At 30.2% G+C, this 57,671-nt stretch carries 67 protein-coding genes and 4 pseudogenes (1 of these 71 only partly in view); 5 read left to right on the forward strand and 66 right to left on the reverse strand.

What is annotated here, in order from left to right; genetic code table 11:
• The first annotated feature begins 263 nt into the window (after positions 1-263).
• Together RCG18_RS00515 and RCG18_RS00520 are read left to right on the forward strand one after the other, a co-directional pair.
• On the forward strand, positions 264-2,399 hold the full coding sequence (locus RCG18_RS00515) for a sodium-translocating pyrophosphatase (RefSeq protein WP_308039496.1): 2,136 nt from the start codon (positions 264-266) through the stop codon (positions 2,397-2,399).
• A 235-nt stretch (positions 2,400-2,634) separates the two neighbouring features.
• Positions 2,635-3,111, forward strand: a complete 477-nt coding sequence (locus RCG18_RS00520; RefSeq protein WP_308039498.1) for a hypothetical protein — start codon at positions 2,635-2,637, stop codon at positions 3,109-3,111.
• A 128-nt stretch (positions 3,112-3,239) separates the two neighbouring features.
• Here the strand turns inward: RCG18_RS00520 and RCG18_RS00525 are convergent, their stop codons facing one another.
• Positions 3,240-4,391: a D-alanyl-D-alanine carboxypeptidase family protein gene (locus RCG18_RS00525; protein WP_308039499.1), complete on the reverse strand. Its 1,152-nt coding sequence runs from the start codon at positions 4,389-4,391 to the stop codon at positions 3,240-3,242.
• 292 nt (positions 4,392-4,683) lie between these two features.
• On the opposite strand from RCG18_RS00525, the gene RCG18_RS00530 reads away from it, so the two are divergent.
• Together RCG18_RS00530 and ytfJ are read left to right on the forward strand one after the other, a co-directional pair.
• The gene (locus RCG18_RS00530; RefSeq protein WP_308039500.1) at positions 4,684-5,223 is read left to right on the forward strand and encodes a DUF2953 domain-containing protein; all 540 of its coding nucleotides are present in this window, start codon (positions 4,684-4,686) and stop codon (positions 5,221-5,223) included.
• A gap of 18 nt (positions 5,224-5,241) precedes the next feature.
• Positions 5,242-5,676, forward strand: coding sequence for a GerW family sporulation protein (gene ytfJ, locus RCG18_RS00535; RefSeq protein WP_308039501.1), 435 nt, complete (start codon positions 5,242-5,244; stop codon positions 5,674-5,676).
• A gap of 80 nt (positions 5,677-5,756) precedes the next feature.
• Here ytfJ and scpB read toward each other — a convergent pair whose 3' ends face one another.
• The 43 genes and pseudogenes from scpB to RCG18_RS00750 all read right to left on the reverse strand — a co-directional run bounded on the left by scpB (position 5,757) and on the right by RCG18_RS00750 (position 40,418).
• Positions 5,757-6,350, reverse strand: a complete 594-nt coding sequence (scpB, locus tag RCG18_RS00540) for an SMC-Scp complex subunit ScpB (protein ID WP_308039502.1) — start codon at positions 6,348-6,350, stop codon at positions 5,757-5,759.
• Complete coding sequence (locus RCG18_RS00545) at positions 6,340-7,098, reverse strand: segregation/condensation protein A (protein ID WP_308039503.1); 759 nt, start codon at positions 7,096-7,098, stop codon at positions 6,340-6,342. The genes scpB and RCG18_RS00545 overlap by 11 nt, the downstream gene beginning before the upstream one ends.
• Positions 7,089-8,270 carry a CCA tRNA nucleotidyltransferase gene (locus RCG18_RS00550; protein ID WP_308039504.1) on the reverse strand — a complete coding sequence of 394 codons (1,182 nt, stop codon included), beginning with the start codon at positions 8,268-8,270 and terminating at the stop codon, positions 7,089-7,091. Before RCG18_RS00550 ends, RCG18_RS00545 begins: the two co-directional genes overlap by 10 nt.
• Before the next feature lie 146 nt (positions 8,271-8,416).
• The gene (locus RCG18_RS00555; protein ID WP_308039505.1) at positions 8,417-9,613 is read right to left on the reverse strand and encodes a D-alanyl-D-alanine carboxypeptidase family protein; all 1,197 of its coding nucleotides are present in this window, start codon (positions 9,611-9,613) and stop codon (positions 8,417-8,419) included.
• A gap of 135 nt (positions 9,614-9,748) precedes the next feature.
• Entirely contained in the window at positions 9,749-10,921 is a 1,173-nt protein-coding gene (locus RCG18_RS00560) for a phosphopentomutase (RefSeq protein WP_308039506.1), read from the reverse strand.
• 219 nt (positions 10,922-11,140) lie between these two features.
• Positions 11,141-12,019 (reverse strand): site-specific tyrosine recombinase XerD, encoded by an 879-nt coding sequence (gene xerD / locus RCG18_RS00565; RefSeq protein ID WP_308039507.1) that lies wholly within the window; start codon positions 12,017-12,019, stop codon positions 11,141-11,143.
• A 258-nt stretch (positions 12,020-12,277) separates the two neighbouring features.
• Positions 12,278-12,928, reverse strand: coding sequence for a stage II sporulation protein M (gene spoIIM / locus RCG18_RS00570; RefSeq protein ID WP_308039508.1), 651 nt, complete (start codon positions 12,926-12,928; stop codon positions 12,278-12,280).
• 151 nt (positions 12,929-13,079) lie between these two features.
• Complete coding sequence (locus tag RCG18_RS00575; protein WP_308039509.1) at positions 13,080-13,601, reverse strand: NUDIX hydrolase; 522 nt, start codon at positions 13,599-13,601, stop codon at positions 13,080-13,082.
• 288 nt (positions 13,602-13,889) lie between these two features.
• Entirely contained in the window at positions 13,890-14,066 is a 177-nt protein-coding gene (locus tag RCG18_RS00580) for a hypothetical protein (RefSeq protein WP_308039510.1), read from the reverse strand.
• A 125-nt stretch (positions 14,067-14,191) separates the two neighbouring features.
• Complete coding sequence (spo0A, locus tag RCG18_RS00585) at positions 14,192-15,007, reverse strand: sporulation transcription factor Spo0A (RefSeq protein WP_308039512.1); 816 nt, start codon at positions 15,005-15,007, stop codon at positions 14,192-14,194.
• Positions 15,008-15,244: 237 nt separating this feature from the next.
• Positions 15,245-16,462 carry a SpoIVB peptidase gene (spoIVB, locus tag RCG18_RS00590; RefSeq protein ID WP_308039513.1) on the reverse strand — a complete coding sequence of 406 codons (1,218 nt, stop codon included), beginning with the start codon at positions 16,460-16,462 and terminating at the stop codon, positions 15,245-15,247.
• Positions 16,463-16,680: 218 nt separating this feature from the next.
• Entirely contained in the window at positions 16,681-18,387 is a 1,707-nt protein-coding gene (gene recN / locus RCG18_RS00595; RefSeq protein ID WP_308039514.1) for a DNA repair protein RecN, read from the reverse strand.
• 14 nt (positions 18,388-18,401) lie between these two features.
• Positions 18,402-18,854 carry an arginine repressor gene (locus RCG18_RS00600; RefSeq protein ID WP_308039515.1) on the reverse strand — a complete coding sequence of 151 codons (453 nt, stop codon included), beginning with the start codon at positions 18,852-18,854 and terminating at the stop codon, positions 18,402-18,404.
• Entirely contained in the window at positions 18,832-19,704 is an 873-nt protein-coding gene (locus RCG18_RS00605; RefSeq protein WP_308039516.1) for an NAD(+)/NADH kinase, read from the reverse strand. Before RCG18_RS00605 ends, RCG18_RS00600 begins: the two co-directional genes overlap by 23 nt.
• Positions 19,701-20,525, reverse strand: coding sequence for a TlyA family RNA methyltransferase (locus RCG18_RS00610; RefSeq protein WP_308039517.1), 825 nt, complete (start codon positions 20,523-20,525; stop codon positions 19,701-19,703). Before RCG18_RS00610 ends, RCG18_RS00605 begins: the two co-directional genes overlap by 4 nt.
• 263 nt (positions 20,526-20,788) lie before the next feature.
• Positions 20,789-22,650, reverse strand: a pseudogene (gene dxs / locus RCG18_RS00615) (1-deoxy-D-xylulose-5-phosphate synthase).
• A gap of 38 nt (positions 22,651-22,688) precedes the next feature.
• Positions 22,689-23,576 carry a farnesyl diphosphate synthase gene (locus RCG18_RS00620; RefSeq protein ID WP_308039518.1) on the reverse strand — a complete coding sequence of 296 codons (888 nt, stop codon included), beginning with the start codon at positions 23,574-23,576 and terminating at the stop codon, positions 22,689-22,691.
• Positions 23,577-23,669: 93 nt separating this feature from the next.
• Positions 23,670-23,885, reverse strand: coding sequence for an exodeoxyribonuclease VII small subunit (locus tag RCG18_RS00625; protein ID WP_308039519.1), 216 nt, complete (start codon positions 23,883-23,885; stop codon positions 23,670-23,672).
• Between the two features lie 24 nt (positions 23,886-23,909).
• Positions 23,910-25,121 carry an exodeoxyribonuclease VII large subunit gene (gene xseA / locus RCG18_RS00630; protein WP_308039520.1) on the reverse strand — a complete coding sequence of 404 codons (1,212 nt, stop codon included), beginning with the start codon at positions 25,119-25,121 and terminating at the stop codon, positions 23,910-23,912.
• 77 nt (positions 25,122-25,198) lie between these two features.
• Positions 25,199-25,672, reverse strand: coding sequence for a transcription antitermination factor NusB (gene nusB / locus RCG18_RS00635; protein ID WP_308039521.1), 474 nt, complete (start codon positions 25,670-25,672; stop codon positions 25,199-25,201).
• Positions 25,673-25,838: 166 nt separating this feature from the next.
• Positions 25,839-26,231 carry an Asp23/Gls24 family envelope stress response protein gene (locus tag RCG18_RS00640; RefSeq protein ID WP_211142516.1) on the reverse strand — a complete coding sequence of 131 codons (393 nt, stop codon included), beginning with the start codon at positions 26,229-26,231 and terminating at the stop codon, positions 25,839-25,841.
• 201 nt (positions 26,232-26,432) lie between these two features.
• Complete coding sequence (locus tag RCG18_RS00645; protein ID WP_308039522.1) at positions 26,433-26,948, reverse strand: SpoIIIAH-like family protein; 516 nt, start codon at positions 26,946-26,948, stop codon at positions 26,433-26,435.
• Positions 26,949-27,007: 59 nt separating this feature from the next.
• Positions 27,008-27,643, reverse strand: coding sequence for a stage III sporulation protein AG (gene spoIIIAG, locus RCG18_RS00650; RefSeq protein WP_308039523.1), 636 nt, complete (start codon positions 27,641-27,643; stop codon positions 27,008-27,010).
• A gap of 116 nt (positions 27,644-27,759) precedes the next feature.
• Positions 27,760-28,235 (reverse strand): annotated as a pseudogene (gene spoIIIAF, locus RCG18_RS28925) (stage III sporulation protein AF); the annotation flags it as partial.
• A gap of 73 nt (positions 28,236-28,308) precedes the next feature.
• Positions 28,309-29,472, reverse strand: coding sequence for a stage III sporulation protein AE (spoIIIAE, locus tag RCG18_RS00665; protein WP_308039525.1), 1,164 nt, complete (start codon positions 29,470-29,472; stop codon positions 28,309-28,311).
• A 9-nt stretch (positions 29,473-29,481) separates the two neighbouring features.
• A complete protein-coding gene (gene spoIIIAD / locus RCG18_RS00670; RefSeq protein WP_211142521.1) occupies positions 29,482-29,865 on the reverse strand; it encodes a stage III sporulation protein AD in 384 nt (127 codons plus the stop codon).
• 90 nt (positions 29,866-29,955) lie between these two features.
• Positions 29,956-30,153 carry a stage III sporulation protein AC gene (spoIIIAC, locus tag RCG18_RS00675; protein ID WP_308039526.1) on the reverse strand — a complete coding sequence of 66 codons (198 nt, stop codon included), beginning with the start codon at positions 30,151-30,153 and terminating at the stop codon, positions 29,956-29,958.
• A 201-nt stretch (positions 30,154-30,354) separates the two neighbouring features.
• Positions 30,355-30,873, reverse strand: coding sequence for a stage III sporulation protein SpoIIIAB (gene spoIIIAB, locus RCG18_RS00680; protein WP_308039527.1), 519 nt, complete (start codon positions 30,871-30,873; stop codon positions 30,355-30,357).
• A 1-nt stretch (position 30,874) separates the two neighbouring features.
• On the reverse strand, positions 30,875-31,792 hold the full coding sequence (gene spoIIIAA / locus RCG18_RS00685) for a stage III sporulation protein AA (protein ID WP_308041935.1): 918 nt from the start codon (positions 31,790-31,792) through the stop codon (positions 30,875-30,877).
• A 413-nt stretch (positions 31,793-32,205) separates the two neighbouring features.
• Positions 32,206-32,595, reverse strand: a complete 390-nt coding sequence (locus tag RCG18_RS00690; protein WP_178908049.1) for a CD1247 N-terminal domain-containing protein — start codon at positions 32,593-32,595, stop codon at positions 32,206-32,208.
• Positions 32,596-32,636: 41 nt separating this feature from the next.
• Positions 32,637-33,194, reverse strand: a complete 558-nt coding sequence (efp, locus tag RCG18_RS00695; protein ID WP_178908050.1) for an elongation factor P — start codon at positions 33,192-33,194, stop codon at positions 32,637-32,639.
• A 68-nt stretch (positions 33,195-33,262) separates the two neighbouring features.
• On the reverse strand, positions 33,263-34,339 hold the full coding sequence (locus RCG18_RS00700) for a Xaa-Pro peptidase family protein (protein WP_308039528.1): 1,077 nt from the start codon (positions 34,337-34,339) through the stop codon (positions 33,263-33,265).
• A gap of 223 nt (positions 34,340-34,562) precedes the next feature.
• Positions 34,563-34,979: a hypothetical protein gene (locus RCG18_RS00705; protein ID WP_308039529.1), complete on the reverse strand. Its 417-nt coding sequence runs from the start codon at positions 34,977-34,979 to the stop codon at positions 34,563-34,565.
• 13 nt (positions 34,980-34,992) lie between these two features.
• The gene (locus RCG18_RS00710; protein WP_308039530.1) at positions 34,993-35,445 is read right to left on the reverse strand and encodes a hypothetical protein; all 453 of its coding nucleotides are present in this window, start codon (positions 35,443-35,445) and stop codon (positions 34,993-34,995) included.
• Positions 35,446-35,490: 45 nt separating this feature from the next.
• Positions 35,491-36,249 (reverse strand): hypothetical protein, encoded by a 759-nt coding sequence (locus RCG18_RS00715; protein ID WP_308039531.1) that lies wholly within the window; start codon positions 36,247-36,249, stop codon positions 35,491-35,493.
• Entirely contained in the window at positions 36,246-36,599 is a 354-nt protein-coding gene (locus RCG18_RS00720; protein ID WP_308039532.1) for a hypothetical protein, read from the reverse strand. Before RCG18_RS00720 ends, RCG18_RS00715 begins: the two co-directional genes overlap by 4 nt.
• 56 nt (positions 36,600-36,655) lie before the next feature.
• Positions 36,656-37,153: a prepilin-type N-terminal cleavage/methylation domain-containing protein gene (locus RCG18_RS00725; protein WP_308039533.1), complete on the reverse strand. Its 498-nt coding sequence runs from the start codon at positions 37,151-37,153 to the stop codon at positions 36,656-36,658.
• A complete protein-coding gene (locus tag RCG18_RS00730) occupies positions 37,122-37,412 on the reverse strand; it encodes a hypothetical protein (RefSeq protein ID WP_308039534.1) in 291 nt (96 codons plus the stop codon). The genes RCG18_RS00725 and RCG18_RS00730 overlap by 32 nt, the downstream gene beginning before the upstream one ends.
• A gap of 78 nt (positions 37,413-37,490) precedes the next feature.
• Positions 37,491-37,583, reverse strand: a pseudogene (locus RCG18_RS28930) (type II secretion system protein); the annotation flags it as partial.
• A complete protein-coding gene (locus tag RCG18_RS00735) occupies positions 37,549-37,992 on the reverse strand; it encodes a type II secretion system protein (RefSeq protein ID WP_308039535.1) in 444 nt (147 codons plus the stop codon). The gene RCG18_RS00735 and the pseudogene RCG18_RS28930, both read right to left, overlap by 35 nt.
• A gap of 32 nt (positions 37,993-38,024) precedes the next feature.
• A complete protein-coding gene (locus tag RCG18_RS00740; protein WP_308041936.1) occupies positions 38,025-38,483 on the reverse strand; it encodes a type II secretion system protein in 459 nt (152 codons plus the stop codon).
• A gap of 156 nt (positions 38,484-38,639) precedes the next feature.
• Positions 38,640-39,869 (reverse strand): type II secretion system F family protein, encoded by a 1,230-nt coding sequence (locus RCG18_RS00745; RefSeq protein ID WP_308039536.1) that lies wholly within the window; start codon positions 39,867-39,869, stop codon positions 38,640-38,642.
• A 12-nt stretch (positions 39,870-39,881) separates the two neighbouring features.
• Positions 39,882-40,418: an ATPase, T2SS/T4P/T4SS family gene (locus RCG18_RS00750; RefSeq protein ID WP_308039537.1), complete on the reverse strand. Its 537-nt coding sequence runs from the start codon at positions 40,416-40,418 to the stop codon at positions 39,882-39,884.
• 215 nt (positions 40,419-40,633) lie between these two features.
• Here RCG18_RS00750 and RCG18_RS00755 point away from each other — a divergent pair, with 215 nt between their 5' ends.
• Complete coding sequence (locus RCG18_RS00755) at positions 40,634-40,783, forward strand: hypothetical protein (RefSeq protein WP_308039538.1); 150 nt, start codon at positions 40,634-40,636, stop codon at positions 40,781-40,783.
• A gap of 892 nt (positions 40,784-41,675) precedes the next feature.
• On the opposite strand, the gene RCG18_RS00760 is transcribed toward RCG18_RS00755, so the two are convergent.
• The 22 genes and pseudogenes from RCG18_RS00760 to RCG18_RS00865 form a co-directional block, all read right to left on the reverse strand.
• Positions 41,676-42,494 carry a DUF4760 domain-containing protein gene (locus RCG18_RS00760; protein ID WP_308039539.1) on the reverse strand — a complete coding sequence of 273 codons (819 nt, stop codon included), beginning with the start codon at positions 42,492-42,494 and terminating at the stop codon, positions 41,676-41,678.
• A 206-nt stretch (positions 42,495-42,700) separates the two neighbouring features.
• Positions 42,701-42,893 (reverse strand): annotated as a pseudogene (locus RCG18_RS00765) (hypothetical protein).
• 13 nt (positions 42,894-42,906) lie between these two features.
• Positions 42,907-43,830 carry an N-acetylmuramoyl-L-alanine amidase gene (locus tag RCG18_RS00770; RefSeq protein ID WP_308039540.1) on the reverse strand — a complete coding sequence of 308 codons (924 nt, stop codon included), beginning with the start codon at positions 43,828-43,830 and terminating at the stop codon, positions 42,907-42,909.
• A 16-nt stretch (positions 43,831-43,846) separates the two neighbouring features.
• Positions 43,847-44,062, reverse strand: coding sequence for a BhlA/UviB family holin-like peptide (locus tag RCG18_RS00775; RefSeq protein ID WP_308039541.1), 216 nt, complete (start codon positions 44,060-44,062; stop codon positions 43,847-43,849).
• Positions 44,063-44,125: 63 nt separating this feature from the next.
• Entirely contained in the window at positions 44,126-44,932 is an 807-nt protein-coding gene (locus tag RCG18_RS00780; protein WP_308039542.1) for an RES family NAD+ phosphorylase, read from the reverse strand.
• Positions 44,933-45,128: 196 nt separating this feature from the next.
• The gene (locus RCG18_RS00785; RefSeq protein ID WP_308039543.1) at positions 45,129-45,773 is read right to left on the reverse strand and encodes a hypothetical protein; all 645 of its coding nucleotides are present in this window, start codon (positions 45,771-45,773) and stop codon (positions 45,129-45,131) included.
• Between the two features lie 259 nt (positions 45,774-46,032).
• Complete coding sequence (locus RCG18_RS00790; RefSeq protein ID WP_308039544.1) at positions 46,033-46,401, reverse strand: hypothetical protein; 369 nt, start codon at positions 46,399-46,401, stop codon at positions 46,033-46,035.
• Positions 46,402-46,614: 213 nt separating this feature from the next.
• A complete protein-coding gene (locus RCG18_RS00795) occupies positions 46,615-46,845 on the reverse strand; it encodes a hypothetical protein (protein ID WP_308039545.1) in 231 nt (76 codons plus the stop codon).
• A 17-nt stretch (positions 46,846-46,862) separates the two neighbouring features.
• Positions 46,863-47,111, reverse strand: coding sequence for a hypothetical protein (locus RCG18_RS00800; RefSeq protein WP_308039546.1), 249 nt, complete (start codon positions 47,109-47,111; stop codon positions 46,863-46,865).
• Between the two features lie 18 nt (positions 47,112-47,129).
• A complete protein-coding gene (locus RCG18_RS00805) occupies positions 47,130-48,428 on the reverse strand; it encodes a phage tail protein (RefSeq protein ID WP_308039547.1) in 1,299 nt (432 codons plus the stop codon).
• 2 nt (positions 48,429-48,430) lie between these two features.
• A complete protein-coding gene (locus tag RCG18_RS00810; RefSeq protein WP_308039549.1) occupies positions 48,431-49,057 on the reverse strand; it encodes a putative phage tail protein in 627 nt (208 codons plus the stop codon).
• On the reverse strand, positions 49,050-50,132 hold the full coding sequence (locus RCG18_RS00815) for a baseplate J/gp47 family protein (RefSeq protein ID WP_308039550.1): 1,083 nt from the start codon (positions 50,130-50,132) through the stop codon (positions 49,050-49,052). Before RCG18_RS00815 ends, RCG18_RS00810 begins: the two co-directional genes overlap by 8 nt.
• A complete protein-coding gene (locus RCG18_RS00820) occupies positions 50,132-50,545 on the reverse strand; it encodes a DUF2634 domain-containing protein (protein WP_308039552.1) in 414 nt (137 codons plus the stop codon). The genes RCG18_RS00815 and RCG18_RS00820 overlap by 1 nt, the downstream gene beginning before the upstream one ends.
• Before the next feature lie 2 nt (positions 50,546-50,547).
• Positions 50,548-50,880, reverse strand: coding sequence for a DUF2577 domain-containing protein (locus tag RCG18_RS00825; protein ID WP_308039553.1), 333 nt, complete (start codon positions 50,878-50,880; stop codon positions 50,548-50,550).
• Between the two features lie 3 nt (positions 50,881-50,883).
• On the reverse strand, positions 50,884-51,855 hold the full coding sequence (locus RCG18_RS00830; RefSeq protein WP_308039555.1) for a hypothetical protein: 972 nt from the start codon (positions 51,853-51,855) through the stop codon (positions 50,884-50,886).
• Positions 51,852-52,535, reverse strand: a complete 684-nt coding sequence (locus tag RCG18_RS00835) for a LysM peptidoglycan-binding domain-containing protein (RefSeq protein WP_308041937.1) — start codon at positions 52,533-52,535, stop codon at positions 51,852-51,854. The genes RCG18_RS00830 and RCG18_RS00835 overlap by 4 nt, the downstream gene beginning before the upstream one ends.
• A complete protein-coding gene (locus tag RCG18_RS00840) occupies positions 52,528-54,810 on the reverse strand; it encodes a tape measure protein (RefSeq protein WP_308039556.1) in 2,283 nt (760 codons plus the stop codon). Before RCG18_RS00840 ends, RCG18_RS00835 begins: the two co-directional genes overlap by 8 nt.
• 62 nt (positions 54,811-54,872) lie before the next feature.
• On the reverse strand, positions 54,873-55,775 hold the full coding sequence (locus RCG18_RS00845) for a hypothetical protein (RefSeq protein ID WP_308039557.1): 903 nt from the start codon (positions 55,773-55,775) through the stop codon (positions 54,873-54,875).
• A 57-nt stretch (positions 55,776-55,832) separates the two neighbouring features.
• Entirely contained in the window at positions 55,833-55,964 is a 132-nt protein-coding gene (locus RCG18_RS00850) for a hypothetical protein (RefSeq protein ID WP_308039558.1), read from the reverse strand.
• A 68-nt stretch (positions 55,965-56,032) separates the two neighbouring features.
• Positions 56,033-56,446, reverse strand: coding sequence for a hypothetical protein (locus tag RCG18_RS00855; protein ID WP_308039559.1), 414 nt, complete (start codon positions 56,444-56,446; stop codon positions 56,033-56,035).
• Between the two features lie 16 nt (positions 56,447-56,462).
• Positions 56,463-56,927 carry a phage tail tube protein gene (locus tag RCG18_RS00860; protein ID WP_308039560.1) on the reverse strand — a complete coding sequence of 155 codons (465 nt, stop codon included), beginning with the start codon at positions 56,925-56,927 and terminating at the stop codon, positions 56,463-56,465.
• 1 nt (position 56,928) lies between these two features.
• Positions 56,929-57,671, reverse strand: partial view of a phage tail sheath family protein gene (locus tag RCG18_RS00865; RefSeq protein WP_308039561.1) — the 3' portion only. The gene runs 568 nt beyond the window's last position; the window shows 743 of its 1,311 coding nt (coding positions 569-1,311); the start codon falls outside the window, past its right edge — the gene reads right to left on this strand; it ends in the stop codon at positions 56,929-56,931.

Below are 57,671 nucleotides of genomic sequence, written 5' to 3' on the forward strand. Positions count from 1 at the left end.
GTTATATTGTTGTACCATAAACTTTATAACTGTTGTATCATTTTTATACATGAGCAAAATTTGTTTTTACATCCCAATGGATTGAAATGTGTTATACAATAATATATTTACGTTTATTTTTTTCTACAACTATTGAAATTTACCATAATTTGTTATATGCTAATATTAAGATAGAAGTCTTTTTGTAAAATTCTCACTTTTAAGTTTTGGCTCAACTTTATCAAATCCTTGATTAAGTTACATTTAAGAAAGGAGTTGACCTTATGAGCATTTACTTAATTATTATTTTCACCTCATTGTTTTTAGCTCTACTATCCATCATCTTTCTTATTAAATTTATATTCACACAAGAAAAGGGTTCAGAACAAATGCAAAACATATCAAATGCCATAAAAGAAGGCGCTATGGCTTTTATGAGAAGACAATATAAAACAATTTTTTGTTTGGCGCTCGTAACTGTTGTTTTAATTGTAGTTGCAAATTACTTTGGTAACTTGTCAAAAGGCTATGATATTGCCATAAGATACGCTTCCCGTATTGGAATTGCTTTCATAACTGGTGCCTTATGTTCTGGTATATCTGGATATATAGGTATGTATATGGCAGTAAATTCAAACATCCGTGCTGCAGCAGGTGCAAAAAAAGGATTAAACTCGGCTTTAACCATAGCTCTTAGAGGTGGTGCTGTTACTGGTCTTGCTGTTACATCTCTTTCTCTTTTAGGTGTGACTATACTATTCCTAATATTTGGCGGTATATCAGGAAATGATGCCTTGATAAAAGAGGCTCCTTCTCTTTTAGTTGGGTTTGGTTTTGGAGCTTCATTTGTAGCTCTCTTTGCTCAACTAGGTGGAGGTATTTATACAAAAGCAGCAGATGTTGGAGCAGATTTAGTTGGAAAAGTCGAGGCTGGAATACCTGAAGATGACCCAAGAAATCCTGCCGTTGTTGCAGATTTGGTTGGTGATAATGTAGGCGATTGTGCTGGTAGAGGCGCTGACCTCTTTGAATCAACTGCAGCTGAAAACATAGGCGCAATGATTCTTGGCGTAGCATTATATCCTGTATTTGGATGGAAGGGAATTTTATTCCCCTTAGTAACAGGGGCAGTAGGAATAATATCTTCAATAGCCGGTTTATTCTTTGTAAAAGCTGATAAAGACACCGACAATCCTATGTCTGCATTATATAAAGGATATTTAGTTACAACAATTTTAAACTTAGTATTTTTATTTTTAATAGTAAAATCTATGTTTTCTGGTATTTTACCAGATGGGAGCAGCATAAACTATTTGTACTTGTATTTCTGTGCCTTTACTGGAATAGTTCTTAGTTATATGTTTGTAATAATTACCGATTACTATACATCATATAAATATAGGCCAGTAAAATCAATTGCAGAATCTTCTAAAACAGGTGCAGCAACTAATATAATTACTGGGATATCTGTAGGTATGGAGTCAACAGCTCTTCCTGTTTTATTCGTTTCAATTGCTATTTTTACTGCTTATAAACTTGGTGAGGCTGCTCTTGTTGGAATATCTAACGGAGGTCTTTACGGTATTGCTATAGCTACTATTGGTATGCTTTCAACCTGTGCTTATATACTTGCTATGGATACTTTTGGTCCCATTACTGATAACGCAGGTGGTATAGTAGAAATGTCCGGTGCTCCTGATGAAGTTAGATTAATAACGGATAAACTTGATGCCTGTGGTAATACAACTAAGGCATTAACAAAAGGTTATGCTATTGGTTCTGCTGCCTTGGCTACCTTTCTTTTATTCTTTGCATATTTAGAGCAGGTAAAAACAATTTTAGGGAAACCTTTAGATTCATGGTTTGCAGTAGATATTGGGAAAACAGAGGTATTTATTGGCGCATTTTTAGGAGCCATGGTAGTATATCTTTTTGCTTCTACAGCTATACGCTCTGTTGGAAAAGCTGCTCAGTATGTCATTTTAGAAGTTAGGAGACAGCTTAAAGAGATACCTGGTATATTAGAAGGTAAATCAAAACCTGACTATGCTACCTGTGTTGATATTGTTACTAAAGGTGCTTTAAAAGAAATGATACTACCTGGGATTATTCCTATTGCAGCACCAATCATTGTCGGGTTAACTTTAGGTAAAGAAGCTGCTGCTGGATTTTTAATGATATGTACAATATCTGGTGTTGTTATGGCTCTCTTCTTAAATAACGGAGGTGGAGCCTGGGATAATGCAAAAAAATTTATTGAATTAGGAAACTTAGGCGGTAAAAAATCAGAAACTCACAAAGGAGCGGTAGTAGGAGATACTGTAGGAGATCCATTTAAAGATACTGCAGGACCTTCTCTACACGTTTTAATAAAGCTTATAAGTACTTTAACATTAGTTTTAGTATCCTTATTTAGGTAAAGCAGTTTTAAACGGATGATCTTTATGATTATCCGTTTTTATTTTAAAACATAGATAGAAAAGGCAGAAAGTTAACTTATCAATTAGCATAGATAAGCCACTCGTAAAAAGCCATTTAGGCTATTCACCACCTCGAAGGTACTAAGTTAGTTTATCTATATATTTTTTTATACAATTATGTTTTAATAAAATTATATACTAAAATATGCATTATATATAAGAAAGGATTTTTAATATGTCTAACAAAATGGAAATAACAAGGCTAATCTGTAAGTATTGTATAAATAGATATCAAATCTCAAATAGTGCTCCTATAATATCAAGCTTTATATATCAATTATGCAGAGAATTAGACATAGATGTGCCTGCAGTTCAAGGTATTTTATCGGTGGAAGTAAAAGGATATAAAAGACAATTTGCTCATTGTTTTAATACATATAATTGTGATATTATCGATGCTACTATATATCAGTATGCCTTTATAAATAAATCTATATATGCCCTCTTTCCTATTTTTGTTGCAGGAAGCGTGCCGGAGAATATTGATTATTTAATTCATAATGAAATTAAGTTGGATTCTCAAATTAAGTTTAAGAAAGATTATCTAAATAAAGTTTTGAATGAAATTAATCAAATTGATAATATTAACTTGAAAAAATTTAGCTTGCTAGAGGACTCAAAAAAGAAAACTTATTTTATTATAAATAATTAGTTGAGAGTTGACACTTTCACTTCTCAACTCTCAACATAAAAAGTATTTATTTCAAATTTAAGTATCACCAGTACATTGCAGTGCATAATTTAACTGATCGCTAAGTAAATTTATATTATAAGTAGGTTTTACTTTATTATTTTTTTAAGCCACTTAGGAAGTTGCTTTACTTTAAAAGTATCCGATGATTGAAGAGAATTACTATATATTAATTCCCCATCAGCATAAATGCAAACTTTTCCTATTTTATCTCCTTTATTTATTGTGTAGTCTATTTTTTCAGGCTTTATAATCTTTACTGTGTATTCAGCTCCATTTTTCACAGGAATCACCACATCATCCTCAAACTGCAATTTGATATTTCCTCTCCTTAAAGTAATATCTCCTGCACTATCTCCTTTTAAGAACATCTTTTTAAATTCATAATTTTTGTTTACGTAATCAAATATTTTTATGCTTTCCTTCCATCTTTCTGTGCAGTTCAATACTACAACTATTACATCATTTCCTTGTATATTTGCTGAAGAAACTAAACACTTTCCAGCCTTTCCTGTATACCCTGTTTTTACACCAGTAGCCTCAGGCATTTGCCATAATATTTTATTTATATTATGATAGCTTCTTGTAAATCCCAGTGTTTTCCCATCTACATCTTTTGAACTTACTATTTCATTAAATAATTTGTTTTCTTTTGCTTTTGCTGTAACCACAGCTAAGTCGTATGCTGTGGAGTAATGTTCATCTTTATCTAATCCATGTGGAGTCTCAAAATGTGTATTTATAACCCCTATTTCTCCAGCATACTCATTCATAAGTTTTGCAAACTCTTCTACACTTCCACTTATTCCTTCTGCTATTGCAACAGCTGCGTCATTTCCTGATCTTAACATTAATCCATATATTAATTCCTTTGTAGATATTTGCTCGCCTTTTCTAAGGCCCACTACTGATCCTCTCATTGAAGATGCCTTCGAAGATACTTCTATTTTTCTATCTAAATCACTATATTTCAAAGCAACTAATGCAGTCATTATTTTGGTTGTACTTGCCATAGGCACTAATTCATAAGCATTTTTTTCATAAAGCACAACTTTTGATTTACTATCTAAAGCTATAGCACATCTTGCACTCATAGTAATACCTTTATTGGTACTATTCTTAGTGTTTGGATTACTTATTTCCAAAGCTTCTACTCTATAGGAAACAAATAAAGATAAAGTAAAAATAAATAAAAGCAATGAACATATATATCTATGTCTTTCTTTCACCTTTTTATGCATAAATTTTCCTCCTTTTAGTCGGAACACTTGGTAATTTTGCTTGTTTCCCTTCGGGTACTGGGTAATTTAAGATTTTAGATTCCGCTCACAAGTTACCAGTAAAATTACTCGTTAAAGTCCATTTAGAACTTTACCCTCCCTTACTATTAGGGTCTAATGTCCTAAAAATTAATATCTATATTATATTTTTTCTTTAATTCATTAAATTAATCCTTAAATTTGTTCCATATGGTTATATAAATTCCTCATATGGATATAATTATTATTGTATACATAAATGGAGGAGTTTTTAATGCATATTCTATATATTGGAATTTTAATTTTGCTTTTAATTCTCTTAATTCCAATTCCTATTAAATTTAAAGTTAAATATAGTGAAAAAGAGTTAAGATTTATTCTTTATAATATAGATATTACTAATAAGATGACTTATTTAAAGAATAAAACTAAACTTGATATTAAATATAAAGAAAACCGTATTCCTATTTTTTCTAATACACTAAAAGTATCATTAAATTCATTAAAAGCTATAAAATTCAAGCCAAGTCTAAAGATTAAAATAAATGTAAACTATGGTCTGGATGATGCTGCACAAACTGCATTAGCTTTTGGGTTAATCTCCACATTTATTTCAATATTATTAAAGGCATCTAGTTTCTTCATACACATAAAAGATGAAAAAGTAAATATAAAACCTGAGTTTAACAAATTAACCCTAATATTAGAAATAGATAGTATAATTTTTATTAATTTGGCTAAAGTTATTTATATATCCGCCATAATTTATCATAATCTTCGTAATAAAGAAAAAATTAATCTTGCTAACACATAAATAAAGGAGGAGTTAAATATGGAAGGTCATCCTATAGAAAATTTACTAAAAAGTACTATGGAAAACCTTAAAGACATGATAGACGTTAATACAATAGTCGGAGATGCAGTTGAATCAAAAGACGGTTCATTAATCATACCGATATCAAGAGTTTCATTTGGCTTTGTATCTGGTGGAAGCGAATATGACTGTAAAAATACTGGTGGTACAGGTTCTGATTACCCATTCGGCGGTGGATCTGGTGCTGGAGTTACAGTAAAACCTATAGCATTTCTTGTTATAAAAGGTGATTCTATAAGACTTTTATCTTTAGATCAACAAAATACTTATGATAAACTAGTAGATTCTATTCCTCAAATAATGGACCTTTTTAAGAATATGTGTCATAGTGATAAGCAATCTAAAAATAAAGAGCATTGCTCTCATGAATCTACACAATCTACTACTGATTAATATATAGATTTTCTTATCTATAAATATAATTGTAAGAAAAGATTAACCCGATGTCCTAAAACATCGGGTTAAATTTATACTTAATCATTTAATTCCTCTCGATCCAATGCAACCTCTTCTATAAAACTATCAAGACCAGGCATTTGACCAATATTTTCAAGATCAAAATACTTTAAAAATTCTTCTGTTGTTCCATACAATATAGGCCTTCCTATAACATCTAATCTTCCACATTCCTTAATTAATCCTTTTTCTACAAGACTGGATATAGCTCTATCACTTTTTACTCCTCTTATCTCATCTATATCAACTCTAGTTATAGGTTGTTTATAGGCCACTATGGCTAAGGTTTCTAATGCTGCTTGAGACAATCCCTGTCTCGAATTAATTCCTAAAAGCTTTTCAATATATACACTGTTGTCAGCCTTTGTAGCAAGGCTATAACTTTCATTATTATTTATAATCTTTATCCCACGACTTTCACATTCATATAATTTTGCCATTTCCTTTAGTAGTTGCTTTGTAAAATCTAAACTACATTCTATTATAGATGCTATTTGTTTGATATCTAAAGGCTCACCTGAAACAAATAACAATGATTCTATTATGGAAAAATAAATATTTTTTGTTGAAACCTCTTCTACTTCTAATTGATTAATATTCTTATTCTTCATGTTCATTTACCCTCTCTACATATATTTCTCTAAAATTCCTCTCCTGTATTACAGTTACATATCTTAATTTCATGAGCTCCAAAAGAGCCAAGAAGGTTATGACTACTTCTATTTTTGAAGAACATTTTACTGCGATAGTGGAAAATGGTATTCTAACACCTATTTCAATACTTTTTCTTAAGTATTCCATTTTGTCTTCAATTTTAAATTTATCTATTGGAATCTCCTTATCTATAATATTTGTAGTATTTATTTTGCTTCTATAAACTGTTATAATCCTATTATATATTTCATATAAGCTGAGCATCGTAACTCCCTTAAGAAGTTCTTGATGAGACTGCGGTTTCTTCTTTTCCTCTATAATTTCAGGTTTTTTCCCAAACATTCTTCCTAGTCCCAACTCCCTGTCCTTAAGTAATTTAGCAGCAGCCTTAAACTTTCTATATTGGAGTAGCTTGTCCACTAATTCTTTTCTAGGATCTTGAGCATCTAAATCTTCAGCACTTTCTTCAATTTTAGGCTTCGGTAGCAGCATTTTTGATTTTATTTCAATAAGAGTAGCCGCTATAATTATAAATTCCGAAGTTATTTCAAGATCCATCTCTTCCATGGTATGTATATATTCTAAGTATTGCTTAGTAATTTCATGTATCTTTATATCATATATGTCCATCTTACTCTTTTTAATAAGATGTAGAAGTAAATCAAAAGGTCCTTCAAAATTTTCAATTTTTATATTTAAAGACATTTAATTATCTCTCCCAAATTATCCACTAAATATTTTTTATCATCTTTTATGCCCGTATTCAACTTTAATTTCATTATAAATTTCAAAATCCTTCCTACATTTTTCCCTTCATTTATGCCAAGTTTAGTTAGGTATTCACCATTTATATGTAACTTTACTTCTTTTAATTTGAAAACATAATTAATAATTTTGTATTTTAATTTTGTATTCCAACATAGAATCATTAAAGCATATAGATCTATATTTTTTAATACACTACATATCTCATAATTATCCATAGCTTTCATTAGCAAGTCAACTATTTTATCTTTGTTATAATAATAATATTTAATTGTCTTCTTTAAATCTTTATCTAAGAATGAATTGTTGATAAAAATATCTATATACTTTTCATCCTTTAATGAGTAAAACACATTTACTAGTCTTAAATTTATATCCTCATAGCTTCCTAAGCAATTTTCTATTCCTAAAAAATGTGCTTCTAATTTTAATACTCCTAACTCATTACATAGAGCCCAATTTTCTATCCAATTATCCTCTCCACACATTAAAAATAATTCCTTTATTATTCTATCAGAGCTAATAGTATTAATATCACCTATATTTATACTTTCAATTATCTCATTTTTATCATATAGTTCTAAACCATATCTTACGCTATATTTAATCGCTCTGAATATCCTTGTTGGATCTTCCGCATAGCTATTGCTGTGAATTTTTTTAAGTTGTCTATTTCTTAAATCTAAAAGCCCGTTAAACAAATCAATGATCTCATTATTAATTATATCATAAGCTAAAGCGTTGATAGTAAAATCCCTTCTAGATAAATCATCCTCAATACAAGAGGGTTCTATTATAGGAAGTGATCCATTTTTCTCATAAGTCTCTTTTCTGCATCTTATTAAATCTATTACTATACCATTATTGAATTCAATCGTTGAAGTTTGAAATTGGGAGTGATACTCATATTTTTTTATAAATGACAAATTTTCTATAACAATTTTAGGATCTCTGTTTATGCATATATCTATATCTCTAGTACTCTTTCCTAAAATACTATCTCTTACTGCTCCCCCTACTATATAGGCTTTAATATCACAGCTTTTGCATAAATCTTTTATTATATTTATAACATCTATCTGATCTTTATTATAACCGCCAAAAATATCCATATTGCCTCCTTTTATAGAGAAGCTAACTTTCGGCCTATTTTCCCTATAAATATATTATACAATGTAATTCATTATAAATTCTATAATGAAAAGTGAACAATGTATAATGAACTATTTGTTCACTTAACATCGTTCACTTCTTAATTTTAAATACCTCTATCTAAAATTCTTGTAAAATTATTTTTTAAATTTTCAAAAACACCTGCTTTTTTAACATCTCTATCACTATAGATTTTTGTCTTTCCAACTAATTCACCATTTATATATACTTCGCAATGACCAACTACTTCATTGGCTTTATATGCTTTTCTATTTGTATCCACAATACACTTTTTAGTTATCTTACTATCTTTACCTTTTTCCATTACTATGTTTAAATCTTCTTTCGCTTTAGCTATGAAAAATCTATCGCCTTGTTTATTTAAAGTAATTTTTTCTACATCTGCGCCCTTAGATAAAAGTTTCTTACATTCAAATTTTGAAAAACCATAGTTTAAAAGCATGCCAGCGTCTTTATTTCTTACTTTAAATGTTGGAGACCCCATAACAACTGAAAGCATTCTCACTCCATCTCTTGTAGCGGTCGCTGATATACAGTACTTAGCTTCATCAGTAAAACCAGTTTTTAATCCATCACAACCTTTGAAAAATCTCACTAATTTATTGTGATTTACTAATCCTATTGGGCTTTTTCTTCCTTCGGATATTGTCTCCATATATGTTCCTGTGTATTTCAGTATAGCTGAATGTTTTAGAAGTTCTTTGGACATAATTGCTATGTCATAAGCTGTAGTTATATGGCCAGCTGCACTTAATCCTGTACAGTTCTTAAATGAGGTATTTTTCATACCAAGCTGACTTGCTTTTTCATTCATAAGCTTAACAAAAGCATCTTCGCTTCCTGCTAAGTATTCTGCCATAGCTACTGCTGCATCATTACCAGAAGCTATTCCAATACCTTTAATTAGGTCCTCTACACTTCTAACTTCACCAGTATCCAACAGCATAGAACTTCCACCCATTTTTTTAGCATTTTCACTTACTGTAACTTTATCACTCATCTTGATTCTTCCAGAGTCTACTGCCTCCATCGCTAGAAGCATAGTCATAATTTTAGTTACAGATGCAGGTGGTAATTTCTCATTGGAATTTTTTTCAAATAATATTTTACCACTTGTTGGTTCCATCAATAATGCAGATCTTGCATCTACACTTAGTCCAGCTTCTGTTACATTAGTTTCTTCTTTTTTGTTTGGTTCCGCTTTAACAATTGTTGAAAAAATACCTATAACAAAAAATAGAATTAATAGTAAACTTATTAAGGCCTTATTTCTCTTTTTCATTTTTAATTTCCTCCTTCCTTCAATTCTATTTTTTCCCGAAATTAATAATATTATCACCAAAATATTTAAAATAGACGCAAAACAACAAACCAGAGATATCTAATTTGACACCTCTGGTTTATTATAAAATTTAAATTACTTTAGTATTTCCTTTGCAAAGCTATCTCCATATAAGTTGTTCTCAATTTTGAGCAAATCAAGTATAGTCTTGCCTATATCAGAAAAGCTTTTTCTTACACCTATGTTTATGCCACTTTTTATTCTTTTACCATATACAATCACTGGTATGTATTCTCTGGAATGATCTGTACTTTCAGTAGTTGGGTCACAACCGTGATCCGCAGTTAATATTAAAATATCATCTTCTTTCATAGCGGATATAATTTCAGGTATTCTATTGTCTACGTCCACTAAAGCTTTAGCATATCCTACAGCATCATTTCTATGACCATACAACATATCAAAATCAACTAAATTAGTAAATATAAGCCCATTCTTGTTTTCTTTCATGTATTGTAATGTTTTGTCTATTCCATCCATGTTATTTTTAATATGAACAGCATCTGTTATTCCTTTTTTGTTATATATATCTTCTATTTTCCCTACGGCCATAACACTTATATCCTTTTCTTTGATATATTCCAACATAGTTTTATCAAAAGGATCTAGTGCAAAATCTCTTCTATTTGATGTTCTAGTAAATTGTCCAGGCGCTCCTACAAAAGGTCTTGCGATTATTCTTCCTATAGCCTTTTCTCCTACAAACATTTTCCTTGCTATTTGACACATATTGTACAACTCATCTAAGGATATAACATCCTCATGAGCAGCTATTTGAAATACACTATCAGCTGATGTATAAACTATAGGCGATCCAGTTTTTATGTGTTCCTCTCCTAGTTCTTTAATTATTTCCGTTCCTGATGCTACTTTATTTCCAATTATTTTTTTTCCAATTTTTGATTCAAATTCTTTTATTATGTCTTCAGAAAAACCTTCAGGATATGTATTAAGTGGTTCTTTGAGTATAACTCCTGCTATTTCCCAATGTCCTGTTACTGTATCTTTTCCTATAGATAGCTCTGCACATTTACCAAATGAGCCTATTGGATTTTCACACTTAGCTATATTTTTTATTCCATCTATATTACCTAAACCTAACTTTTCCATATTAGGTAAACTTAGTCCTCCAACAGCCTTAGATACATTTCCTAAGGTATTACTTCCTACATCTCCATACTTTGCTGCATCTGGCATTTCTCCAATACCAACGCTATCTAATACAATCAATATAGTTCTTTTTATCATATATACCTTCCTTTCTTCTCATTTATCCGATGACTACCCGCTCTAATACTCCCTCTTCTCCAAGCGGGAGTAAAGAGCGGCTACGTCCCTGGATAACGATTTCTAAGCATCAGGTGGAGTTAAAACTCCATCTGACGCCAAGAATTCTGTTTATCATATGTTCATTAAAGCATCTAAAAGAAAATGACAAGTCAAAGATGCAACGGATATTAACTTATATTATGCTCTTGGGTGAGAATTTTTATAAATTTCAGCTATTTTATTTTTTCTAGAAATACTAGAGTATATTTGTGTTGCAGATAAGTCTTTATGTCCTAATAACTCCTGTACAGATTTAATATCTGCACCATTTTGAAGTAAATGTACAGCAAAAGAATGCCTTAGAGTAAAAGAATTTATAACTTTATCTATTCTAGCTTCTTCTGCATAATGTTTAACTATTTTCCAAAAACCCTGCCTGGTCATTTGAACACCTTTTATATTTAAGAAAAGCAAGTCCAAATTATATGTATTCAATTCAGCTCGAATATTTAAATAATCCTCTAGACACTTTATTGCTACTGATCCTATAGGTATTATCCTTTCCTGATTCTTTGAGCCCTTACATTTAACATAACATAATTTTAAATTTATATCATAAATAGTAAGATTTAAAAGCTCAGATACTTTCATACCTGTAGCATACATTACTTCAAGCATTGCTTTGTCCCTTATACCCTTATTTAGCCTTAAATCTGGTGCTGATAAAAGTTTATCCACTTCTTCTATTGTTAATACTTTTGGGATATTATGTTTAATTTTTGGTATTTGATAACTTATTACTGGATTCTCACTAACAATTCCTTTTGCTAGTAAATATTTATAAAAATTTCTTAATGATACAATATTTCTAACTATTGACGAAAGAGCTCTTCCTTGCTTCTGTAGATATTGAACATATGCCATTATTGAAACTGTTCCAACATCTTGAATTTTCTCTTCCCTTTCCTTTATGAAATCACAAAATCTGCTTACATCTCTAATATATGCATCCATAGTATTTTTACTAGCATGTTTTTTTTCTAAATTATCAATATACTTTAATAAATAGTTATTCATAACTTTCTCCCACCTTTTGGGTATTATATTTGTTAAAATCCCAAAAATTTTTCAAAAACGTAATTATAATTGTAAATTACGTCTAAATTTCTACGAACTAAACTGTGTACAAATATACTGTTGTCATACACATTAGGCTTACTTATAAAATTATATAATAAATAATCTAAAAATCTAGGTAAAAATAATCCAAAAAAATAAGTATAAAGAAACATTTTAACACAATTATGAAAAATGAACTAAACTCTTCATTTTTAATCATATGATTACACTTCCTATACTTGCTATTATCAATTTAATCATATTAGGGGTAATATATGCTTCTGTAAAAAATCCTATAAACATAACAATTATAACAAGTATAAAAGAAAGTGAATAAGAGGTTATTCTAATCCATATATTGGAAATCCATTGCTTATTCGTTTTATCTTTTAATATAGTTAATGAAAATTCCATAGCAAGTACAGAGGCGAATATTATACATGGGATATATATAATATTTTGTGGAAGTACGCCTAAAAGTGAAAACCACATTCCTTTTATCCCCATTCCATTTATTACAAAACTAATGGTAAATCCTATGGTGAATCCTTTTATAATGTCAATTATTAATATTACAGGTATACCTATCATAGTTAAGCCTAGAAACCACACCGCTGCCAATATAGGTATATTACTTTTTATTGTCTCAATAAAAATAGACTTATAATTTATGTTTCCCGATCCAATTGAACTATTAAAGTTCTTTAAATAACTTAAAAGATCACTTTTTTCAAAGCTCCCCATATACTTAACACTGTATATTCCTAGTACTATTCCTGTGCATATACATAAAAGACTTATAACATAGAGCCAAAAATTATTTTGTACATGTTTATTTATGATATTTAACATTTTGTTTTCTGACATAGTTTTATCCCCCTTTGTTTAGTTACCTTTTTAATATTTATGATATTCAAAGGAGTTATATGACTATGTTTAAAATCATATATTTATCCGACTGGATAACGGCTTCTAATCTTAAGCTGGAGAAAACTCAAGCTTAAGCGAAGAATCCTGTTTATAAAAACATAAGTGCACTTATAGTTTTAGCATCTGTTATTTCACCATTTTTTATCATTTCTTTAATTTTATCTATCTTCATCTCTCTAACATTAATAAATTCATCTTCATCCCCTAAATTGTCTTTGCCTTTATACAAATTCTCAGCCTTATATATATAAATATACTCATTACAAAATCCCGGACTAGTAACTACCTTGCCTAAATAGCTAAATTCTTTAGCTTTATACCCAGTTTCCTCTTCCAATTCTCTAATACCACATAGTTCTATATCTTCATCTTTTTCAATTTTTCCTGCAGGTAATTCTAAAATAACTTTCTCTATTGGCTTTCTGAATTGTTCAACTAAAAGTATTGTATCTTTATCCTTGTATGCCACTATGGCAACTCCTCCAGAATGATTAACAATTTCTCTATTAGATTTTCTTCCATTTGGTAATTCAACAGTATAAACATTTACATCAATAATTTTACCCTTATATATATTTTTAACTTCCAAGGTCTTTTCATTAAAATTCATATTAGTATCCCTCCGCTATATTAGCATATAAAAACTTCATACTCAAAATTATAATAATGTATTTCGAGTAATTTATTATAATTTTATACTTTCAATATATAATTGTCAATTAAAGGAACATGTTCAAATCTAATCATGTGAAATAAAATAACAAGTCAAGGATTCCAAGGATAAATTTAACCCCTAGATTGCTACAATCCAGGGGTTAATCAAATAATCTCTAAAAACAAAGTATAGACTTTACATATAAAATCAATAATAAAACTTACGCAAGGTGAACTAAAATATTTACTCTTCTATTTGCTCATTAATTTTCTTCATAAGTCTTTTATAATATCTAATAATTTCTCTTAGTTCTTCTTCCTTATCGCCATCGTCTACAAGTTTTTCTCTTAGTTCATTAATTCTATTCGATATGAGATTTTCTATGTTTTTTATTTCTTCAAATTCTAATTCTAGTTTCATTTTATCACCTTCCTTGTTAAATTATTATGTCAAGATTTTTTATTTTAGAATATTATATAAAAAAAGGCAGATTCTTAGGTCCTATTATCTGCCATTTTGAGAATTATCTATGTTTAAACTTATTTTTAGGACACTTTATTTTTTAATCTCAATTTGTCCGCTACCATTGCTATAAATTCACTATTTGTAGGCTTACCTTTATCATTATGTATAGTATAGCCAAATATTTTATTGATAGTTTCAACTTGACCCCTTGACCATGCCACTTCAATAGCATGTCTTATTGCTCTTTCTACTCTGCTAGCTGTTGTATTATATTTTTTTGCAATGGAAGGATATAATTCTTTAGTTACTGCAGATAAAAGTTCCATATTATTTACTACCATTGTTATAGCTTCTCTTAAGTACATATAACCTTTAATATGAGCTGGAACTCCTATTTCATGTATTATATTAGTTATTTCTTGTTCAAGATTTGTAGGTTCACTCTTGGTAAATTTTATTTCTGTTGTATCAATTAATGATATTGTCTTTTTTGTCTCATCTCCACCACTTATTGTGTTGTTAAACATTTGTCTAATTCTTTTAGTAAATACATCCATATCAAAAGGTTTTACAACATAATAATCTGCTCCTAATGTAATTGCTCTTTGAGTAATTTTATCTTGCCCTACTGCAGAAAGTACAATTACTCTTGGCATAGGATTTATATCCATACTATTTAATCTTTCTAAAACACCAAGTCCATCAAGATGAGGCATAATTATATCTAATACTACTAAATCTGGCTTCTTTTCTTCAATAAGCTTTAAAGCTTCTACTCCATCTTTTGCAATACCAGTAACAACAATATCCCTTTGGTTTAACAGATAATCATTTAGAATGTTACAAAATTCTTTATTATCATCTGCTATAATTACACTTATTTTTGATTGTTCCATATTCCTTACTCCCCTTTATTTTTATTTTATTCCCATATCTTAACAAATAATAGATTCGACAAAACAATTTTAATTCCTTCTTGTAATGAAAAATTTTTATCAAATATGAATAAAAGATAGCATAATTATCATGCTATCTTTTATTATACTACTTTTTACATTCATTTTACCATAGATTTTGATATTATTAAAAATTTTTACAGTATTTTTTTCATTATTCTTAGTTTTACTACTATTCTATTTTGTTAGTATATTTGCATCTTTAAGCATCCATTCTATATATATTCCGTATCCAACATCCGGTTTATTTATCAGAACATGTGTTACAGCTCCTATTATTTTGTTATCTTGTATAATAGGACTTCCACTCATACCTTGAACAATCCCTCCTGTTTTCTCTAAAAGCACTGGATCTGTAACTTTTATAATCATGCTTTTAGGCCCTGGAGTATCTTGTGATAAAAGTTTTTCTATTTGTATATCATAATATTTAGGATCATCTCCGTCTATAGTAGTTAATATCTTTGCTGGGCCTTCTTTTATTTCATTACGTAATGCAACTTTCATTGGTTTGTTATATTTGTTTGCCAATTTAGTGTTGCTTTTACCGAATACACCACATTCAGTATTCTTTTGTATATGCCCTAGTATTGTTTCTTCATTTACAAATATACCTTTTAATTCTCCTGGATTTCCTCTTAACCCTCTTTTAACTGATACTATTGAAGATGATACTATTTCTCCAGAATTTATACTTAAGATTGTACCTGTATCAATATCTGTTATAGGATGACCAAGAGCAGCAAACATTTTAGTTTTATCATCGTAGAATGTTAAAGTTCCTACTCCAGCAGTAGAATCTCTTATCCAAAGTCCTATCTTATAATTTTTATCTTCTGAACTTTTAATAGGCTTTACTATTTTCTCAAGTTGTTCTCCTTTTCGTTCTATAGTAATTTTTAAATTTTTTCCTTCTGAACTATTGATTTGGCTTTGTGTCTGTTCTGCATTTTTAACCAATGTATCATTAATTTTTATTATGTTATCTCCTATCTGTATTCCACCTAAGGCTGCTGGGCTTGACACTTTTCCATTTTCAGTTTTTATATCTGATAAAGCCACAACCAGTACTCCTTTTGTGCTTAGCTTGACTCCTACTGGCTGACCTCCTGGATACAAAACTATATCATTGCTTACGGATTTTATTGAAACAGATTTTACTGGAAAAATTCCTAATAAATTTACACTTGCCTTTTTATCTTTATTAGTATTACTAGAAGCTTTTACAGTATCAGTTTCCTCACATACTTTCACAAATGTATTAGATTTTATCGATTGACCTTCTCTTATAAATATTGTTGTAGGTATATTTTGAACTTTAAAATAGGCAACTAATGTTATTAACAGGATTGGAGTTAACATCCAGCACAATATCTTGCTTGTTTTCTTAACCATGCTTTTACCTCCTGTCATTTTTGCATTTTTTATAATTTTAAGTTGCCCTCTTAAATATCTTATTATGCTATTATATACTTTCAATTAAAGTTAATACTTTGATGTAAAAACTAATTTTTTGACTATCGTTAATTTTTTAAATGGATTAATCTTATTTTTACCAAAAGAATACAATTTTATGAGTGAAATAATAAAAAAAGACTGCAACTAATGCAGTCTTATCCAATATTACACTTTAATTCTATTTTTTTTAAATTGGCCATATTAATTAACTCTTTTGCATGTTCCAGCGTTAACTTTGTAACTTCAGATCCACCTATCATTCTTGCTATTTCATATTCCTTTTCATTTTCACTCATTTGTCTCACTCTTGTAAATGTTTTATCTTCTTTAACTTCTTTAGATACCCAATAATGCATGTCAGATATACATGCAATTTGAGGTAAATGTGTAACACAAAATACTTGATGACCTTTAGAAATAGTATACATTTTCTCAGCTACACATTGTGCTATTCTCCCACTTATTCCAGTATCTATTTCATCAAATATAACTGATGGAATTTTATCTTTATCCACAAATACTGTTTTTAAGGCTAGCATTATTCTAGATAATTCTCCTCCAGATACAACCTTTTCAAGAGGTTTTAAAGGTTCTCCTGGATTTGTGGATATAGAAAATTGTATCTTATCTGAACCGTTTTGAGTGAATTTATCTTCTAGCTCTACATTAATTTTAAATGTGCTTTTTTCTAGTCCGACAAAATTCAATTCACCTTTAATTTTAGCTTCTAGACTTTCAGCTATCCTACATCTTTCTTTATGAAGTTTTTCTCCTTCGATTTTTAGCTCTTCTATTATCTTAGCTTTATCTTTTTTTAGTTTTTCCACAATTTCGCTACTATTTATCATCTCTTCATATTGAAGCTTTATTTTATCTCTATAGTTAAGAATATCCTTAATAGTATTTCCATACTTTTTTTTATAGGAGTTAATCAAATATATTCTACTATTTATATATTCTAGCTCTTTTTCATCATAATAAATATTTTCTTTTATACTTCTAATCTGTTCTATACTACCTTCTATATTATAAAAGGCTTCTTCTAATGAACCTTTTATATCCTTTACTTTAGGAAGATTCTTCTCTAAGGAAGATATCTCCTTTATAACCATCGATAGACCATCATAAATAGATAAAACGCCCTCATCATTAGTATAGAGATTGTTATAACACATGTTTAATGTATTATTTATTTTCTCTGCATTTGAGAGAATTTTATACTTTTCTTCTAACTCTTCCTCTTCTCCTTCCTTTAAGTTCGCAGAATTTATTTCATCTATTTGATACTTAAAGAAATCAATAAGTTTTTCCTTCTCTCCATCTTTACCTAGAAGCTTAAAAATTTTATCTTCAATTTCATTTAGCTTATAATACTTTTTTCTATAATTTTCCAATAATCTTCTTATATTATCTTCACCATAGTAGTCTACATAATGAATGTGATTCTCATTTGATAATAAATTTTGATTTTCATGTTGTCCATGAATATCCAGTAATGTACTACTTATATACTTAAGTGATGATATTAATATTGATTTACCATTAACTTTAGCAATACTTTTTCCAGATTGAAATGTCTCTCTACTTATTATAATTAAATCATCGCACTCTATATCTTGTTCTTTTAGAATTTCTTCGGTTTTAGGATTTTCTATTGAAAAAATTGCCTCAACAAAAGTTTTATTTTCTCCGGTTCTTATTAAATCTTTGCTGAATTTGCTTCCTAATACGTAATTAATAGCATCAATAAGTATTGATTTACCTGCTCCTGTTTCACCCGAAAGCACATTAAAACCTTTTTCGAATGAGATAGTTAAATCCTCTATTAATGCAAAGTTTTTTATGTTTAATTGAAGAAGCATAGAATAAAAGCCTCCTACTGTGCAATCATTTTTTTCATTTTTTGAGATATAACTTGTGCCTTTTCAGCATCTCTTGCCATTACAAAAATAGTATTATCTCCAGCAAGAGTTCCTGCAATTCCTTCAAAATTTAATGAATCTATAGCTTCTGCCGCTGCAGATGCTGACCCTGATATAGTTTTTATAACAACAAAGTTATTAACATTTTCAACACCTATAACAGTTTGAGAAAATATATTTACAAGTTTATTAGATAAAAAATTTTCTGTATGCATTATAGTAGCATACTTATACTTTCCACTATCTGATAAAACCTTTATAAGCTTTAGCTCTTTTATATCCCTAGATACGGTAGCTTGTGTAACATTCATTCCACCTTTTCTAAGTTCTTCTGCTAGTTCTTCTTGTGTTTCTATATCCCTTGAATTTATAATTTCTAATATTTTAGCGTGCCTTGTCACTTTCATATTGTTCACCTTCACATTCCTTTGCTCTAAAAGTAATTTTTTTTCGTAAAGTGTTAAAATAATCGTTATCACCAAATCTTACAAGTTTACATTTATAATTTGATTTACTGATATCTACTGCTACTGTACTGTCAGTTTCAATCCATTCCTGTCCATCTACTGATAAAAATATGTTTTCATTATTTTTCTTAACTCTAATAGATATTTTACTTTTTCCATCTAATACAACTGTTCTAGATGTAAGTGATTGAGAATACATTGGAGTTAAGGCTAAAACATCAAGTTCAGGATGTATTATAGGTCCACCTGCTGAAAGATTATATGCAGTGGAACCTGTTGAAGTACACACAACAACTCCGTCAGCGTTAAAGGTATTATAAAATTTATCATTAATAAAAACTTCATATTTTTGTATTCTTGACCAAACACCTTTGTACATTACTATGTCATTTAATCCATGATATACCTTAGTTTCCCCATTATAACTATAGGCACATTGAAGCATAGTTCGTTCTTCAACATCATATCTCCCATCGATTAAATTTCTAATAGAAGTCTTAATATTTGAATTTTCTACCTGAGCCAAAAAACCTAAATGTCCTATATTTATTCCTAGAATAGGTACGCTATGCTTATAAATACGTCTAGTAGTACTTAATATTGTTCCGTCTCCACCTAACACAATAATTGCATTCAATTTAGCACTTTCTTTTTCATCAAGGCCATTACCGTCTTCATAGACCTTAACTTCTATATCTTTTCTTTCGCTGCGAATCAAGTTTACAATAAAATCTAACGTCTCCCCATTGTTATCTTTTGCTGTATTTACATTAATCCCTATACTTTTCATAATGCCTCCCCATTAAGCCCTTGATGGGCTGAGCCAACTACGCTTTTCATATCTTCGTATTTAAATGTTTCATTAAATTCCTTATTCTTTGTAAAATAAATTAAGTATTCTATATTTCCCTCTGGTCCTTTTATCGGCGAATAATCTAATGCAATTATTTTGCAATTACATTCCTTAACAAATTCTATGATATTGCCTACTACTTCCTCATGAGTTGATTTTTCTCTTACAACTCCCTTTTTACCAACTTTTTCTCTTCCAGCTTCAAATTGAGGCTTTATTAATGCCATAATACTTCCATTGTCATCAAGCAACTTTAAAACAGTAGGGACAACCTTTTTTAGTGATATAAAGGATACATCTATACTAGCAAAATCACTATACTCACCAATATCATCTAAAGTAACATATCTTATATTAGTTCTTTCCATACATACTACTCTTGGATCAATTCTAAGCTTCCATGCAAACTGACCATATCCTACATCTATAGAAAATACCTTTTTTGCACCATTTTGAAGCATACAATCTGTAAATCCTCCAGTAGAAGCTCCTATGTCAAGACAAATTTTATCATTTAAATCTATATTAAAATTCTTGACTGCCTTTTGTAATTTTAATCCTCCGCGGCTTACAAAAGGTAATTGTTCTCCTTTAAATTCAATATTTGAACTTTCCTTAACCTTTTCACCGCATTTATCTACTCTGTGACCATCAATAAATATTTCACCAGCCATTATACTAGCCCTAGCTCTTTCCCTTGAGTCAAAAATTCCTTTTTTCACTAATAGAATATCAAGTCTTTCTTTATTATCCGACATAACAAACTCCTTTTAATATTATATCCTAGCTAAACATCTGAAAAAATAATAAGTCAAAAATGTTAGTATATTTTGTGATAGACAAGGCAACAGTTCCTCTTATAATAGAGTATAATCTAGCTCCATTGCCGCAGTATGGCACAAAATAAACTGGCATACTAACTTATTATTTTTTAAAGATACCTTATTCAACTAAACTAAAAATATAAGCTAATTATACAAAATTCTTGTTTGATATTATTTTATCATTAATTTACTATTTATCATACTATTTTTAATATGTTTTTTATGATCCCGTCAACATCCAATCCATATGTCTTATATAATATATCTGTTTTTCCATGTGGAATAAATTCATCATTAAATCCTAAATTTAAAACTTTTACCTTTTTATCTAAAGTATTCATATACTCAAGTACACTAGATCCTAATCCACCGTGCACCACATTATCTTCAATAGTTACAATATTGACGTTTTGCTCTGATAGGTCTTTAATTAATTCTTTATCAATAGGTTTTACAAAGCAAGCGTTTATAACCCTTACATCTATTCCTGAATTCAGCAATTTTTGCCTAGCCATAATAGCATGCTGTACCATTTTTCCTTGGGCAACTAAAGCTATGCTTCCTTTATCATATATCTTTTCCCATTTTCCACGTTCAAAATCCTTAAGTGGTTCGATTGAATCATTTATACTGTCACCACCCCTTGGATATCTTAATGCTATAGGATAATTTTGCGTAGTTGCCCATTTAAGCATATATCTAAGCTCTGGTATACTCTTAGGTGACATTACCGTCATATTAGGTATATGTGTTAAATATGATAAATCAAATACACCTTGATGAGTTTCTCCATCATCACCAACTATTCCTGCTCTATCGATAGCAAAAACCACTGGAAGGTTTTGAATACACACATCATGTAGAATTTGATCATAAGCCCTCTGCAGAAATGTAGAATATACAGCAAAAACCGGTTTTAGTCCTTCTCTTGCCATACCTGCTGCCAAAGTTACAGCATGCTGTTCGGCAATTCCGACATCAAAAATCTATTCGGAAACTCTTCCGAAAACGATTTAAGTCCCGTCCCATCTCTCATAGCCGCTGTTATAGCTACAATATTTTTATTTTTTGATGCAAGTTCTACCATCTCTTCTCCAAAGGCTTTTGAATAAGAATCACAGGAACTAAAACATACTTCTCCACTATCACAATGAAAAGGACCTAAACTATGAAATTTACCAGGATTTTTTTCTGCAAATTCATATCCCTTTCCTTTCTTTGTTATAACGTGTATAATAACTGGCCCTTTTATGTTTTTAGCTCTAGATAGAACTTCAGTCAATTCTTCTAAGTCATGCCCATCAATAGGACCTAGATACTTTATGCCCATATCTTCAAAAAACATCCCAGGAACCACCATTTGTTTTATTCCTTTTTTTATTCTTTCAAGATATTTTGCCATTCCATTTCCTATATTGGGTATCTTTTTTAAAGCACTTTCAACCTCTTCTTTTAATCTATTATATCTAGGGGCCATTCTTATTTTACTTAAATATCTAGACACCCCACCTACATTCTTAGCTATAGACATTTGATTATCATTTAGAATAATTACTAGTTTAGTCTTTCTATATCCTACATCATTGAGTGCTTCAAGAGCCATACCACCGGTTAATGCTCCATCTCCTATTACAGCAACTACATCATAATTTTCATTTTTCAAATCTCTTGCTCTAGCCATTCCTAACGCAGCTGAAATAGATGTGCTGCTATGACCGGTTTCAAAAAAGTCATATATACTTTCATTTCTCTTAGGAAATCCACTTATACCACCAAATTGCCTTAATGTATCAAACTTATCTTTTCTTCCAGTAAGTATCTTATGTATATAAGCCTGATGCCCTACATCCCATATAAGCTTATCTTTATTTAAGTTAAAAACATTGAATATACTTAAAGTAAGCTCTACTACTCCTAAGTTAGAGGCAAGATGTCCTCCGGTCTTTGAGACTTTATCTATTAAAAATTTTCTGACCTCTAATGCAAGTCTTCTTTGCTGTTCTAATGTCATTTTCTTTATATCGTTAATATCTCTATAGTTTTCTAATAAACTAGGCATCTTTCATCTATCCTTTTTTTAAAATATAGTATCTCTATTTATTTTTCTCTATTAAGTAAAAATAATGTTATTTCTTTTAATTTAGAGGTATCTCCCTCAACTTTATCTAATACCTCTACACATTCACTTGTTAATGAGTTACACATCTCCATACACTTATTTAATCCATATGTGGTGATAAAAGTAGTTTTATTGTTATCTAAATCACTTTTAGCTTTTTTACCTAAAACTTCTGTATCTCCTACTATATCTAATATATCATCTTTTATTTGAAAAGCTAACCCTAGTTTTTGCCCATAATAATCTAATTTTTTAACATCCTCTTCTGTTGAACCACCAAGAATTGCGCCTGCAACTATTGCCGCTTTTATTAGTGCTCCTGTTTTTTTACTGTGCATATAATATAGTTGATCTATTGGTATTTTTGTATTTTCACTTAGTATATCCACTGTTTGTCCGCCAACCATACCCTCTATCCCTGCACTTTCTGAAATTAAACTACAAGCTCTTATGGCATTCTTATCATTATCCATACAGTATCTAAACATGATGTTCATTGCCTCATTTAAAAGGCCATCCCCAGCAAGAACTGCGATTGCTTCACCAAATACTTTATGATTTGTAGGTTTTCCTCTTCTTAAATCATCGTTATCCATGCAAGGCAAATCATCGTGAATCAAAGAATAAGTATGAATTATTTCTATGGCCGCAGCTACTGGAAGTACAGACTTATAATTATTATTTTTTAGCATATATGTTAGCAAAAATAATAATGGTCTAATTCTCTTTCCGCCTGCATCTAAGCTGTAAGTTATAGCTTCGTATACCCTTTTATTGTAGGATCCTTTGTCTTTAAAATGCTCTGAAACCCAATTTTCTATTTCTTTCTTTAATTTTTCAATTGTAATCTCATCTTTTATATCCATATCCCACTTCTCCATTCATATTCTAAATATTGATAATCTTCCCCATATGGCATTTATTACTCTTTTAAGATTTGCTAACTCCTAATTTTATTCTTACTCTTCTTCAAAATCTTTTTCTCCATCTTCTGTTAGAAGCTTTATTTTTCCTTCTGCATCATTTAATACTTTATATAGTTTATTACAAAGTTTTACGCCTTCTTCATACTTTTTTAAACTTTCTTCTAATGATAGTTCTTTGCCATCCATTATATTTACTATATCTTCAAGTTTTTCCATCATACTTTCATAAGACTCACTTTTTCTAGGCATAAAATCACTCCCTTAATGCCATTTTTAGAACTTACTACTATCTTTAACTGTAAGCTTCGCACAAACATATCCATCTTTTAATGTAATTTTCACTTTTTCTGATTCTTTGAGTGTAGAAACTCTACTAATTAAATTTTCATTTTCATCTTGAATCATAGCGTAACCTTTATTTAAAACATTCAATGGATTGTGTGCTGAAAGTAGAGCACTTATTTTACCTAGTGCCTCTTTTTCTTTGTTTAATCTTCCTTTAACTTTTATATCTATCAATTCCCTTAATCTATCAATATTGTTATATTCGTTTATTATATATATTGATGGGCTAAGAGACATTAAATTTCGCTTCAATAAATTCATTTCGTTTTTTCTATTATTTAAGTTTATTTGGATACGAGTCTGTAGAATATTTTCATATGCTAAAATTCTATTTTTAAATTCCTCTAAATTAAATACAGCAATTTCTGCTGCCGCTGATGGAGTTGGTGCTCTTCTATCACTAACAAAGTCTACAATAGTATAGTCAATTTCATGACCTACACCAGTGATTATAGGTTTTTGAGAGTTAAAAACGGCCTTAGCCAGTTTCTCATCATTAAAACACCAAAGCTCTTCTATAGAACCTCCACCTCTTGCAAGTATTATAAGTTCAATATCTTCCACTTTATTTAAGGTTTCTATACCTTTTATCATGTCTGCGCTTGCGTTTATTCCTTGAACCAATGCAGGATATATTACTAGTTCTACATTCTTATTTCTTCGTTTTGTAACATTTATTATATCTCTAATTGCTGCACCAGTTGGAGAAGTTATTATCCCAACTTTCTTAACATACTTAGGCAAAGGCTTCTTATACTTTTCATCAAATAAACCTTCACTTTGTAGTTTGTTTTTTAATTTTTCAAATGCTAAATATAATTCTCCTACTCCATCTGGCTCCATCATATCACAATAGAATTGATAGGCTCCTTCTTTTTCATAAACTGAAACTCTTCCCTTAACTACAACTTGCATTCCAACTTCGGGAATAAATTTTAAATTTTTTGCTGCACTTCTAAACATTATACAATTTATTTTACTAGACTCATCTTTAAGAGAAAAATATATATGTCCACTACTGTGAAGTTTAAAATTAGATATTTCTCCTTTTACGCTAGAGTTAGATAGTATAAAATCATTATCTACTAGCTTTTTTATATAACCGTTTAAAGCTGATACTGTTAAGGTTTTTATATACATATTTACTACCTTCTCAAATATTGAAATTTTAATTTACAATTTAAAGAACATGAAAAAGCAGTTAAAAGAAGCTTATTCTACTGAATAACTTCCTTTAACATACTTCCAAGTACACCATTGATAAAAGATGCAGATTTATCTGCTGAATACTTTTTAGCAAGCTCTATAGCTTCATTTATAGATACATTCTTAGGAATATCTTTTTCATATAAAAATTCATATGTACATATTCGGAGTATAGATACATCTATCTTAGACAATCTATTAATTTTCCAATTTCTAAGGTGCTTTTCTATTTCTTTATCTATATCCTCGCCATTTTCTTGAACTCCCTTGAGAACTCTTACGATATATTCCATATCAACATCTTCTAGATCAATACTTTCAGGATCACTTTCCTTATAAGTTGATAGTCCAGTCATATCTAGCTCTGAATTTTCAACCTCAATATTTTCCTTAAGATTTGCGATAACTTCTTTAAAGTCTTCCTTATTTATAGTGGTTTGGAATAATAATTTCATGGCAATTTCTCTTGATTTTCTTCTATTCATTTCTTCCTCCTGATTTGGCTAAATGTTCTTCTACAATTAATTATTGTCAGTTTAGATATAATTATACTTAAAGTAATATTGCAGTTCAAGTATGCATATGCAAATACTCAAATTTTTAAAAATGCCCAAGAATAAAAAAACCCTCTAAACACAGAGGGTGTAGATACTATTCTTCCATATCTTCAACAACATCCATTACTTTAGGAATCATAACATTCTGTACATGCACATTTACTGCGGAAACGTCAAGACCTGTCATAGACTCAACAGCTTTCCTTACATTTTCTTGCACTTCTAATGCTACATCTGGAATTCTTATTCCATACTCTACAACTACATATAAATCAATAGCAGCGCTATTTTCTCCAACTGTAACTTTAACACCTTTTGATAAATTCTTTTTTCCAGTTAATATTTGAGTTATACCACCTACAAGGCTTGCGCTCATACCAACTATTCCTTTTACTTCTGTAGTAGCTAGACCTGCAATTACACCTACGACTTCATCAGATATTTTTACGATACCCATGTCAATTTCATTTTTAATATTCTCTTCCATTCTCGTACCCCCTAGGTATTTGATATCAGCCAAAACTAACTTTACGTATATTATATCAAATAGCTTTCCCTTTTACAAATTAAACATTACCAAATTGATAAATAATTTCTTGAAGATACCTAAATAAAGATTTAGCCTGTACACTTTAATTTAGTTTTAAAGTGTACAGGCTATTTATAGTATTAAAATATGTTATTAATTCTATTGTTTAACTTCTATTTCAACTTCTTGAATTTTAGCTATTCCCATCACTACATTTTTTATCTCTCTTGTATCTTTATCCGTAAGTTTGTCCTTTCCTTTTACTACAACTCTTGCCTTACCACTTTCTTCTATAGAACAAAGTACATCTTCATAGCCTTTGCCCTTTAAAGTAGTTTCAATTTTTGATTCATAATTTGTACTCATTGCTAATTCAGTATATTTTTTAGTTGCTTCATCTCTGTTCTCTTTAGATATATTTTTGTCGTCAATTAAAGTTTTTAATGTCTGTAGTGTTTGTGCATTTTTCTGCTCACGGATTAATTTACCCTCATCAAAGAATGTAGATTTACTATTTTTCTTATCTGTATTGTTAAAAGATACTGCACTACTTTTTGCGCCACTGCCGTCATCACCATTCACATATAATGGACTATTTAATTTTGTAGCAAGTACCCCCGCACAAACAATAAGAGCTAAAAGAGTAGCAATAATTATCCCTTGTTTTTTATTCATTTTTTATTCCCCCTATCAACCTTTCTAACAAATTATATGCTTTTAGAAACATTTATATACTATTTTTTCATAGGATAAACATTAACTTTATTCTCTGGAATATTGAATAAATCAACCACTGCCTTAGTTATTCTAAGTGCAGTAACTTTATCTTCAGCGCCTTCAGCTACAACACAGATTCCTGAAACCTTTGGCTTATAGGTTTTAACTATAAGAGGCTTGGACTTATCACCCTCATTTGTTACAACAACAGTGCTTCCGTTATTCTTCTGTGTGGTATTTCTAGTTCCGCCTTCATTGTCTTTTTCTTCCGTATTACTTGTTGAATCATTTATATTTACTGCAGGAACCTGCTCTTCTCCACTCTCAAAACTAACCATAACCTCTACTTTACCGACACCTTCAATTTTTTCTAAAGTATCTTTTAACTTTTGTTGAATTGTATTTTCATAATCTTGCGCCGATCTATCGTTACTTGTCTGTTGGTCAGTTTTACCTGCCTTATTTGCACCTTTATTATCTCCAGTACCTAAACTTTGAATTCCAATTGTGTTAGATGTTTTAAAAAAGCTTACTGTTAAGACTATTAGAACTCCTGCTAATAGCATTATAAGCAAATTAGCTACATTCTTTTTATCCGATGAGTTTTTCTCACTATCTTTAATAAGTTTCTCAAAAAACTTTTTAAAATCCATATGGTCCTCTCCTTCTTATCTTTTAATCTTATAAAAGTTAATCAATTTTATATTTTGTATACTTGTATTACGTCCTTTGAGACATTAAGCTCATCACCTAAGTATTTCTTTATAGCCTGGCTTTTTTCGTTATTGATTTGTTTATCACCGTTATCAACAGTCTTACTTTCATCACCTATTTTTATTTTTTTTATTCTTTCTATACTTCCATCCTTAACTCCTACTTTTATATCTTTTATAACAAGTTTATCATTATTATCATCATAGGAAGCTTCAACTTGTACTTTATAATTATTATCTGGATATTTTTCTTTTAGCTTTTTTTCGCAGTTAGTCTGAAGATTAAGTTTAAATACTTCTAAAGTGTCTTTTATATTCTTTTCTTTATATTTTTGAAACTCATTTTCCGTTTTTTTGCATCAAAGGATTGAATAGCATTGCTTGTATAGGTGTTTATATCAAAATTTCTATCAAAAACTTTTATTAAGGGATTTATAAAAACTGTAATCAAAATTAAACCTAGTACAAACTTTGCATACTTTTTTAAACTGTTATCTGGAAGAATTATCTCTACAGCAGTTATGAAAAACACAGCAGTACAAATGCCTATAAGCCATTCCCTTAGAGCTTGTAACAATGTTTATCACCTTCTTTCCTATGTTCTTTTATCCTCCTATCATTACCTTACCTGCTGATGCTATTATAGCTACCATTATGAAAAACATAACTGATACACTGATAAGGCAAGCTGTCACCAGTACAAGAGAGTCTCCAGCTGCGCTTATGCAATTTACTAATCTGCTATCACTTATAGGTTCTATTAATGCCGCAGTAAATTTGTATAAAAGTGACATTATGAGTAACTTAATTATTGGGAACAGCACTATAGCAATTAATATGACAAGTCCTAAGCTGCTTAGTGCATTTTTTAATAAAATTGAGTAACCAGCTACTGTTGATACGGCATCTGAAAGACTCTTTCCAACTATAGGTACAAAATTGTCTACAGCGAATTTTGCTGTTTTTGCAGTAACTTCATCGATAGTTTTAGCTGTAATTCCTCTTATCGTAATTATTCCTATGAATATTGTCATTACAATGCCTTGTCCCCACATAGCTATTTGATTTAAAAGTTTTGTAAGTTTACTAATTTTGTATTCTTCAGACATATTGTTCACAAACTGTAATACAAAAGTCATGCATATTATTGGTATTATTATGTCCATAAATATTTTTGCACTTATGGTTATCGTTCCTATTATAATAGGGTCCATAACTGCTGCTTCCACAAATCCTCCTACGCTTGCAATAAGCATTATAAGGATTGGCACAATAGCAGTCATAAAGTCTGTCATTTCCTTCATCGTAGATCTTGCTGTATCTACTCCTATATAAAAGCTTTTAGCCATTACTATTATAAGTAGAGAGTAACACGCAAAATAAGCTATGTTAGATAGGCTTTCACCACTAAAGGCCTTTTGCAAATTAGTAAGAAGTGCACATATAAGTGCAATTACCACTAATAGTGCTAATAACTTTAATGATGCAGCAATCTCTTTAAACATATATATGCCTAACGCATTAAGTAGCTTTTTTGTGGATACTTTACCATCTCCAGTTTTCATAAAATCCTTTACATATGTTTTTGCTTCAATATCTTTAAGCAGTTCATATTTTGTTTTCATATTGGAAATATAATCATAAAATTTCTCTATTTGTTCAGTTTCAACTTTTTCACGAGTATCTGTTTTAATGTTATTAACCTCTAATGCCTTCACATTAAAGGATGTTACAAAAATCATAAGTAAAACTAATATAATCTTCTTCATAGTTAACACCTACATAATCTTTAGAATTGACTGTAATACAGCCATAAGTATAGGAATTGCCAACACTAAAATAAGTATTTTTCCTGCAAACTCCACTTTAGCCCCTAAGCTTCCTTGTCCGGCATCTCTACATAATTCACCGCAAAAGGAGGCTAAATAAGCAATGGCTAATATTTTAAATACAGTAGTTAAATATATAAAATCTATATTAGCTTTAGCTGCTAGCTGTTGTAAAAATTGGAGTACTGCGGTTATCTTTGTTATCATAAATAAGAATATCATGACCCCAACAGCCATGCTTATATATACTGCAAAATCTTCTCTTCTCTCTTTGAAAAGCAGTACAATAAATAATGCCATAAACGCAAAAGCAACTATTTTGATTATTTCCATAGCTTCCTCCTTTCAGTCGGAACACCGGGTGATTTTGCTCGTTTCCAACAGCAAAATTACCCGTTAAAGTCCATTTAGGACTTTAACCTCCTAAAGTTGAAACATTGTTCTTACTGTAGTAAATAGCTTGTTTACTAAATTTATTACCATCATTAAAACTATTAATATACCAGCTAAATTTGTTACTACAGCATAATCTCCTTTTCCACTAGCTTCTAATACTTTATTTATAATTATTACAATTATACCTACACCAGCAATTTTAAATATTAAACTAATATCCAACATTTTAATTACCCCCTTTTTTTACAAACATTATTTAGGCATCTGAAAGAAAATAACAAGTCAAAGATGCGACGAATATTTTGTGTCAGACAAGGAAGCAGGTTCCGCAGATAGTCAGCACTATCTAAGAATTCTGCGGTTGCAGTATGACGAAAAATAGACTAACATACTGACTAGTTATTTTTTGAAGATGCCTTAGTTAGCCTAAACGAGTATTATAACTATAATGGCCCCCAGCGAAAATCCGAGGTATCTATACATCTTCACATTTTTACTCATCAAAATCTCTGAGTCTTTTATTCGCTTTTTTAAATTTTCTAAAGTAAGGTGAAATATTCTTTGTTGACCTTCTATGTCTGATTCTCCTAGAGTTTTTGAAAAATCCAATAATATATTCATATCATCTCTTTTTAGGTTCAAAATATCTTTTCTTCTATTTAATACATTACGGAATGCTTCATGTACATTGTTTACTTTATTATCAAATAATAGACATGACACTTCTTCGAATATTTTTTTAATTGGATACACACTTTTTTTAGATACATCTTCAATCGCTTCAGGCAAAGGAGTGTGGGTATATACTATTTCATTTTGAAGTTGATAAATACATCTCTGGAGCTCTTCTAATTGTCTAGTTCTCTTTTTAAACTTCGCTGAATAAATAAACCCTATTCCTGTGGATGCGGCTAGAATCATAATACAACCTAGAAATTTTAACATTCTACCCCCTCCATATCACTGATTTAGTTGAAAAATCATATATACACTCTACGGTTCCAGCACCTTTCTTATTGCTTAAAACAATAGCTCTTTTAAAGACATTATTTTCAACAATTTCTTTAAATACAGGTCTATTATATAAATCCTCTACATCATACCCGTGAATTGTAGTAATTAAACTTACTCCTGAGTTAAGTGCATTTAAAATACTATCAATGTCCTTATAGGCCCCTATCTCGTCGCAAACTATAACATCTGGAGACATGCTTCTTATAGCCATCATTATCCCTTCACTTTTTGGACATCCATCTAAAACATCTGTTCTAAGTCCAATATTAAGTTGAGGTATTCCATTAAAACATGCTCCTAATTCACTCCTTTCATCAACTACACATACTTTTTTTCCTTCAAAAAACATCTTGTCCATACCATCTGAAATATTTCTTGTTATGTCTCTTATCAGTGTAGTTTTTCCGCACTTTGGTGGAGAAATTATTATAGTATTTATTACTTCATTGTTATTTATAATAAATTTCATTATAGAATCTGAACAACTTTTTACTTCTCTACAAATTCTAATATTAAGGGATGCAATGTTTTTTATAGTTTTAACTTCATTTTTTTCTATTACACACTTTCCGCATACACCGACTCTATGTCCACCTTTAATTGTTATATAGCCCTGTTTTAATTCTTCTTCAAAGGCATAAATAGAATAGTTGCTCATCCTTTGAATGATAGTTTTTAAGTCATCTGATCTTGGTGTATATTTGTTAACTATTTCTCTATTACCTACTTGAAAAACTAAAGGCTTGTCCGCTCTTATTCTGATTTCTTGAAGTGTCTTTGATTGAGCTAAATCTCCAAGAGCATCTTTAATACTTTGTGGTAAAATATTTAAAATTTCTTTTGTATCTATCTTTCTCATCTCCTTTCTTTATATTAATTTCTATTTTAATTACTCAGAAATTATTCCAAATAAATAAAAAATTTTATCCGATGACTACCCACTCTAATACTCCCATCGCGCTCTATGAAAGCGATTCACACAAAATCAGAAATTTTGTTTCTCTGCTTGCACTCTGTGAAAGCGGGAGTAAAGAGCGGCTATGTCCCTGGATTCGTTCAACTAAGAATCAGATGGGGGTTAAATGCCTAAATGGCATTTAACCCCCACCTGATTCAAGTTTCACTTCATAACCAAATAAAAAATACCACATAAATGAGTAACCTCATTTATGTGGTATTAAAATAACTTATTCAATAAACTTCCACTCTAATACTTCTATTTTTGCTAGAAGTATAAAGTAATACCGCTCTGAATTCGTTCAATTATTCACAACAACAATTTTTAGTTGCTATTTTTTTATGGCAATTAGGACATGTAATTTCTTCACCCTTAGCTATTATGTCCTTATCAACATACACAGTATCTCCACAGTTAGGACATTCAAGTTGGATAAAGTTATCACCTTCATCCTCATATAGCTCATAATCTTCATCATAAAAATCTTCTTGAAGTTCTGCTAGGTCTTCATCTATGGCATCTATGTATTCTTGAACAACTTTTTGGGATTCTGAGATTTCAGATATTTCTACAGCTATGTCTTTAAGTACACTAACAATTTCTGTTAATATTCTTCCTTCCTTAGTGCTTTCATCGATACTTAATCCGTCAACTAATCCGCTAAGATAAGAAACCTTTGACATAATAGAATTCATTTAACCACATCCTTAAATTTATTTTGCCATAATAGTATTCCTTAAACTCTTTCCATATATTCTCCAGTTCTTGTATCTATTCTTATAATTTCTCCTTCATTTACGAATATAGGAACCGGAACAACTGCTCCAGTCTCAACTGTAGCAGGTTTTAAAACATTTGTAGCTGTATTTCCTTTAACTCCTGGATCTGTTTGAGTTATCATTAATTCTACAAAGTTTGGAGCTTCTACTGAGAATGCTTCACCTTTAAAGAATTTTATTACAGCAAACATATTTTCCTTTAAGAATTTTATAGCGCCTTCAACTTTCTCGTAATTCAAAGGAATTTGTTCAAAAGTTTCTTGATCCATGAAGTAATATAATTCACCATCTGAATATAAGTACTGCATTTCTTTTCTTTCTATAACTGCTTCTTGAAGTTTTGCAGTTGGGTTAAAAGTTGTATCTGTAACTCCTCCAGTTATAACATTTCTAAGCTTTGTTCTAACGAAAGCTGCTCCTTTACCTGGTTTAACATGAAGAAACTCTATTACAGTAAACACTTGTCCATCTTGTTCAAAAGTAGTTCCTTTTCTTATTTCTCCTGCTGATATCATTTGTGTATCCCTCCAAAACTTTATTATTCATTTATTATATTATGACCTTTTACAGGTAATCATATATACTATTCTATACATATTAAATGCTTAGGTGATTTTGAGAATATTTCTATTCCATCTTCTTTTACTAATAATATATCTTCTATTCTTACTCCACCAAAACCTGATATATAAATTCCTGGTTCATCTGTAACAACTATACCTGCTGGGAGTGGTTTATCATTTCTATATCCAACCGTTGGTGCTTCATGAATTTCTCTACCTACTCCGTGACCTAAACCATGGCCAAAATATTCTCCATAACCTTTTTCTTTGATGTAATCTCTTGCAATTTTGTCAACTTCTATTGCAGGAACTCCTGGTTTAAAACCTTTTAAAGCTCTTTCCTGTGCTTCTAGTACAATATTATATATTTCAACCATTTTTTCAGATGGCTCACCTATAACAATTGTTCTTGTCATATCTGAACAATATCCTTCATAAACGCACCCAAAATCAAGTGTTAAGAATTCTCCTTTATTAATAACCTTATCAGTAGCTTCTCCATGAGGTAAACTTGATCTAACCCCTGATGCAATTATAGAAGGAAATGAAAGGTCTGTAGCCCCTAATTTTTTCATATAAAATTCAAGCTCAAGTCCTACTTCTCTTTCAGTCATTCCCGGTTTTATAAAACTAAGCATATGTTCGAAAGCCTTGTCAGCAATTTCTGCTGCTTTTCTCATAAGTACTATTTCGCTTTCGTCCTTTACAACTCTTATTTCTTCAACTATACCTTCCATAGGAACAAATTCACAATTAAGTTTACTTTTATAAAGGCTGTATGTACCATAAGAAACTATATTTTCTTCAAATCCAAGCTTTTTAATATTATTTTTATTTATCAATTCTGATAGAAAGTCAGCAAAAGTAGTATTCTTACTATATTCTAATAGTTCATAATCTTTAACTTGTTGCTGTGCTTGTTCAGTAAATCTTGAATCTGTAATAAAAAATGCCTTATCAGTTGTTATTACTGAAAAGCTTTCATTTCCAGTAAATCCACTTAAATAATTTCTATTATGATCTCCAATTAAAAGAACAGCATCTAATCCTTTTTTGCTCATTGCATCTCTTAATTTTCTCATTCTTTCTTTATACATCTTATATTACCCCCATATTTACGTAACGTGTAGCATTCACTATTACTTTCTCCAATTTATGTAACAATTATTCCTTATTAAACTTACAATTTAAGAAATAAACGCTCTATGTTTTCACTTTTCAATATATAGACTACACAATACAGTTCTATTTGAACAATGTTATTTTATCAAAACTTGTGATTATTTGCAAATAATATTAATTTATTTGCTTTCAGATTCTCTACTTGTTTTTTATAAAATCAATATTCACTTTAGTAGTGTTATTGCTGTTTTCATCTTTATTTATTTTTATATTATTAATACGTTGATAATTATCTTTATTTTTTATATCTTCTAGTGTACTTTTAACTACAGAAATATCACCTAAGATTTCAAGTTCTACTGCTGCTTCTTTATTACTTTGAATTCTTAAACCGTTTATTTTAACCTTTTCTTTTTCACTTAACCCCTCTAATATCTCAGTAAATCCAAATTGTTTTAATTTGCTATTATCACTTTTATTTTCATCTATAACTCTTAATTTAGCCTCATTTTCAGCTATTTTTTCTCTAACATTGAAATTCTGCACAATTAAAAATAAAAATAATATTAAACACAGAATGACCATGATTGGCTTATAAATACTATTTTTAAACATATATTTTCCCCTCTCACTTTAACTCCATATTTATTTTTATATTTCCCGGATTTTCACCACTCAGAAATAATATCTGTTTTATTATAAATTTATTTTTCATTTCTATTTCTTTTATGAGTAATTTATAATCTAATTTTGTTGAATCAAAATTTAGTTCTATTCTTCTTCCATCTATATATATACTTTCATAATTGTCATATTCCTGTACGCTTGTTATATAGGTTAAGAATGTATCTAATGTTCTATTATTTTTGCTCTTCGTTTCATTCATTTGTTCACTATCTTTCTTTTGTGGTACAAGTCTCTGATTAATTTCAGTATCTAAAAGCTTTTTTTTATTTGTATTTACAATCAACAGTTCCATAAGAATTAGGTCTATTATAATAAATATACTTATAAAAACTTTCAGTAACTTTTTTCTCTTAACTTTTCTATCTTCTAAATACCACTCTGGCAAAAAATACATCTTTTCTATTTAAATCATCTCCTTATGATGCCTAAGCTTTAAACTCTATATAAAATAGTTATTATCACAGCAATCATTCCCTAAGTCTATGCAACTATATAGTTCCTCTGCATCTTTAATTAAAGTTTTGTAAGGAAAGTTTAGAAAAAATATTTTGTTAAATTGATCATATTCTTGTGATATACTGCATTTAACTTGAAATTTTTTCAACTCATCTATAAAACTATTCTCAGTAAATGTTTTTATAACACTGTTAGCAATCATCTTATCGTCTGCACAGGCTAATAAATATAAAATATTTTCATGTATAAAAATAAGGATGTAATTTTTATCTTTAATTCTATTTTTATAATTGTTCAAAATACAAAATTGTATTGGAAATATGCCCTTTATTTTTCCGCCTCTTTCTGTACACTTTTTTATTAAATTTAGTTTATTCCAATTTAAGCAAAATACTATCACATCTAAGCTTGAACCATTATCTTTGATGATTTGATAGGTAAACATAATGTTATCTATATTTTTAAATCTATACTGCAGCTCGCCTTTAATAATTGCATGAAGCTTCTCCTTTTTTACCTTTGGAAAAGTCATAAATTTCACATATACCTCTTCACCATCTACTATTATAAATAGACTTTTATTTTTAAAATCTACTTTAATATCATCAATATCTTCTGCATTGATATTAATTTCATCATATTTTTTTAAGGCTATTATTCTGTCTATAAAACTTTTTCTGAGAATTTCTTTATAAGTTAAACTATCATTATAAACTTGTAATAATCCCTTTTTTCTCATCATTTTATTCCTCCTTTTTTATAAGAATAATCGATGCATCCATAAAATATTGATCCATTAATAACCTTATACTCATATAGCTCCTCTTTATAAAACTTATGATTGATATAGTATTCAGCTAAAAAATAATTTGAATCATTAATATATTTAACCAAATTATCATCATATTTTATAGCAGTGCTTGTTGTGGCATTAAAAAATTCTTTTACTCCTTCTTCACTTATAGAGCTAACATTTTTATAGATATTCTCGTCTAATTCAGTTAGAAGAAACTCTCTTGGTTTTTGTATAACGTCCACTTTCATTGTATTTTGCTGAAGCTTTAAATCATTATTTCTTATTAAAACTTCCATTTTATAAACACCTAAAGCAATAAGAAAACATAGGCTGCAGGCAAATAGAACATAAATTAAAATAAATCCTTCTTTGCTTTTCCTCTTTCTAGTCCTAAACATCTTTTATACACTTTACCTTTCCTTGTTTCTATAGTTATATATACCACTCTTCCTTTTTCCTCTACAATAAATTCCTTAACATTTTTTAAAATATTATTAGTTGTAGGTGAATATACAGTGCCATAGGATATTATAATGTCTGAGTCACGATCTTTTCTAATATAATCATTCCCCTTACCATCATATCTTTTTATAGTAATTCTGTTATCTGATATCTCCGTATACTTAGCATTATTTATTTGGCTTTCAATTATCATAAAAGCCTCATTTACATAAAAATATTCTCTGCTTTCCTTTATTTCTTCTCTATGGATTCTCATATACTTTGAAATAATAATTACTTGAATAGATGATATAATTCCTATTAATGCTGTAACAATCATTAATTCAATTAATGTAAATCCTTTTTTAGTAGCTTTTCTACCTTTTATATTTTCCCTTATAAATCTCACACTCCATAACCTTAGTGTTATTTTTGATCTTTGTATATAATTTTAAATTTAGCTTTAATACTTTACCTTGCTCTATATCAATAGCTATATAAGGCTCTTCTGATGGTTTATTCTGAGCAAATAAATTAGTTATTCCTTTTTCTTTGATTTTATCCTCCTGAATATTTTCTTTAGAAATATAATATCTATTTTCAAGAGTAAGCTTATGTATTTCATCATACGAACAATTATAAATTATGTTATTCTTTGCTGCTTCCATAAATATTGTATTATTATGTATCTCATTACTTGTTTTTTTTAGCCTCACGTTATTCAGTTGAATTGATAATATTGTAATAAATAATATTGAAAATACTGCAATGCTACATATAACTTCTATCAAGGAGTATCCTTTATTAGTATTTAAATTCCACGAAGGCTGTTCCCACACACATCGTAATGCAGTGCATCTTTCCTTCACGATCTTTGTATTGAATGGTACACGCATCTTCAGTTATACCTCTGTTATCTATTTTTATTTTATTTCCTGGCCTCACTATATTTAATGTAAATTTATCTGGTAACTCTAATTTATAAACTCGCTGTGTTTCAGAGTTTAAACATATAAAGTTTTTTTCAGTATCAAAATATAAATAGCCTCCTATATTTTTATCTCTACAATACTCTTTTGAGTTATTTATTAAGTTAATCAGAGAATTACTGAAAATATCAACATCTATTCGATTTTGTAATTTGCTGTATCCACCAAAATTTATCAAACTGCAGCTAAATAGTATGGATATTATCACCAGCACTATCAATAGTTCTATAACAGTAAACCCTTTCTTTTTAGTCTTCATATAACTACTCCATTATGATTATCTCTATAAAATTATGTACCAGACTTGGTACTTTGTTGTGTGTTTGTAGACATGGCTTTCGGATATACGGTTTTCTTATCATATATTACTACAAAAGAATTTTGAGCTGCGTCAACTGTTACTTTACAATCCTTATTATCACTTTTATATTTTATATCCACACTCTGGTCGTCTGAAGATGGATTTTCTACCGTAACATCATTTCCAACTGAGGTAAGTAGACCTATATTGGATTGTACATTTTCTTTGTCAAATTTGCCTTCATTATCTCCATAACTTGCCATAGCTGCTGTCTGAATTTGTTTTGCTGTATTTATAGCTTTTGTTACTTTAGCCTTTTCTTGATAAGCTGAAAATTTTGGAACTAAAAATCCCATAAGAACTAATATTATAGAAACAACTAACATAAGTTCTATTATAGTAAAACCTTTTTTCCTTGAATTTGTTATTTTATTATAATTTATTTTCATAATCTTTTCCTTTCTCACAAAGGTTTTCATCCAATGACTACCTAATCTAATATTTTGTGCCAGATAGAGAGGCAGGTTTCGTATCTAGGGGTTCTGCCAACGTAGTTTGACGCAAAATAGACTAGTATACTGACTAGTTATTTTTTTGAAGATGCTTTATTCTATAGAATCCATGATGTTTATAATAGGCATAAAGGCTGCTATTATAAATACACCCACAAATAAAGCTAAAAATATAATAATCATTGGCTCCATTAAACTTAAAAGCTTCTTTAAATATCCCTCTAATTCATTTTCAAGTATCTTTCCGAGTTTTGATAACATCTGCTCAACCTTTCCAGTCTCCTCCCCAATGGAAATCAGAGATAAAAATAGTTCATTTCCTAGTTCTTGCTTCTTAAAAGAAGAATTCATACTTTCTCCTTGCTTTATATCTTCTATACAATTCTTAACTTTATTCTCTATTACTTTATTACCTAAAACACTTGTAACAGTTTCTAAAGCTTCAATTATATTAAAACCTGCTTCTATAAGCATAGATAGTGATACTGAAAACTTGTATAAAACAAGATTATTGTAATATCTTCTTAAGTAGGGAATTTTAATTTTTATATTATCAAAATAAAGTTTACCTTCATTTGTTCTCGAATATTGATATACAGCAATCATGATGGCAAGTAAAATTATATTTATTAAGTAAAAGTTTGCTCTAAGAAAACTATAAAAATCTAATGTAACCTGCGTTAGAAAAGGAATGTCTCCACCAATAGACAATAATGTATCTATAAACTGTGGTATTATTTTAGCCATTAAGAATAAAACTATAAAGAAAGAACTTATTAGTACAACAAAAGGGTAGGTAATTGCTGACTTAATTTTATTAAATAATCTATCTTGTTTGTCATAATATTCCGACAAATCCTTCAGTATCTTATCCAGTTTCCCACTTTCTTCTCCTATCTTAATCATTTCATTCATAAACAATGGATACATACCAGATTCTTTCTTTAAGCTTTTATAGATGCTTTCTCCCCTTGATACATTTTTCTCTACTCTATATAAACTCTGCCTCAATGTCTTTTTATTGCACTGAGATGCTATAGTATTTAACGCTTTAGATACTGAAATTCCAGCATTTATCATACTACTTAATCCATTACATAAAAAACTTATATCTCGGGAGTTAATTCGCTCTTTAAATCCATATTTAAAAATGTTATTATTTTTCTTTTTAAAATCCAAAAGATAATATCCATTGTCCTTTAATTTATTTCTTAGTTCAATTATGTCTTCGCCTTCATATTCTCCTTCAAATTTATTCCCTTGAATATTTATGGCACTATATTTAAATATGTTACCACTCCTTCCATATTGCAAAAGTATCACTCAAATCCTTAATTATAGATTTATTCTTATAAATTCTTCATAAGTAGTCACTCCACTTTTTATAAGATCAACACAATGTTCTCTCATAGAAATCATACCGCCATTAATATTCAAATTTCTAATATCCTCTACAGATTTTTTATATTTGATTTTAATGTTTTTCAATTTATTAATATCCATTATTTCATATACTACAGTTCTTCCCTTATAGCCTGTATAGTTACATTTCCAACATCCTGCACCCTTATATAACTTATAAGATGGCAAAAGCTTTAGGTCTTTAATTTCATTATCTGAAGCATTATAAGACTTTTTGCAGTAAGGGCATATTTTTCTAATGAGTCTCTGAGATATGACAGCTTTTAAAGCTTCCTCAATAAAATATGATTGTATTCCCATATCTTTAAGCCTTAATATAGATTCTGCTGCGTCATTAGTATGCAGTGTGCTTATAACTAAATGCCCCGTTACTGCTGCTCTAATAGCAATCTGCGCTGTTTCCTCATCCCTAATTTCACCAACCATTATTACATCTGGATCTTGTCTCAATATCTTATTTTGTAATTTAATACTAGATTAAAAGTATATTAATATGCTCAAATAAAGATTTTAAGCCACTTTTTTAATTTTCATATTAGATAAAGTTTGTATATTTTAGAATATTATTTTTGACGTATTTTTGACGTCAAATGATAGTTATTATGATTATTGTCAGGAATTCAAAAATATATTCTTACTAAATATGAAAGGAGTAATTAATAATAGTGAAATTAATAAATCATTATGAAAGAATAGAGAATGATCCTAGTAGCAATTCTCATAGATTTGTTTTTAAAATTGCTTCATATAATAATAGCTTTTTACACACTTTCTTGATAAGTGTAATTAATAAAATAGAAGAGCCTGCATCTTAAGTGGATACAGGCTCTTTTCCTTTAATAAAATTCCTTTATTTTCATTGGTAAAAACTTCATAATTGTATTAATACATAAAATCATATTCAATAATTTATTGAGGTAGAGTGTTTAACTAAAGGAGGGTATTAAGTTGGACAGATGGGAATATACAAGTATTAAAACTGTTAAAAGTGGAGGTTTTTTTGACAATTCATTAAAAATTGAGGACCTTAACTTTAAACTTAATGAACTTGGGGAACAAGGCTAGGAATTAGTATCTTGTGTTGCAATAAACAGACTTGAAGGAGAAACAAACGAACTAATATCTGTTCTTAAAAGAAGAAAATAGAAGACTTTGTGAAAAATAAACATTTGAATTAAGACGTAACTCTTAAATTACAATTTAAAGAATGGAGGGAGCAAAGTGTTCAGTAGATATAAAATTATACCTACTAAAGAACAAAGTATCAGGAGAATAATTGAAAGTTCATTTCTCATGGTTTTTGGAATTTATATGTTATGCCTATTCGCTAAAACTGTTGGAATTATAAGCATCATAACTTCAAGTGGTATTATTTTGTTCCATTTATACTTCCTTATCTTTTCAAAGAATAGCCTATCTTCCATTGAGATTAAAATAATTGCAGGAAATCTACTATGGTGTGCCAAAAATTACAAAATAAAGGTAATTATATAAAATTACCTTTAAGTAACTACGATTGACATTATCATCCTGCAGTGTTATTATATACTCATAAAATTTAGTTTCGAGAGGGGTTGTAAATAATGTGGGGCCCATTTTGTGAAGATGATTCATCAGAGGTTGAAGATAAAAATGCTAAGAATGAATAGTAATATAAAAAAAGAAATCTCAAGTGATTAAGATAAGCCTATATAAAAATATATAGGCTTATCTTTTTATGCAGTCTTTCTCATATGTAATTTTTCTTTTTAATGTCATCTCTTTTTCAGTCTGCGATAAATACCTCTTAGACCAAATATTGTGTAATTTAATTATGTTAGTGTAATATTTGTCCTTTCCGCTAATATTAAGCTCTGCTATCTTAAAATATAATAGCCTTACAATCTTAAAGAATGTTTGATGCAAGGACTGGTAAACAGTTCCTTCATCAGCTATACCACTATTAAAGTTCATACAAAAATATTCTAACTGGTTTAGTACATCGTTTATAATAGCATTTAGTTGTACTCTATATTTATTCTCACAATATTTATAATGTTTTTTATTTTTATCTTCTCCTTCACGGCCAGCCGCTGCTTCATTATAGGTTTCTTTTAATCCTATATTAACTTTTGATAAATCACTCCAACATTCATCATAAGATTTATGACGTAAAAGTTGGCTATTCACTACTAATATTTTCACATCTATATTCTTTAACTTATAACCAATTTGTTTTTGTTTGTCTTTATCTAACAACTCACTAAGTTCTTGGTTATCAAATTCTCTTAAATCTGTATGCTTTAAGTTTCCTATCAATTCCTCAATTCCGCAATCTTTGAACACGTACCATATATATGTTATTTTATTAATAATTTCTTGTTGGTAGAACCTTGATAGTTCTATTGCCTTCTCCCTCTCTGCCCTTTCGTTTTTTATTCTGTAATCCTTTTTAAACATACCTGCTTGATATGCTACAAATAAAAATGAACCAATGCCTGCTATTTTATAAAGATCATCAAGCATAGCTGAATAATTCCCCCCCATTTTTGTCCTCCTATTAGCATATAATTGAATTATTAATAAAATTAAGAATTCTATTAATTTACAAATCTATTTTATCACAAATGTTTACAAATTGTCCATTTATATTCATGATCATAATAATATATGACATTTTTTAAAACGTATACATTAATTTATCTAATAAACAAATAAAATAAAAATCTCTAGGCTTTCGACCTAGGGCAAAATTATTTCTCTTGAATATTATTCTGCTCCTTTAGTGTTTGTCTTATAGAGCTTTGTCCAAAATAAAAACCTATGATCATTGTAAATACGCTTAAAAATTCAGTAGTACTTACATACTTAATAGCGCTTAAGTAACAAAATACTATAAGTAAGTAATAGCGCTATAATCTTTTTAATTTGTAGTAGTTCTTTCATATGTTATCATCTCCTATTTTAAAATCTTACTCCAATCTTTCTGTCTTATCGCACCATCAGGATCACCCCAGATTCCTTCTTTCTTCTGCCATTCTTTAACCTTTGCCGTTGTATTAGCATCAAACACACCATTCTTAGAATTAATACCTATGAACCATTGTATAAACCTAGTCGCAACTATATTGGCTGACCATCCTACTCCTATAGTAGTCATTTTAGTAATTGCGTTCAGCGCATCTATAAGCTGAGAGTCTATATTTTCACCATCTGGTAACCCTACCACATATCTAAATTGTTTTATTGCTGCTTTAGTCTTAGGTCCTAATACTCCATCTGCATTAACTTCACCAGCAGCTAGGCAACTGACTCTTTGCAAGTCATGTTGTACAGATCTTATAAAGTCAGAATTACTATTATCCGCCTGCACTATTTGTCCAGTGAGTCCTTGAACTATAGCATTAGCTACTGATTCAGCACCTAATTTATTGTATAAATCTGCATCACTTTGAGTATCTACAAAACATACTTCTATAAGAATTGCTACAGGCTTACTATGATTTATTACATAAAGGCTACTACCATCTTTTACATCACGATTTACAAAGCCTAGTGATACTAGACATTTCAATACATTTGAAGCTAAAGTGTTTCCTGCAGCACTCATTGCAAATACTTCTGAACCTTTTCCACCACCTGCATTCAAGTGTATAGAAACTAAATAGTCTGCATTAACTGCATTATCACATCTCTGCTGCAGTGAATTCGTGACGCTTGAGGCACTAGAAGGTCTTACATTGTATGCTGTATGTCCTAGAGACTGCAATTTAGATATAACTCTATTCGCTATATCTAAAGCACAATTTTGTTCATTTAAATATTCTTCTGCTCCTGTATCTGAATAACATCCATGTCCAGGGTCTATTGCAAATTTGCTCATAAGATCATCTCCCATTTTATTTAAATATTTTATCTTTAACCTCTTTCACATCATCTTTGATGCAATTAAGCCCTTGCTCTATGCATTCAAATTTCTCTGTAAGGTTAGCTATTATATCCTGATATTTTGATTCTCTTTTACTATTTTCATTTAATACAAAGAAAAGTAGTGACACAAAGAGCACAGCCCATATACCTTGTTGCATTGCTAGGTCTAATACTTTACCTTCCACGTTACACCTCCTTTTTCACAAAATAAAAAGAGCTTGGACTAACCAAACCCTCATAAAAGTTTTTTATTTTATAGGTACGATTTTTTCTATATGATAAATGATATTTCTTACTTCATAAAGCTCAGAGCCTACTGGATGACATTTATCATAATTAAATATTGTTATATTTCTTCCACTCTCATGAAGAGAACTACTAAATCTTATCCCGTCAAACTTCAATGTCTTAATAAATTCTGAAACATATTGAGTTGCGATATAATCTTTTTTATCAGAATCTGATGGAGTCGAAAATTCCAACATAATTAAGCTCATTAGCTTACGTTCTACTCCATTAAAGCTTAATAATGATTCAAATGAAAAATCGACAATATTTAATGGTTCATCAACTCTTATTTTAGCTATACTTACCTTATTGTTCATATAAGGTCTAACTTCAGCAAGGGCTGTATATAAATTCTCAGCTGTATACAGATACTTGATAAATGCAGGATTCGCCCTACCATCCTTTATCAAATTGTTATCAGACGGAACATATGAATCTTTATGATCATAGCCCCAAAAACCCGATTCTTCCCTTAAACTAATATCAGCTCTATTACGTGATATATCTAATTGTTCTTCTAAACTTAGCTCATGATTATTAAAATTATTGCCAAGATACTTAATAAAATTTTCACTTCCATTATATATCCTTGCCCTATATAGAATACTACCTTCTTTGATAACCTTGCAGCTTTTATAAGCACATTCTTTTATATAATCAAGTACTATATGATTTACCATAAATCTGTTTCTATAAAGTATTTCTTCTTTAAACTCATACCATAACTTTTGTTCTTTAGTAAGTCCTTTACCCGAAGTAGTATCCATTTAATCTCCTCCTAAACTATAATTTATATAAATAATTATAATTTAGTTAGTCTCAATTAGTATACATTATTTTAGTTTTTTCTTATGTATACTAATAAATATTAACGTTTTCCATAATAGCAACCCAAAATTATGATGTATAATTTTTCTATCACGAAAAAAGAGCCAAAATAATTAGGCTCTTAGCAAAACTGATTTACTTTTTAAAGTACTGCGGAAATGAATCCTTTAAAGTCTCCAATAACTCATATGAAATCTGACGTATTGAATGATATGCTGGATTGCTATCTACATCAAATTCCATACCATTTTTTCTATATTGCCATCCTAATGAATTGTTTCTGGTTAAATTTGCATATACTTCATTTAGTTTAGGGTCTACATGTGCTCCTCCATCTTGATTTACAATGCAAAGTACTAAATCTTTTCTTGTCATTCTACTCTTTTTACCATCAGTAAAAACTATTTTCTCCCACCACGTATCAAATATTTTTTTAGGAACTCTCTTTTTTTCATCTGGAATATCATCCAAAGGAGCGCGGTATTCTGGTTTATCACCAACTACTATCCTCATTTGTATTAATCCCATATGAGGAAGTAAATTTTTAGGGTTATAATCCCAAGCCGTATCCAGATAATACATTTTTTTCTTCATTGAAAGTTGTGTTAACAATGAAACAGAATTCTTTGTATCATGTAATAAAACTCTAATTGCAGTAGCCATTCTTTTAGCTTCACCTAAATATCCCTCATCAAAAGCTTTAGCTGAGCTTTCTAGGAAGTATATATTATCTATCAGATGTTGCTCTAGTTCAGCAGTGCTTTGTTGAATTTTCCCCATATTTTCTTCTCCTTCCTATATTAAAATGTTAATATAAGAATTCGACAATCTCCTAGTATATCCTCTTATTTTTCTATTGTGTAGCAGTCTGAGATGGATTAAGTATTACTTTTACTGAATCTTTATATTCTTGTATTTTAATATCCTCCGAAATAAAAGGTTTACCTATTTTTTATATTATTTGATACTGGCATTTTACACTTACTTTCTAATAAAAATAAACAAAAATAAAAGACCTATAATAGATCTTTATTTTGCTTTACAAATTTTTATATTTAAATTCTGCATCTTCTGGTATAATCACATCACCATCTATCACCATTTGAGCTTTGCCGAAGAGCCATGTACCGTACATCCATTTACATATTCCATTAGGCCTTCTGAGCCTTGACTTATCTATTTTAAAAATAATACAAGCCTCATTTCTTTTTCCAACCATTCCAGACCATATCATATTCAAAATGCTTGGACGCCCCATTGAAACCCAAACTACTCTATTTCTATCTTCAATATACCTCATAAATATATTATCAGTAGTCGGATAGTTAGCTCTTAAAAGCATCTCATTTTGTTTTTTGCTAATACTTTCTTTTGTCCCTCTATGAGTAACAGTAATTCTATTATCCATTTTAACCACCTCTTTTGAAATGATTATATATCATAAAGGTTTATTTGTCATTTTTATATACATCAATACACATCAATAAATATAAATATATACGTATAATCTTTCTATTGTGTTGTAAGTTTTTCTTGTACTTGTGCTTTAATATCAACATTTTTAATACTATCAATATTAATGATGCCTAACTTGATTAATCTTACTAAATCATCAATCATACTATATTACCCCCATAGTTTTATAATAAAGATAGTTAATTTTATCTTCAAGGGTAGCTTCAGGTTCAGGAACAACTTGTGGAGGAGCTATAAGCGTTCCATCTTCCTGCATTATTTGTCCAATATCACCTTCATTAGTCTCCAAATCGTTAGGTTGCAAAACATAATCGTCACCAACGAACTTTAAACTAATAACCTTTTTATTATCATCTAGAGTTAAAATTCTCTTCATAATACAAACAATCTCCTTTAATAAAATTCAGCTACTTCCCAATTTATAGGAATGCCTGCCGTAGCTGTATTACACCACAATCTTAAATTTGTAGTAGATGTTAAATAGGCACAACAGTTACAATCATAACCAGTACCAGTTGTAGCACTCTCTAAACCAGGAGTAGAAACTATGCATTTAGAGATACTTGAAACAGCAGAAATAGTTGTATCAACATAACCATTAGTAATAGTTGTAGCAATGCCACGTTGAACTTGTTTTATCATATAGACACCCCCTTGATATTATACGAATTCTACGACTTCCCAAGCTACATTAGGAATATTGTTATAACCAATTTTTAGTTGTAAATTTGTTGTAGAAGTTAAAGTAGCTCTAACAGAAGTAGAATATTGTTGACCATAATATGAACTATAACCATACGTTGGTAGAAATACCATACATTTTGTAATGTCACTGACAGGAGAAATTGGTATATTAAACGTTCCATAGGTAGTAGGACGATATACACCAGATTGAACACTTTTTATTGTAGTTTTATCTGCCATATTCACATAACCACTACCATTATGATAACCTGCAGGTATAGGTACTGTTGCTGTAAAACTCGGTGTTAAAGCTACTGCACCATTATTAGGCATTGTTCCAACTACAATTCCTGTTTCTGTTCCTATTGTGTTTGGTGCTAATACTTGAGAAGCTGTTGCTGTTCCGTACTCACCCCCTTCACCCAATTGGATAAAATTTGAGCCATCCCAAAACAACGTATATACACTTGCATATAATTTAGCATTATTTCCGTTAGCTTTTTTAACCGTATAAGCTGTACCAGAATTAATTTTTAATGTTGGTGTAGATGTACTTACTGCATTGAATTTTATAGTAAATTTCTGATTAGCATTAATCGTTTCTGTTGTTGTTATACTGTAAGCATCCCCACTATTTGTAGTTGTCCCTAAATGTGGTATCTTCTTCGCGTTATCAGCCTCATGCGACGTAATTCTTTCCTCAATTGTCTTGCCATTGGCCATTTTTATATCTGCTGCATTTAATACTATGTCGCCCGTTTTGGTGTTAACGCTTTTAACTGGTATGTTTATACTTGCAATTTTATTATCTAAAACCTCAATGTCCTTTTTAGTTGCTATTATCACTGTTGGATCTACTTTCAATGTAACACTTGAAGTATTACTTACCTCTAATATAGTTCTTATAAGCAGGTCCTTAGAACTTCCTTCTGCAGCAACAGGCTTGTAAGTTTCTGGGTATTTTGAAATTGCTATTACGTTATTTTCATCATCTAAAATAGCAGCTTCCCTAATCATAAAGCCGCCAACATTGCTAGGTAATAATACCTCTATAACTATCCAATTAGGATTATCTTTATCTACTGCTACCGAATTAATATTTCCTTCCCATACTTTATTTTTAAGAGCTGCTTGGTCTTCTGTTGGATTGTAGTAGCTACCTCCACCGTCTCCAACCTGGAACTTAAAAAAGTTTACTTTTGTTCCAAGAGCACTAGCATTTGCTATTTTTGCTTTACCTATCTTAGTTAAAATCGTGTAAAATTGTTCTGCCAAGATTATCCCTCCCTTTTAGGATATATTGTTATACTTTCTACTCCTGTATTGCTTCCCATAGCTATATCAGCTCTACCTCTGGATGTTATGTCCTTAGGACTCCATGGATACACCGTAACTTCTTCTCCTGCAGTCATACAGGCGCCAACATATACATTAGTGTTTATTATTTGTGCCAATGTTGATTGCAAAATCATATTACATGGAATAATGTATCTAAAGTTATCTACTATCTCATAAAACATATTCCAATCAAATGTGTTAACTTCAACATTTAGAGTATATTTATTACTATCTACATTGACTTTATAGTTCCCTTCACCAAATAGAGTTCTTAACTTCTGCTCTAATGCTCTATGAGTTGTTGGCATCTTATCCATTTTTCTATTTTTAAGCCTTAGTTTTCTCATTTCTAGACTTTCACTAGAAGCATCTGCTCTTATTTTAAATAAACTTTCTAGATACTTTACTCCATATTCTGTAGCAGTATCAATAAAGTTTTCATATAGGATTCTTTGCTGGCCCTGTTCCAATAGCTCTAGCTCAACATCTTCAGTAGAAGTAATCTGTTTAAATTCTTCGATTTCTGCAATCTCTGGTGGAAGAAATTCTATAAGCTTTTTATACACTTAACACCACCGCCTTAAATATTGGAACTTCTTCATGACCTAGAGTAAGATTTTCTTCTTTATCATTAATGCTAGTATGAAACATATCTGCAATTCCTTCTATATCCAATATTCTAGCTTCAATCTGACTTACTCTAACTATAGTAGTGTCATTATCCTGCCACTCTTTTCTTAACTTTAAAAAATACTCTTTAATTACATTCTCTACTTCACCTTGTACTTGTCCTACTGTTAAACCTGTTTTTAAACTTAATGTTGCCTTAATAGTTATTTCTATATTAGTAGCACTTTTTACAGTAACTACATGACCCACTGGAGCTATGCCTAAACCTTTCCCTTGGTTTATTATTGGGTCTAAAGTAGTTTGTATTGTGCCTATTAAATCTGTTGTAGGAACATTAAAGGAACTATCTAAAAATACTATTTTTACAGTGCCGCCACCGTTCCATATAGGGAATACTTTAACTGCTCCAACACCTTCTATAGATTTAGTTTTCATTTTATAATCAGCAACATTTCCACCATAAGGCTTTTCGTTTAAATGCTCTACATATCTAGCATAAAGACTTTCATTACTTTCTTCCTCTTCTCCTGGTATTAAAAGTTCTCCTAAAGTAGCAGTAGATAGCCCTTCTACATATTCAATTGGTATTAGTGATCCGATTATAGAGTTACTAGAAATTCCTAAGTTTTCACATTGCATTTTATAAATACCTGCAGAGATTTTTTCTATAGCCTTAAAGTTAAAGTCCTCTATGGAGAATCTAGCTCCCATAGGAACATCTATTAATTTATTGTCTTGGTTATAAAAGTAACCTTTTTTTATGGAGTAGGTTGCCGGTTCTCTTTTTAATCCTTCCTCAGCAACTCTTAGGTCTAAAAATGCTGATGGCATATCTGGGCTTGCAAAAGTATAAATTAAAAACCTATCCATATCAGAATACATTCTAGCTACTTCCATTGCTGCTGGAGCCAATGCATTATATATTATAGAACCTTCTCTTTTGTCTAAATCATTGGGCACTCTATCCATCATTCTTTTAAGGATAGCTTCTTCTGTATTTTGTTCAAACATCAACTATACCTCCTTTCCATAGAAAAATCTCCGTAAATAGAAAAGATAGTGAATTCTACTAAAACACTATCTTTTTCATATTTAAATATAAAATTATCTACATCTTTTATTCTATCGTCTTGAGACAGGGCTTCTCTTACTCTCCTCTTAAATTCACTTTCTGCTATATCTTTATCCTTAGCTATAAGTCCTTTTAACTCACTTCCATAATTCCAACTGTATATAAGATACTCATATCTCTCTATGCATAAAATAAGCTCTATAGATTGTTTTAAAGCCTCAATTTCATCTATAAACCCTGCTATCCTACCATCTTTTACCTTATATGTCCTTGTAGGTTGTACCACTTGTTCTTTAACTTCTAAGTTCGCTACTATGATAGCACCTTGAGGTAGTATGTTAATCTCATTCATACTTAAACCACCTTGTCCAGTATTACATATTGTTGTCCACCTTGAACTCTTAAAAGTAATACCTTATCTCCTATTTTTAACCCTTCTCTTATTACTAACTTTCCTAGCGCAGTACCAGTTGAACCATTAGGAATACTATGAATATGTGTTAGGTCTATCTCATACTTGGTTAAACTTTCAGGAATAATAAAAAATTGTTTAGAAAGTATTTGTTTTTGATCTATTCTAATTTGTAAATCTTCTACGTTGAGCACTTCTCCAAAGGATATTCCAACAGGATTGCTAGCACCAACTGCATCAAGACCAGCTTTTTTTATAATATCTATTATCCCCATAACTTACACCACCTTTAAATCAAAATCCATTATAAGATTGCCCTTAGAAAACTTGTGTGTAGCTTCTTCTATAAGATAATACTGATTAATACCTTTTTCTTTTATATCCACATATACTCCTGCTCCTGCTCTTAACTTTAAATCTTCAGCAACATCTGTGCTAATTACATCTTTTAACTTCAATGTCTTATTTTCTCTGTTTTTAAGTTTTAAAGTGGCCTTGCACATCTCTTGTATTTGTGCCTTATTCATTTTTTCATCCGCCTTATAGAAGTACTGCAGCCTTCCCCACTTAGCAATAGAGCTGCTATCCTGTTCTATATAAACGTCTCTGCCCTTAGTGTCTTTATTATCTCTAACGATTTTGACTCTATTATATGTTTCAGAATCAATGCTATTTTTCCAATCATAATCACCTAAGTTACTATCATCGCTAATTGCTATGCTTTGCCTCATGTTGTTTATATTCTTAAGTGTCAAAGATCCAAAATCATCATAAAGAGTATAGGTTTGTCCTGTGCTTAATAATGTCTTTTCTAGGGCACTGTACATTATATCTAAAAGTTTTTTATCATCTTCTAATAACTGTTGTATAACAAAGCCTGTATCCTCTATAGCACCTATCCTTAAATTTATATCCTTCGCTATCTGAGCTATTATTTGAGAAGCTTTTTTGTTAGTAAATACATAAGTATCATTATATAAAAGGTATCTTATCTGGTCGTAGGCTGTTACTTTTATGGTAGGTTCTTTACTCCCACTATTTTCAAATATATAGCCATAAAAGACATTATTGCTATCTACTTTGAAGCTAATAACATCACCATTACTTATATTTACATTCGAATCTTTTAAAAACTCAAACTCTAAGCTAGATGCCTTACCACTTCTTTTAGTTTTCCATGTAACTTCTGTAATTAATTCAGATATATCAAATACATTACCATTTTTATTATCTAACAATAATTGTATCAACCTATATCACCACCTGGAATTTTTAACACTTGTCCATTGGAAATAGTGTCTGGATTTTTAATATTATTTAGTTTTGCAATTTCCATATACCTATTTCCATCCCTTAAGTACTTTTTAGATATATACCAAAGAGTGTCCCCTTCAGTTACAGTGTGTGCTTTTGGCGTTTCTGTAGTAACTGCTCTGGGTGTAGTAGTGTTTTTTATAACCACCACATTTGAGTCTGTTTTAGTAGCTTGCGACTGAACTATTGTTACCTTTTTAGCCGCATAGCTCCGATATCTTTTAAGTTCTATAGAATAATAAATGTCTCCAACTTCTCCGCCTTCTTCTCTACATTTAAAATTCTCTATAGTAAATAAATCGTTAACCTCTAAGGGACTTCCTACAAATATAAACCTTATCTTCTGTTTTTTCTCTCTCCACTCTCTAATTTTAGAAAGATAAAAGCTCGGTTCAAATAATTGTTCCGAACTTACATATGGACCTCTATTCTTAGGAAAGAAACTTTCAAATGATATTTCTGTCAACTTAGGCAAGTTAATTATATTTATTTCACCTAGATTTATAACATCATAAGTTTTATTGTTTCCGTTCTCATTAAGCTCTATTTTTTCCGGTAGTACAGGAAGGTTAAATCCTTCTTCTCCACTATTTATACCTAGATACATCTTATACACCAGCATACACTCCTTCTGCGCTACTTTTTAATTCACCCTCCATGTAATTCTCTATATGCGCTATTATTTTATTAATGTCGGCTTCTTCTCTTATATCTCCTGTAGTAACTTGCACGGTAGGAGTTAATGTAACGAAGTTTTGTATACTCTCCATTTCGGCTAAGTCTCTAAGCATTTCTAAGTGCTCATTACTAACATCTATCTTATCATCAATATTTTTAAGATGCTTTTTAGATCCATCATCTAATCCACCACCGCCATCAGAGCCATCGCCAAAATTACCCAAATCTGAAAAGTTTCCAAAGTTACTTAAATCTTTAGGGGTACCATTGTTCCCTAAAATATTTGATACATCAAATTTTCCTCCTAAACCTTTTCCCCAATTATATCCGGTATTCCAAGCATTACCCATATCCATCATATCCATACGAGGAACTGAAACATATCCTGAAGGAGCTTCCCCGACCCAAGAATTGATATTTGCTTTTGCACTCTCCATTGAACTTGTTATAGAGGTTGTATGCCCTATGGTTCCTGCCTTACCAAGTCCTAATTTATCACCAAGACCTCCAAAACTATTTAATGCATCAACAAATGAATTCCAAGCCTGTAACGCTAAATTTATACCATCAATCATTGCATTGGCTAGATTAGTTGCAAAGGAATCGAAGCCTTTTGTCATAGCGATGCACATATCAATCACGTTTACTGCTAAATTTGCAAATAGCTTTTTAATAGAATAAACCGGATTATTAAAAACATTTGATAGAAACTCAACGTATGCCGCAAATATATTCCACATATAAGCAACTATGTTATATATGCTGGCTCCAAGAAAGGCAAACACACCTGCAATAATACCTGTCGCACTTATCGAAGTACCCGCAAAGTGATTAACTGCTGCAACTGCTATATATAATACTACAATTAGCGCAATAATCGCTAAAATGATCCATGTTATTGGACATGCTAATATTGCAGCATTTAACCCCCATTGGGCAGCTGTTGCTGAAGCAGTTGCCATAGCTTCAAGAGTTTGTGCTGATATTTTCCCATATATAGCTAATTCTGTTGCAGCTAACGATGCACATGCTTTATATGCGCCTACTGCATATAAGGAATTTGCCAGTGAAGATATTCCTGTCGCAATAGCACTCGCAAGCATTATTCCTTTGTATATAGCTAACGCACCTATAATTCCCCAAATAATAGGAGATATCATGGTCCAGTTATTATTAAAAAATGTTGAAACTGCTATAATGCCGTCAATTGTCAAACCTATTACCCCTGAAAGAATTGCAATGGAATTTATTATATTATTTATAAATATCGCTCCATTATTACTGTTTAAAAAAGCATTCACTTTCTGCATTATTCCTGAGAAAGTCGCAACTGTTTGGTTTTTAATTCTAGTCCATGCTGTTTCAAATGTATAGGGCATGGTTTCAAACTTCTTATTTATATCATCTGCCGCACTAAACAGTGAATTTTTAATGATATTTGCAGTTATTTCACCTTTAGAGGACATTTTGCGAAGTTCCCCCATAGATTTACCTGAGTATTTTGCAATAGCTTGTGCTAGCATTGGTGCATTTTCCATTACACTTCTAAACTCATCGCCCTGTAATCGACCAGATGCCATAGCTTGCGTAAGCTGGTACATTCCATTTGTTGCCTCTGAAACACTAGCGCCAGATATCTTGAATGATTTATTCATAAGTTCAGCAAAAGCTATTGTCTCGCTGTTACTTTTGAAAGCGTCCTTTGCAAGTAATCCAAGTTTTGCAACGGTTGAAACTGTTTCTCCGTATGCTCCACGTGAACGCTGTGACGCTTGATAAATCTTTTGCTGAAGCTGCTCTTGAGTTTGAAGTCCATCATTTATTAGTGCAAGTCTTGAATTTTGATTAGTATAATTATCTGTTGCATTTATTCCGGTTTTAAGTGCTTGGAACCCTAAGTAAGCACTAACTAAACCTTTAACCTTATTAAGTAACCCATCAGATGCACTAGCACCTCTATTAAAAGAATTGTTTAATCTTTCTTGACTATTTGTAGCTCTATTTTGCTCATTAGCTAATTCTTCTAATGCTGCCCCAGCTCTTTGTGCTGCTGCTCTTGCTGCATTTAAGCTATTAGTTACTTTTATATCCCTATTTGCTGAATTGCTTAAATTGTCCATAGCGCCTATAGCTAAATTTAGGGCCTGTGTAACCTGTTGAAGTGGCCTAGTCATCATATCAAACATTTTCAAGCTTGCTGTTACTGTCGGCATAGTTTACCTCCTTTCGTGCATAATAAAAAACACCTACATTATGTAAGTGCTTTTAACTTTATCTATTTTATATATTCCTCTCCACCTAATATAAATGACTTAACACTATTTCCATCAGGTGATAGTGTTATTCGAAATTCACTTCTTACCTCTGCTCCAAATGAATTCTGCGAGTCAACATATGATTGTACTATTATTTTTTCTTTATTTTTCGCGAACTTCCATTCCAATATATTAGGGAATTTTGCAGTAGATGGTGATTTTAAAACTGATTTAACAGCATTTTGGCATTTAACTTGTAAATCACTTACTTCTTTATTAGAAAGAGTAAAGTCTGTAATTTTAGAAATTACTTTCCCATTTTCATATAAAGAATTATCAGCCCATCTTACCATATTAACTTTACTATCTTTTGTAATATATAGTATTATATTATCTATATTTTCTGCTTTTAACCTATATCCTTTTTCACCTTCAATATTAATTCCATCTAAACTACTATCATGTTCGATTTTTTGTATTTTATTTATCCCACATTCTTTTAATATGGTAATCACTTCATTTTCTTGCTCTTTGGTTATACTTGCTGTTTTCATAATAGTGCCGCCTTGCATTGCTCCTAATTTATCCTCATTTTTAGCCGTATATGCTACTGCAAGCCCTAGAATACATATAATAAAAACTGGTATTAACCACCCTATTTTTTTCTGTGATTTAAAATTTGGCAATGCATGACTATTCTCTTCTTTATTTTCTTTTTCCGCGACTTCTGAACTGCTATGAAATTTATATTTTTTAAAAAAGAACATTTCTAACTTTATAATCAGTGCATATAGAATAACAACAATCACATAGTCTAATATTTTATAAGTAGAAATATGTTTAATTACATTGTATATACCATATAATAGATATCCTCCTGTTAAAATACTAAGAATTAAAAATATATTTGCTTTTTTTCTCATTACACTCCCCCCCATTCACTAACTTGATATTAGCAAATAACGGAATATTATTCAATATTATCTTTTCTTGCCTTTCTTAGCTTTATCTATATTCTTTTTTTCACTTTTTACATGTAAATCTATAGAAGCATATATAAAAGCTTTTTCTCTTCTATCTATTGGATCTAACGGAGATTTACCAGCTAACACTGCTGGTCTAATCTTTAATCTATGGAGGGCATAGTGGGCATAATTAGCCTCACCGTCGCCCCCCTCAATTAGTTTTTTGCTTCTTCTACTAGCTCCTGTAATCCTTTATCGTATCCATTTACTTCACTTACAATGCTGGACCACTCACTATACTCTCCATCAAGCATTTTAGACTTCATAGCTTTTAATAATTCCTCGGCTCCGATAACACCCCATGCACCTTGTAGCTCTGCATTTTTTAAATCCGGATAAGTTGTAGTCTCTATGATTAAATTTGCTAAATACTTATCCTGATCTGTTTCAGATATTTTTTGCCCTTTAAGAATAGTAACCTTTCTACATTTCTTTCTAAGATCATCTCCTGTAGTTGCTCCTATAGGTTTAAATTTCATCTTTTTAACCTTACCACCTATGGTTATTTCCCTTTCTATCTCTGCAGCTTCCTCAAAATTATCCATTAAAAAATCCTCAAAATTATTCATGCCTTAACTCCTCCTCTTAACCCAATACTGGTTTTTTAAATTTATTTAATATATCTACATCATCAAACGTAAAGCCTATATCTTCTTCTAAAGCCTCACTCTCAATATCAAACATGGCCATAGGGCATTCATCTAAGTTTACATCTTTTAACACAATAGTTTGTGGTCCTACTGAACTTGTTGGATCTTCATTTGTAACACTTATATCGAAGTACGTATCAATACCATCCTTCATGTACTTTAACATAATTTCTCTAAATAAAGATGTAACATAGTAGATAGTTAGTTTACCTTCGCCACTCCATCCTGCAGCTTTATTCTGATCTCCTCTTTTACCTAATGTTCTTATCTGCTTCTTTTTCTTTTTTACAGTTGATTCAAGTTTTTTAGCATAAAAAAGTTCTTCATTTCTTCCATCTATAGTTATATATGCTCTAGCTTCTTGTCCGCTTATTACATCTCCAGCTTTAAGAAATCCCATTCTATCTCACCTCCACGGTCATGTACAATTTTTCCATAGCATCTATAGGTTGTACTTCTATTGTTGCTACCACTGAATCCTTATCTTGTCCTTTTTCAACAGAAACATCTTCTGGAACAACATTTTCAAGCGCTCCAATTCCCTGTAATTTTTCTAAGAACTTAATAACATCTTTTTTAAATAGATTTCTACCATCTACTCCGTTATCACCTTTGCCAATGTAATTAGTTTCCCATAGCAGCCTAGTTCCATTGTTTACTTCAAATAAAGTCCTCACTACTCTATTTTTCCTATAGTCTTTTCCCTTATCAGTCACAAAAGATTTAAATGTGTTAATATCCTGTTCTATAACTACTCGATTATTACTAACAGAAAACAACATTTCTCCATTTAAAAGAGCTTCTTCTATTTCTCTATTTGTATATTTTTTATCTACATCAATCGCACCTGGGTATTCTAGATAGGTGTTAGATTGATTTACATTTGCTCCTGCTGTAGCTCCTGTTACAAATGCAACTGCTTTATCTGAGGTTATTATTGTTCCATCACCTAAGATAACTCCATTTTTAACGCTAATAACATTTTCGCTATCAGCTTCCGAATAACTTTCTAACACTAACTGAACTTGTCTACCGTCTTCTTTTAATCTTTTTATAAATGTGGTTGCAACTGCTTTTATACTAGGGTCTTTTACTGGTATTCCTATAGTATGGAATTCATAAGGTTCTATAGCTGCTAAATAGT

Source organism: Clostridium sp. OS1-26, from assembly GCF_030915445.1.
GTDB lineage: Bacteria > Bacillota > Clostridia > Clostridiales > Clostridiaceae > Clostridium_AM.

Coding starts and splice junctions, on each gene's coding strand:
- RCG18_RS00770 (WP_308039540.1), bottom strand. CDS start 43,830: ATGAGCAAATTTGCAATAGACCCTGGACATGGATGTTATTCAGATACA.
- RCG18_RS00800 (WP_308039546.1), bottom strand. CDS start 47,111: ATGATAAAACAAGTTCAACGTGGCATTGCTACAACTATTACTAATGGT.
- xseA (WP_308039520.1), bottom strand. CDS start 25,121: ATGTATATAAAAACCTTAACAGTATCAGCTTTAAACGGTTATATAAAA.
- RCG18_RS00845 (WP_308039557.1), bottom strand. CDS start 55,775: ATGAGAAAAAAAGCAAATATATTTTTAATTCTTAGTATTTTAACAGGA.
- RCG18_RS00600 (WP_308039515.1), bottom strand. CDS start 18,854: ATGAAAGTGACAAGGCACGCTAAAATATTAGAAATTATAAATTCAAGG.
- RCG18_RS00550 (WP_308039504.1), bottom strand. CDS start 8,270: ATGGATATTTTTGGCGGTTATAATAAAGATCAGATAGATGTTATAAAT.
- RCG18_RS00580 (WP_308039510.1), bottom strand. CDS start 14,066: ATGAAACTAGAATTAGAATTTGAAGAAATAAAAAACATAGAAAATCTC.
- RCG18_RS00780 (WP_308039542.1), bottom strand. CDS start 44,932: ATGGATACTACTTCGGGTAAAGGACTTACTAAAGAACAAAAGTTATGG.
- RCG18_RS00525 (WP_308039499.1), bottom strand. CDS start 4,391: ATGCATAAAAAGGTGAAAGAAAGACATAGATATATATGTTCATTGCTT.
- spo0A (WP_308039512.1), bottom strand. CDS start 15,007: ATGGAACAATCAAAAATAAGTGTAATTATAGCAGATGATAATAAAGAA.
- RCG18_RS00530 (WP_308039500.1), top strand. CDS start 4,684: ATGCATATTCTATATATTGGAATTTTAATTTTGCTTTTAATTCTCTTA.
- RCG18_RS00715 (WP_308039531.1), bottom strand. CDS start 36,249: ATGATGAGAAAAAAGGGATTATTACAAGTTTATAATGATAGTTTAACT.
- efp (WP_178908050.1), bottom strand. CDS start 33,194: ATGATATCAGCAGGAGAAATAAGAAAAGGAACTACTTTTGAACAAGAT.
- spoIVB (WP_308039513.1), bottom strand. CDS start 16,462: ATGGTTAAGAAAACAAGCAAGATATTGTGCTGGATGTTAACTCCAATC.
- RCG18_RS00700 (WP_308039528.1), bottom strand. CDS start 34,339: ATGTATAAAGAAAGAATGAGAAAATTAAGAGATGCAATGAGCAAAAAA.
- xerD (WP_308039507.1), bottom strand. CDS start 12,019: ATGAATAACTATTTATTAAAGTATATTGATAATTTAGAAAAAAAACAT.
- RCG18_RS00815 (WP_308039550.1), bottom strand. CDS start 50,132: ATGTTTGAACAAAATACAGAAGAAGCTATCCTTAAAAGAATGATGGAT.
- RCG18_RS00515 (WP_308039496.1), top strand. CDS start 264: ATGAGCATTTACTTAATTATTATTTTCACCTCATTGTTTTTAGCTCTA.
- RCG18_RS00785 (WP_308039543.1), bottom strand. CDS start 45,773: ATGGGGAAAATTCAACAAAGCACTGCTGAACTAGAGCAACATCTGATA.
- RCG18_RS00720 (WP_308039532.1), bottom strand. CDS start 36,599: ATGGAAGTTTTAATAAGAAATAATGATTTAAAGCTTCAGCAAAATACA.
- ytfJ (WP_308039501.1), top strand. CDS start 5,242: ATGGAAGGTCATCCTATAGAAAATTTACTAAAAAGTACTATGGAAAAC.
- RCG18_RS00790 (WP_308039544.1), bottom strand. CDS start 46,401: ATGGATAATAGAATTACTGTTACTCATAGAGGGACAAAAGAAAGTATT.
- RCG18_RS00555 (WP_308039505.1), bottom strand. CDS start 9,613: ATGAAAAAGAGAAATAAGGCCTTAATAAGTTTACTATTAATTCTATTT.
- RCG18_RS00795 (WP_308039545.1), bottom strand. CDS start 46,845: ATGAAGAGAATTTTAACTCTAGATGATAATAAAAAGGTTATTAGTTTA.
- RCG18_RS00855 (WP_308039559.1), bottom strand. CDS start 56,446: ATGAATAATTTTGAGGATTTTTTAATGGATAATTTTGAGGAAGCTGCA.
- RCG18_RS00690 (WP_178908049.1), bottom strand. CDS start 32,595: ATGAATTCTATTATGTCAAAGGTTTCTTATCTTAGCGGATTAGTTGAC.
- RCG18_RS00760 (WP_308039539.1), bottom strand. CDS start 42,494: ATGGGGGGGAATTATTCAGCTATGCTTGATGATCTTTATAAAATAGCA.
- RCG18_RS00575 (WP_308039509.1), bottom strand. CDS start 13,601: ATGAATTTTAATGAAAAGACCTTGGAAGTTAAAAATATATATAAGGGT.
- RCG18_RS00825 (WP_308039553.1), bottom strand. CDS start 50,880: ATGGGGATAATAGATATTATAAAAAAAGCTGGTCTTGATGCAGTTGGT.
- RCG18_RS00840 (WP_308039556.1), bottom strand. CDS start 54,810: ATGCCGACAGTAACAGCAAGCTTGAAAATGTTTGATATGATGACTAGG.
- spoIIIAB (WP_308039527.1), bottom strand. CDS start 30,873: ATGTTAAAATTTCTAGGTTGTATTATGATTCTAGCCGCATCCACAGGA.
- spoIIM (WP_308039508.1), bottom strand. CDS start 12,928: ATGTCAGAAAACAAAATGTTAAATATCATAAATAAACATGTACAAAAT.
- scpB (WP_308039502.1), bottom strand. CDS start 6,350: ATGAAGAATAAGAATATTAATCAATTAGAAGTAGAAGAGGTTTCAACA.
- recN (WP_308039514.1), bottom strand. CDS start 18,387: ATGCTTCTTCAATTAAACATAAAAAACTTTGCATTAATAGAGGATTTA.
- RCG18_RS00740 (WP_308041936.1), bottom strand. CDS start 38,483: ATGAAAATAAATTATAATAAAATAACAAATTCAAGGAAAAAAGGTTTT.
- spoIIIAD (WP_211142521.1), bottom strand. CDS start 29,865: ATGGAAATAATCAAAATAGTTGCTTTTGCGTTTATGGCATTATTTATT.
- RCG18_RS00860 (WP_308039560.1), bottom strand. CDS start 56,927: ATGGGATTTCTTAAAGCTGGAGATGTAATAAGCGGACAAGAAGCTAGA.
- spoIIIAC (WP_308039526.1), bottom strand. CDS start 30,153: ATGTTGGATATTAGTTTAATATTTAAAATTGCTGGTGTAGGTATAATT.
- RCG18_RS00610 (WP_308039517.1), bottom strand. CDS start 20,525: ATGTCGGATAATAAAGAAAGACTTGATATTCTATTAGTGAAAAAAGGA.
- spoIIIAG (WP_308039523.1), bottom strand. CDS start 27,643: ATGGATTTTAAAAAGTTTTTTGAGAAACTTATTAAAGATAGTGAGAAA.
- spoIIIAE (WP_308039525.1), bottom strand. CDS start 29,472: ATGAAGAAGATTATATTAGTTTTACTTATGATTTTTGTAACATCCTTT.
- RCG18_RS00730 (WP_308039534.1), bottom strand. CDS start 37,412: ATGGAAGCAGCAAAGAATAACATAATTTATAATTGTTCGTATGATGAA.
- RCG18_RS00605 (WP_308039516.1), bottom strand. CDS start 19,704: ATGAAAAGTATAGGGATTAATGTAAATACAGCAAAAGATAACAATGGG.
- RCG18_RS00705 (WP_308039529.1), bottom strand. CDS start 34,979: ATGTTTAAAAATAGTATTTATAAGCCAATCATGGTCATTCTGTGTTTA.
- RCG18_RS00820 (WP_308039552.1), bottom strand. CDS start 50,545: ATGAATGAGATTAACATACTACCTCAAGGTGCTATCATAGTAGCGAAC.
- RCG18_RS00735 (WP_308039535.1), bottom strand. CDS start 37,992: ATGAAGACTAAAAAGAAAGGGTTTACTGTTATAGAACTATTGATAGTG.
- RCG18_RS00620 (WP_308039518.1), bottom strand. CDS start 23,576: ATGGATATAAAAGATGAGATTACAATTGAAAAATTAAAGAAAGAAATA.
- RCG18_RS00645 (WP_308039522.1), bottom strand. CDS start 26,948: ATGAATAAAAAACAAGGGATAATTATTGCTACTCTTTTAGCTCTTATT.
- RCG18_RS00640 (WP_211142516.1), bottom strand. CDS start 26,231: ATGGAAGAGAATATTAAAAATGAAATTGACATGGGTATCGTAAAAATA.
- RCG18_RS00545 (WP_308039503.1), bottom strand. CDS start 7,098: ATGTCTTTAAATATAAAAATTGAAAATTTTGAAGGACCTTTTGATTTA.
- RCG18_RS00625 (WP_308039519.1), bottom strand. CDS start 23,885: ATGCCTAGAAAAAGTGAGTCTTATGAAAGTATGATGGAAAAACTTGAA.
- nusB (WP_308039521.1), bottom strand. CDS start 25,672: ATGAATAGAAGAAAATCAAGAGAAATTGCCATGAAATTATTATTCCAA.
- RCG18_RS00520 (WP_308039498.1), top strand. CDS start 2,635: ATGTCTAACAAAATGGAAATAACAAGGCTAATCTGTAAGTATTGTATA.
- RCG18_RS00560 (WP_308039506.1), bottom strand. CDS start 10,921: ATGATAAAAAGAACTATATTGATTGTATTAGATAGCGTTGGTATTGGA.
- RCG18_RS00710 (WP_308039530.1), bottom strand. CDS start 35,445: ATGTATTTTTTGCCAGAGTGGTATTTAGAAGATAGAAAAGTTAAGAGA.